We start from the raw sequence: 56,921 nt of genomic DNA, 5'->3' as shown, positions 1-56,921 counted from the left end.
TGCGGCTGAACGGATGCGAGCCGAAGAACCCGCGTCGCGCCGATAATGGCGAGGGATGCGCGGTTGCGATTAGCAGATCCTCGGCGCGCGGCAGGCCCGCCAGCGCTTTCTGCGCATTTGCCCCCCAGAGCAGGAAGGCAAGCGGGCGGTGGCGCTGCGCCTCGGCGACCACTTCGCGGGCGAGGCGGTCCCAGCCCCATTTCGCATGCGCCCCCGCAACGCCGGGCAGAACCGACAGTGACGTGTTCAGCAGCAGCACACCCTGACGCGCCCATCCCGACAGATCACCGCTTGGCGGGACTCCATGAACATCGTCCTGAAGTTCTTTGAAAATGTTACGTAAAGATCGCGGCAACGGTGTTTCTGGCGTTACGGAAAATGCCAGTCCGTCGGCATGTCCCGGCGTCGGATAGGGGTCCTGTCCCAGAATCACCACGCGCGCCTGATCGGGCTGCACCATGTCGAGGGCGCGAAAGACCGCGGCGGGACCGGGCAAAAAGTCTGTTTCGTCAAGCTTCCGCCGTATGTCGGGCCAGTCGCGGCTGAAAAACGGCAGGCCCGTCCAGGCTTCGGGTGGCGTCATGCGGTTTCTGCCGGGGGCACGGCGGCAGCAAGCGCGGCAAGCTTGGCTTTGGCGGCACCTGAATCGAGGCTTTCGGCGGCGATTGCCGCGCCCTCGCGCAGATCGCCCGCACGCCCCGCGATCAGCAGGGCGGCCGCAGCATTCAGGATCACGGCATCGCGATATGCGTTATGCGCCCCATCCAGAATCGCGCGCGCGGCGGCCGCATTATGGGCGGCATCTCCGCCGATGATCCCGTCGAAATCGTGGCGGGGAAGTCCCGCATCTTCTGGCGCAACGGTGAATTCGCGGATCTCGCCGTCTTTCATTTCGACAACGAAACTGTCGCCCGAAATCGCCAGCTCATCCGTCCCGTCGCTGCCATGAACCAGCCAAACATGTTCCGAGCCCATCTCGCGCAGCGTTTCGGCCATCGGGCGGCACCACGCCGTGTCAAACGCGCCGGTCAACTGGCGCTTCACGCCGGCAGGGTTCGTCATCGGGCCCAGAAGATTGAAGATCGTGCGGGTGCCGAGTTCGGCCCGCGCGGGTCCGACATGGCGCATCGCAGGATGATGAACCGGGGCCATCATGAAGCACAGGCCGGCATCGTTCAGGGCCTGCTGCGATTGGGCGGGGGTCGCCATGATATTGATGCCAAGCTCTGTCAGCGCATCGGCAGAGCCGGATCTGGACGACAGCGCCTTGTTGCCATGCTTTGCGACGGGCACATCGGCACCGGCCACGACAAGCGCCGCGGCGGTCGAAATGTTCAAGGTCTTGCGCCCGTCGCCGCCCGTCCCGACGATATCGACCGCGCCCTGCGGGGCGGTTATGCGATTCATGCGCGCGCGCATCGCCCCGGTCGCGGCGGCCATTTCGTCCACCGTTTCGCCGCGAACGCGCATCGCCATCAGCAACCCACCGATCTGGGCCGGGGTCGCCGCGCCCTCGAACAGCGCCGCGAAGGCGTCGGAGGCCTCTCCCTGGGTCAGGGGGCGTTCGGCGGCCAGCCCGATTAGCGGGCGAATATCGGTGGTCATGCGGTCACGGGCTTTCGGCAGCGGCTGAGAAAGTTGCGGATCATGGCATGACCATGTTCCGACGCGATGGATTCGGGGTGAAACTGGACACCCTCGATTGGCAGATCGTTGTGGATCACCCCCATGATCGTGCCGTCCCCGGCGCGCGCCGTCACCCGTAACACGTTCGGAAGGCTGTCGGGCGCGATGGTCAGCGAGTGGTAGCGCGTGGCCTTCAGCGGCGAGGGCAGGGCAGAGAATATGCCGGTGCCGTCATGGATCACGTCATCGACCTTGCCATGCAGAATCCGGTCGGCGCGCGTGATGCGCCCGCCAAACGCCTCTCCTATGGCCTGATGGCCAAGGCAGACGCCGAAAAGCGGAATATCGCCACGCTCTGCAACCGCGCGGATCAGCGGTACGCAGATGCCAGCCTGTGCCGGATCGCAGGGACCGGGCGAGATCACGATACCGTCAGGACGCATCGCCAATGCCTCGTCAACAGTCAGGGCGTCGTTGCGCCAGACCTTCACATCAGCACCTTCTTCGCCGAGGTAATGGACGAGGTTCCAGGTGAAGCTGTCGTAATTGTCGATAAGCAGGATCATGTCAGTCTGTCGCGAAATGGGGTGAACCCGGAAGGATCAGGTCTTATAGATGTGCGAAATGGCGCGGCGGGGCAAGCCGTCGCGCGTCACGAATGGGGCAGCAATGACAAAGGCGGACGGATTTGGACGGGGTGCGCTGCATGGCGGGCTGGTCGGCGCGGCTGCACTTGCGGCCGTGTCACTTGCCCTACCGCTGGCACCGACCGGCGATTCGGTTCGCGCTCCGGTCCCCGTCTCGGGGCAGGACGTGACCCCTTCAGTGGCGCCGCGTGCAGAGGTCGAAAGCGATACCGCTGCCGGGGCTACGGAGCCGGCGCGTGATGCCGCGCCCGGTGACGAAGGCGGCGTGTCGCAGACAGCCGCGACACGTCCGGCTAACCCCGCCGATGGGTCGGCATCCCCTGATACGCCCGCCGCGCCCGCAGCAGAGGCCGCGATCTCTCCGGCGGTGGAAACGACGCGCATGTCGCCACCGCCCGGTTCTGAATTTGCGCGCGCCGAGGATATTCCGCCGACTGCGCCCGGCGCGGGAGCGACCGATGAAAGCCTGACAGTCGCCGAAGCGCCGATTGTGGCCGCGCCCGAGACAGAGCCGAGCCCGACACCCTCGACCGCGACGGCCGCACGTCCCCAGCCGCAAAGCGAGGCGGTCAGTCCGCAACCCACGGAAGAAACGCGCAGCGATCCGACGCCACCGGCCGTTACGGTCGATCCGCCCTCGACCCGCGCGAATCCCGGCCGCGTGGCTGACCCCGGTCAGGATGCCGGGCCTGCGCTTGCCTCTCGCGCCGCGCCTGTGCCGCTGATCGAGGAAGCGGGGGCCGATCTGCCCTCGACCGAGCGCGTTCCCGAGCGGGCAAGCGTGCAGCGCCCCGGCGCACCGGTCTTGCCAGAGGCCGCGAATGTCGATGGCGTCAGCCCCGCCGCGCCGGCGACGCAGACGACCACCGTTCAGGGCGAGGCTGACCCGCCAGAGGCAGGGGCCACGCAGCAAGCCTCGTTACCCGCTTCGACGCCGGATGCGCCTGCGCAGAATTCACGGCCCGCGCCGCCCGCGCTGGAAACACCGGACCCGCGCCGCGAAACAGTGCCGGAGCCGCCCGAGCAGGCCGATACCGCGTCAGATGCAGTCGCGCCCGATGCATCTGCCGCAGCTCGCGACGATGCGCCGTCGCGCGCAGTCTCGCCAACAGCTGGCGCGGAGACCGCGCAGCTTCCGCCGCCCGAGATGGTGCTGCCCTCGACACCCCCTGCACCAGCGGCGGCACCCGCCGGGTCCGCAACGGAGCCGCCGGTTTCGCAACCGGCAACAGGCATCCCACGCGCCGGTGCCCCCGATCTGAGCCTTCCGACCATCTCTTTGCCGAGCTTGCCATGAAACCGGTTAATCCCACCCTTGCCGCCACATTTTCCCCGCCCGTGATGGAGGCGCGGCGCTGGCTTGCTTCGGCCAGCTTTCCGCCTGATCGTCCCCTCATCAATGTCAGTCAGGCGGCACCCGTAGATCCGCCGCCCGAAGACCTGCGCCGGGTGATGTCCGACGCGGCGCTGAACCGGCCAGAGGCGCATCTTTACGGGCCGGTGCTGGGAAATGACGACCTGCGCGCAACGCTCGCGCAAAGCTGGCAGCGCTTTTATGATGCGCCCGTGACACCCGGACATATCGCAATCACACAGGGCTGCAATCAGGCCTTTTGTGCGGCCATGACCTCGCTTGCCGGGGCCGGTGACGAGGTCATTGTGCCCGTGCCGTGGTATTTCAACCACAAGATGTGGCTTGCCATGCAGGGGATCAGGGCGGTTCCGCTGGCATGCGGGCAGGGCATGGTGCCGCGTGCGCAAGACGCCGCCGCGCTTATCACAGACAAAACGCGGGCGATCGTGCTTGTCAGTCCGAACAATCCCACCGGCGCAGAGTATCCGGCCGAAACGCTGAGCGCATTTTTCGACCTTGCCCGCTCGCGTGGCATCGCGCTGATCGTTGACGAGACCTATCGGGATTTCGACAGCCGCGAAGGCGCACCGCACGATCTGCGCAATCGCGATGGCGCGGACGAGACGCTGATCCAGCTTTACAGCTTCTCCAAGGTGTTCCGGCTGACCGGACACCGCGTCGGCGCTATTGTCACCGGCCCGGAGCGGCTGGTCGAGATCGAGAAATTTCTGGACACGGTTGCGATCTCGACATCGCAGATCGGCCAGATCGGCGCGGAATACGGGCTGCGCAAGATGAGCGACTGGGTCGCCGCAGAGCGGGTCGAGATCCTGAACAGGCGCCGTGCGATGCGCGAGGCGATGCAGTCCGTTCCCGGATGGGAACTTGTCTCGGTCGGGGCGTATTTCGCATGGGTCGCGCATCCGTTCGACATGGCCTCGGACGAGCTTGCCCGAACGCTTGTGCACGAGGCGGGCATCCTGATGCTGCCCGGCACGATGTTCATGCCGGACGGGCAGGGCAAGCGTCATCTGCGTATCGCCTTCGCCAATGCCGACGCCGCCGGAATAGCTGCGATGGCATCGCGTTTGGCCGATTTTACCCCCGACATCCGGGATTGATGCCGGGGCGATGATGCGGCGGGCTTGAAGCGTTCCCCGTGCCGCCCTAAAACCCTGCCGACACCATTTTAAGGATACGACGCATGACCAGCCTGCGAACCAAGGGCAAATCCACCATTGTCTGGATTCTGATGGGCTTGCTTCTGCTTGGGCTCGGCGGGTTCGGCGTCACCAACTTCTCGGGCAGTTCGACCGAAATCGGTTCCGTCGGCGAAACCGAAATCGACGGGCAGACCTATTACAACAGCCTCGACGCGCAGATCAGCAATTTCAGCCGTCAGACCGGACAGCGCCTGACGATGGAACAGGCGCGCAATATGGGGCTGGTGGATGCCGTTCGCGCGCAGCTTTTCAGCACCGCCGCGCTTGCCGAGGAAGCGCGGCAGGCAGGGATATCGGTCGGCGATCAGGCCGTGGCGGATGCGATCACGACCGCGCCCGCCTTTCAGGGACCGGGCGGCTTCGACCGCGCTGCTTATGGCGAAAGCCTTCGTCGGCAGGGAATGACCGAAGAACGTTTCGAACGCGACGTGCGCAGTGATCTGTCTCGCACGATCCTTCAAGCGGCGGTGGTCGCCGGCGTTCAAGCCCCAAAGACGCAGGTTGACCAGACCGCCGACTGGCGGCTGGAAAAGCGCGACATTTCCTGGGTGGAGCTGACCCCGGCAGATCTCGCCGCCCCGGTCAGCCCGGCCAGCGACGAGATATTGCAGGCATGGCATCAGGCCAATGCCGACCGGTTCACCTCGCCCGAAATCCGCAAGATCAGCTATATCTGGCTGACGCCGGAAATGCTGGCCGACAAGGTTCAACTGGATGACACGGCGCTGCGCGATCTTTATGAATCGAAATCCGCCGAGTACAACCAGCCCGCGCGCCGTCTGGTCAGCCGTCTGGTCTATGAAAATCAGGACGCGGCAGCGGCGGCCAAGGCACGGCTCGATGCCGGAGAGGTTGATTTCGAACAACTCGCCGCTGAACGCGGCCTGAGCCTTGCCGATACCGATCTGGGCGAGATGACCGAAGCCCAGCTTGGCAGCGCTGGTGCTGAAGTTTTCTCGGCTGCGGATAACGGCGTAATTGGCCCGGTCGAAACCGATCTTGGCCCCGCGCTGTTTTCGGTCAATGCGATCCTCGATCCTGTCAGCGTCAGCTATGAAGATGCACTTCCCGACCTGCGCGCCGAGGCCGCCGCAGACCGTGCGCGCCGCCTGATCGAAGATCAGTCCGCCGGAATCGAGGATCTTCTCGCCGGCGGCGCAACGCTGGAGCAGGTGGCGGACGAAACCGAGCTGGAACTGGGTCAGATCGACTGGTCGGATGAGGTGGAGGCTGCACCGGGCGAAATCGGCGGCTATCCGAGCTTTCGCGAACATGCGGCGGCGATCAGCGACCGCGATTTCCCAGAGCTTTTCGAACTGGAAGATGGCGGTGTCTTTGCGTTACGTCTTGACGAAATCGTGCCCCCGGCGCTGATCCCTTTCGATCAGGTTCGTGACGCAGTTGCAGCGGATTGGGCGCAGGGCGAGGCGCATCGGCAGCTTGTTGCGCTGGCAGAAGAGCGCAAGCTGGATGCAGTTTCAGAAACCATTCCCGCCATCGCTCCGGTTCATTCTGACACGGCGGCGGATAACGGTTCAGATGCCGGCGCGCAATCGCTGGCCGACCAGACCCCGGCCAACCAGGCGGCAGCGCTGGATTGGAACACCGAAACCGGCATCATGCGCGACGGGTTTATCGAGACAGCGCCCCCGAAGCTTGTCGAGGATGCGTTCAAACTTGCCGACGGAGAGACAGAGATCGTCGATGACGGCGGTCGCGTGGCCCTTGTCCGCGTTGACCGGATCGAGCCTGCCGATCTTGGGTCAGACATTGCAAAAGACGTATTGTCGAATATCGAAGACCGGCTTGGCCAGTCGCTTCAGATGGACCTTTACGACTACTTCTCGCGCGCCGCGCAGGCGCAGAACGGCGTGGTCCTGAACCAGCCCGGCATCGCTGCTGTCGAATCGCGGTTGTAATCGTGCAGACCAGCCCGAATTTCGACGATTTCGCCGCTGGCTGGGAGGCCGGGCAGAACCAGCTTCTGACAACGCGACTGGCGGCCGATCTGGACACGCCGGTCAGCCTGATGCTGAAGCTCGCAGAAGCCGCGCCGAACAGTTTCGTGCTTGAAAGCGTCACCGGCGGCGAGGTGCGCGGCCGGTACTCGATCATCGGCATGAAGCCCGACCTGATCTGGGAATGCCGCGCCGGACATGCGCGCATCAACCGCGAGGCGCGCTATTCCGACAGCTTCACCGATGACGAGCGTCCGGCGCTGGAAAGCCTGCGCGCCCTGATTGCCGAAAGCCGGATCGAGATGCCGGACGACATTCCCGCCGCTGCTGCGGGACTTTTCGGCTATCTCGGATATGACATGATCCGTCTGGTCGAGCATCTTCCGAACGTGAACCCCGACCCGATCGGGCTGCCGGATGCGATGCTGACCCGGCCTTCCGTCGTGGCTGTGCTGGATGGGGTCAAAGGCGAGGTCACGCTTTGCGCGCCGGTCTGGCATGAGGCAGGGGTGAACGCGCGCGCAGCCTATGCACAGGCGGCAGAGCGGCTGTCGGATGCGCTGCGCAGTCTGGACCGGATGCCTCATGAGCCCCGAGAGATGGGGCGTTCTGCCGAAATCGGCGCGCCGCGATCGAATTTCACCCATCAGGGCTATAAGGACGCGGTCGAGAAGGCGAAGGATTACATCCGCGCTGGCGATATTTTCCAGGTTGTCCCCGCGCAGCGTTGGTCGCTTGATTTTCCGCTGCCGCCGTTCTCGCTTTATCGCAGTCTGCGGCGCACGAACCCGTCTCCGTTCATGTTCTTCCTGAACCTCGAACCACAGGAGGGGGGCTTTCAGATCGTCGGGGCCAGTCCCGAAATCCTTGTCCGGCTGCGCGGCGGCGAGGTCACTATCCGGCCGATCGCCGGCACGCGGCCACGCGGTGCGAACGAGGCAGAGGACCGCGCCCTGGAAGCCGATCTGCTGGCCGATCAGAAGGAACTGGCGGAGCATCTGATGCTGCTGGATCTGGGCCGCAACGATGTCGGCCGCGTCGCCAGGATCGGCTCGGTCCGCCCGACAGAGCAATTCGTCATCGAGCGCTACAGCCACGTCATGCATATCGTTTCCAACGTGATCGGCGAGCTTCGAGAGGGCGAGGACGCCTTGTCGGCCTTGCTCGCCGGGCTTCCGGCAGGCACCGTCTCGGGCGCCCCAAAGGTCCGCGCGATGGAAATCATCGATGAGTTGGAGCCCGAAAAGCGCGGTGTCTATGGCGGTGCGGTCGGCTATTTTTCTGCCAATGGCGAGATGGACATGTGCATCGCGCTGCGGACTGGCGTCATCAAGGATGGGCAGCTTTATATTCAGGCCGGTGGCGGTGTCGTCTATGACAGCGACCCGGAAAGTGAATATCAGGAAACGGTGAACAAATCGCGTGCGCTGCTGCGCGCGGCGGAAGGGGCCAGCCGTTTCCGCCGCGGTAACGACTGACAGCAGCACGAGGCTTTGATCGACATTCGACCAAGAAAAAGGGCGGCTCGAAAGCCGCCCTTTCCGTGAAGGTCGTGCACCCTATCAGTTTGCCGGTGCGGGCGCTGCCGGATCGGCAGGTGCAGCCGGGTCAGCCGGGGCAGCCGGATCGGCAGGTGCCATGGCCGGATCGGCAGGCGCAGCAGCCGGGTCAGCAGCAGGTGCCGCCGGATCAGCAGGGGCCGGCGCCGGGGCAGCAGCACGCTCGCGGAAGACATATTCCGGGGCGGCTTTCGCCTCGTCCACGGTCAGCTCGGTCGTGATTTCTTCTGCATCATAGTTGATGCTGAGCTGGTCCAGCGGAACGGCGATCTGCTTTTCACCGATGCCGAGGAAACCGCCAACACCGATGATCGCAGCGATCAGCTGGCCATTGTCGGTATCGACGATCAGGTCGCGGACCTGACCGACAGCGGTGCCATCGGGCGAGGTCACATTCGCGCCGGTGATCCAATCGACACGCAGCTCGTTGCCGGCCTGCTCGCGAACAATCTTGTCGCTGCTGGCCATTTCTGCTTCGAGTGCTGCTGCTTCGGCAGCATCGGCATCAGCAGCCGCTTCGCCTTCCATCGCAGCGTCGCCTGCATCAGCAGCGGCATCCGCGCTGGCATCTGCAGCGGCGTCAGCGCTTTCTGCGGCATCGTTTGCAGCGTCGGCGGTGGCGTCCGCCGCATCCGCAGCCGCATCGCCGGTGGCGTCCGCAGCGTCAGAAGCAGCTTCGGCCGCGTCGTCTGCAGCGGTCGCGGCAGCATCTGCAGCGTCGGTTGCAGCATCATTGGCCGCGTCGGCAGAGTTCTCGGCCGCCTGCGCTGCCTGATCGGCCGCGTTTTCCGCCGGAGCTTCAGCGGTTTGCGCATAGGCGAAACCCGAAAGCGGCAGCACGAGGGCGGTGGTCAGCAAGATCTTACGCATATGATCATCTCCTCAATCATGTCACGGATGACGCATTTGCATCCGTATCGGGCAATCAATCCCGAACTGGTCGTTCGGGTTCCCTTGATTGATGTCAGTTGCGGGCCAAAATTTTCGACCGTGTAGCCTGCTTTTTCAGCAACTCTCCGGAATATGTCCTGTAATCAGATGATTACAGGATCAGTCATCGCCGCGATAGGGTCGCACATATTGCAGCGCCATGTCCCATGGGAAGAATATCCAGGTATCCTGACTGACTTCGGTAACATAGTCCTGCACCATCGGCTTACCCTTTGGTTTCGCATAAACCGTGGCGAAATGCGCCTTGGGATACATGGCGCGGATCAACTCCAGCGTGCGCCCGGAATCGACCAGATCGTCAACGACGAGGATACCGTCACCATCGCGCATCAGCTCCGTGTCGGGCTGCTTCAGGATCTGAAGATCGTTCTGGCCCGCCTCCGCGCCGACACCCTTGTAGGATTTGACTGAGATCGTGTCGATTGTGCGGATGTCCAGCTCGCGCGCGACAATCATGGCCGGGACCATGCCACCCCGCGTGACGGCGACGATGGCGCGCCATTCGCGCCCGTCAAGGCGCCAGGCGAGTGCGCGGGCGTCACGGTGAAGCTGGTCCCAGCTGACGTGGAAACCCTTTTCATGCGGCAGGCGGTCGGCGTCGGTCATTCGTTCCTCTCAGCTTTTGACGATCAGCATGATTCCCAGTGCGAATAGCGCAATCGCAGCGGTGCGGTCGATCCAGAATTTCGCCCCGAAATAGCGTCGCCGCATTGTCGCGGTCGACATCGCGATGGTGACGGTCGCATACCAGAACAGCTCGGTCGCAAGCGCCGTCGCGTAGATCGAGGTATTATCGGTCACGCTCAGCGGGCCGGGAAACAGCCGGAGGATCAGCGCGGCGTAAAACAGCGCGGGTTTCGGGTTCGACAGGTTAAGCAGAACTCCGCCGATGAAACCGCGCCCGAACTTCTTCTCGGCCGCTTCAGGCAGCGGGTGCGCCGCCCCGCGCCACATTCCATAGGCGACCCAAAGAATATAGATCCCGCCGAACAGCTTAACGGCGTGATAGACCGGCGGATAGGTCTTGAAGAGCAGCGCAAGCCCGGCAAGGGCGAACAGGCACCAGAGCGACGCGCCGAAGGCCAGGCCAAGCCCGAAGGGCAGGGCGACCTCGCGTCCGCGCGAAAAGCTGGTCTGGATCGCCGCGACAATCGCGGGGCCGGGCGACAGAAGTGCCACCGTAATCAGCCCGATCAGCGCCAGATAGGGTTCTGCGCCGCCCAGCTCAGGCGTCCTTGCGGCCAGACACGACGTCGATATCCGGCGCATCCACCGCCTTCATGCCGACAAGGTGATAGCCAGCATCAACGTGATGTGTCTCTCCGGTGACACCGCTGCCAAGGTCGGACAGCAGATAAAGCGCTGATTTGCCGACCTCGTCCTGCGTCACGTTGCGCCGCAGCGGCGAGTTCAGCTCGTTCCATTTCAGGATATAGCGGAAATCCCCGATCCCCGAGGCTGCGAGTGTCTTGATCGGCCCGGCAGAAATCGCGTTGACGCGGATATTTTCCTTGCCCAGATCCTCGGCCATGTACCGCACCGATGCCTCCAGCGCGGCCTTGGCGACGCCCATCACGTTGTAATGCGGCATCACGCGTTCAGCGCCGTAATAGGTCAGCGTCACCATGCTGCCGCCTTCCGGCATCATAGCCGCGGCGTATCGCCCGACCAGGGTGAAGGAATATACCGAAATATCCATCGTTTTCAGGAAGTTTTCGTGTGTCGTATCGACATATCGGCCGCGCAGCTGTTCCTTGTCGGAATAGCCGATGGCGTGGACGAGGAAGTCAATCTTTCCCCAGGCGTCGCCGATGGCCGCAAACATCGCTGCGACCGACTCCTCCTTCGAGACGTCGCAATCGAACAGCAGATTGCTGCCCAGTTCCTTCGCCAAGGGCTCGGCCCGTTTTTTCATCGCATCGCCCTGATAGGACAGCGCGATTTCCGCGCCCTGATCGGCGAGCGCCTTGGCGATCCCCCAGGCAATGGATTTGTCATTCGCCAGCCCCATGATGAGGCCGCGCTTGCCATCCATCAGCCCGCTGCGTTCGCTGCTTGACATGCCCCTCTCCGTCTTACCTTTTTGGCAGGATTAGGCGAAAGCCCAGGAGGCATCAAGCATGAGCGCACGAGACGGCATATTTGCAGGCGAAGATCCGTTCCTGATTGCAAGGGCCTGGTTGGCCGAAGCAGAGGCGTCCGAACCCAACGACGCCAATGCGATTGCGCTTGCAACCGTTGATGCGGATGGCATGCCCGATGCGCGCATGGTGTTGCTCAAGGACATCGAATCCTTTGGCGACGGGCAGGGCGCATTCGTCTTCTATACGAATTATGACAGCGCCAAGGGCCGCCAGATCAGCGCGACCGGCAAGGCTGCCTTCGTGATGCACTGGAAATCGCTTCGCCGCCAGATCCGTGTGCGCGGCACCGTCACGCGCGAGGACGGCCCGATAGCCGACGATTATTTCGCCAGTCGCGCGCTGCAAAGCCGCATCGGAGCGTGGGCGTCCGCGCAGAGCCGGCCGGTCGCGTCACGCGCGGCGCTGATGGTCGAAGTGGCGCGTCAGGGCGCAAAATGGGGCGTCAATCCGCCGCGACCTCCGTTCTGGGGTGGCTTTCGCATCGACCCCGTTCAGATTGAGTTCTGGAGTGACGGCGCGTTTCGCTTGCATGACCGCTTCCAATGGGTCAAGCACGTTCGCTCAGGTTCCGGGGATCAGCCGGGATCGACCGTCTGGAACGTCGAACGGTTGTCTCCGTAAACTGTATAAAATCGCATATGCTTGAAATGTATGGGCTTGCATATGCTTTACGTTACGTCAAGTTATGTATTTTGATGGGGACGGAAAGTGCTACATATGTGAGTATCCCGCGATGAGTCGGGTCAGGTGTGTTCGAATGCGTCGTGGCAATGTCCGGCGCGGAATGAAGCGGTAGTATGGCGATAGCAGACGACAGTGTTGTTCTAGAAGTCAGCGGAACGATTAAGTGGTTCGATCCGGCCCGTGGATTCGGCTTCATAATAAGCGACGAATCCGGTCCGGATATCCTGCTGCACACCAATGTCCTGCGCAATTTTGGCCAGGGCTCGGTTGCTGACCGTGCGCGCATTCATGTGCTGGTCCAGCCGACGGCGCGCGGGCTTCAGGCGGTGAAGATCATCTCGATCGAGCCACCCGAAACCGAGGGCGTTGCCCCGATCAGCGATCTGGCAGACACGCCTCCCGAAGTGTTGGCGACACTGCCATTTCAACCTGCGCGTGTGAAATGGTTCGATAAGTCAAAGGGTTTCGGCTTTGCCAATCTGTTCGGACAAAGCGGCGATGTCTTCCTTCATTGCGAAGTCCTGCGCCATTCCGGGCTGGCCGATCTCGGCGTTGGCGAGGCGGTTGCGCTGCGGGTGGTCGATGGCCGGCGTGGCCTGATGGCGGCGCAGATCGCGCCCTGGGAACGCGGCGGCAGCGACAGTTCCGGGTCGCAGGAATGACCCGCAGACCAGTGCGGCCCGGCATGATGTCGGGAAGCCTGCTGCTTGCCATGGTGCTGGGCCTTGCAGCCCCGGCTAACGCAGGGGCGACAGCGCCGGTCTGCGATGCGGGCCTTGCGCAGTTTCCAGCCGTCGGCAAGCAGGTTCGCGTTGAAATCGCCGACGACCCGGCGGAGCGTGCGCAGGGGTTGATGGCGCGCCGGAGTCTCGCGCCCGAATCGGGGATGCTGTTTATCTACGATTCGCCGCAGACTGTTTCTTTCTGGATGAAGAACACGCTGATTCCGCTGGATATGGTGTTCATGGACGATCGCGGCGTGATCCGTCACATCCATCCGAATGCAGTTCCTCTGGATCTGACTTCCGTTCCCGGCGCTGCGCCGGATGATCCTTCCCCCGAACGGCTGATGGTGCTGGAGGTCGCAGGCGGTGGCGCGGGCCGTATGGGTCTTCAGCCCGGTATGGCAATGGCCCATCCGCGACTGGATCAGAAACGCGCGGCGATTCCGTGCGGATAGGGCTTTCGCCCGCGCCGATCTGGCGCTAGAAGCAGCCCGTCGGGGCGTGGCGCAGCCTGGTAGCGCGACGGTTTTGGGTACCGTAGGCCGGAGGTTCGAATCCTCTCGCCCCGACCATCTTCCCCCATTTTTGCCGCGCGCCAGTCCAATTGATGTGGATATGGGTTTTGCAGCAAAGTTGCTCGACTTGAGTTGTTGAGACGGCGAGAGGGACTGTTTGGATGCCGATCGGCCCGCTGCAGACATTAATCGGTCTGATCTATGTGCGACCTGAAAGCTCTGAACTGCTCATTCGTGCATCGCGCATGTTTGCCATGCAGTTCGGGAAACCGCTGGACGCTACTTTCTGTCTTTCCTGCCACTCATTTGGCACTCTGGATAATCCGCAACAGCGCCCGCAGGGCTTCGGGCAACTGCCTTCGGCTGGGGTAATAGAGATGAAAGGCGGGTCCCATTGACGACCATTTCGGCAGCACTTCGACAAGACGCCCATCCGTCAACTGTGCGCGAATGCGTTCTTCCAGCGTGTAGCAGATGCCGCCGCCAGACTCCGCGAATTCGATCGTTGTCACCGTATCATTCGCGATCACCGGCCAGTCATAAGTGAAGGTGACCGTTTCGTCGCCGCGCTCAAGCTCCCAGTGATAGACCTGTCCGTTGCCCATGCGCATCGTGATGCAACGGTGGTTTTGAAGATCGTCAGGCGTGTCCATCGACGGCGCGGAAGATAGGTAGTCCGGTGATGCGGCCATGACCCAGCGAAGTTCCGGCCCGAGAGGAATGGCGATCATGTCTTCGGGCACCGTGCCGCCATAGCGGATGCCGGCATCGAAACCGTCCCTGACGATATCGACCATGCGATCATCGACCACGATTTCCAACCGCACATCCGGATAGGTCCGCGCATAATCGGCAAGCACCGGCCCGACGATCAGCCGCGCGGCATCGCTGAGAATATTGATCCGCAGATGCCCGGCAGGCCTTTCGCGATACTGGTTCAGCGCCTCCAGCCCGGTTTCGATGGCGGTGAAGCCCGCCTGAATCTCGGCCAGCAGATCCCGCCCCGCCGGCGTCAATGTCACGCTGCGATTGGTGCGGTTGAACAGGCGCACACCCTGCCGTTCTTCCAGCCCGCGCATGGCGTGGCTGACGGCCGAGGGCGACATGTCCAGCTCTTTCGCCGCCTTTCGGAAGCCGCCGGTTTCGGCGACCACCCGGAACAGGTTCAGATCGCCCAGATCGGTTCGGCTGAGACGTCGGGCCATGAGACAGCATCCAGACTTGAAGAATGTTCACATAAATAGAACATCGCGTACGATTTTAATCAACTTACCAACTGGTGCCGCCGCCGCTACCTATTCGGTCAGAAAGGCCGGCCCCAAGGCGCTGACCGAGCAGTTGGAGCATGAGCTCTGCGCAGTACTACCTGTGGCCGCGTCTCGGCCCATCTGCTGGTTCCGGGATACACATGGACACCGATGAACTTCGCCGGCGTTCAGCCAACAAGCACCAAGCCCGGTGCACCGTGGAGCGCCGCGCAGCTGCTCTATTGCTTCATCGCCCGCCTGCTACAGGAGAATTTCCACGTCATCTGCCCCGACAATGAAGTCACACCCCAACTCGGCGCCAAGCGCATGCGTTGCGCGACTGAAGACATGATCCAGAGCCGCCCTGCGCTGTCTCGCTGGCATCCCGGCTGGAAGGCACGCTTCGCCGATCGGATGACGAAGTAAGCCTGAACTCACGACAATGAAGGAGATTTCCGATGACCAACCCACTTGCCCTTGTCACCGGCGGATCGGCCGGGATCGGTCTCGAACTCGCCCGGCTTCTGGCCAGGGACGGCCATGACCTGATCATCACAGGATCGAGCGACCGGGTGAAAGGCGCTGCAGAGGAATTGCGCCAGATTGGCGTCGATGTAACACCCGTACAATCTGATCTCGCCACCGAGGACGGAACCAACACGGTCATCGATGCCGTCAAGAACAGCGGCCGCCCATTGGACATCGCCGTCTTCAGCGCGGGCATCGCAATCGGTGGAGCGTTCGTTGATATCCCGCTGGAACGTCACCTGCAGCTGATCGCGCTGAATATCATCTCCCCGGTCCGCATGGCGCATGTATTCCTTCCCGCAATGGCGGCTAACGGTGGCGGCAAGCTGCTGCTAGTCAGTTCCTTGTCGGCAACCACGCCGACGCCCTATGAAAGCGTATATGGTCCATCCAAGGCCTTTCTGACCTCGTTTGGGCACAGCATCCGCGAAGAGCTTGTCGGCACCGGTGTCCAGATCACGATCCTGCATCCCGGCGCGACGGCCACTGATTTCCACGCACGCGCGGGAATGGGATCGACCGGGTTCGGCGACAATAGCTGGAAGAATGATCCGGCTCAGGTTGCACGGCAGGGCTATGATGCGCTGATGGCTGGGACGACCAGCCTGATCGGTGGTGATGAGGCGACGCAGGAAGCCGGTCGCGAACACAAGCGAATGAGTGAAGAGGAAAAGGCCAGACGTCACGCCAAAATGGCGCGGCCCACGTGAGAGTGCTTAGGAAAATGCGTGTTGTCGGCAGACACGATCTGGCGGCAGGCGGTTCAATACAGAAGCCGCCCCCATCAGATTTCCATGAAGGGTTTTTCTGCAAGGCAGCAAACGCCAAGCCTATCGTTCGTGCGGCCTGTATTGATCTCGAACGGGACTGGTTTCTGTGTGTGACGTTGAGAGCATGTTTTGCCGGCACACCGACGGCGACAGCCGGATGATTAAGATGGCGCAGGACGAAGGCCGGTGTCGGGGATTTTACATGAATGCCGGTTTGTCGCCGTCTGTGCCAGGTTTGCTCAGCCCGATATTTCCGCCGATATCCTTGCTCGGATCTTCGAGCAGCGTCATGATATAGGCGGCAACGGCCTTTCTGGCGATTTCGGTGCCTTCGAAGGGCTCGTCGCGGGTGGTGGTTTCATAGGCCAAGTCATCCTTATCGGTCAGCCATGCGGGGCGCAGGATGGTATAGTCCAGATCCGATGCCTCGATCAGATCGGCGGCGCGGCGGAAGGGCGGCAGATAGGCACCGATCTCGCGCCGGTTCCATTCGCCGAACTTGCCCGGCACCTCGTCATAGATGCCAAGCGAAGTGACGAAGATCAGGCGTTTGACGTCCTCGGCGTCCATGGTGTCGACCAGGACGCGTGCCATGACATCCATATCGCCGGTCAGGTTGGCATAGACGATATCCTGCCCCTGCATCGCCTCGGTCAATCGGGCAGTGTCGGTCACGTCGCCCTCGACGACCCGCATGGCGGTCGTGTCGAGGTCCGCCAGCCGCGCCGCGTTGCGCAGGTAAAGCGTGGTGTTCAGGCTGTCATTGCCGCGCAGAAACGCGATGACATGACGCGCGATGGCGCCGCTGGCGCCGACGATCAGAACATTGGTCATGGGAACGTCCCTTAGATGGATTTCACTTGATCAGCAGGCCCAATGCCGGACGTGCTGGCGCTTTTGGGATTACTCGGCAGCGCTCACCTGCTTGTTCGCAACCCCCTCACCAAGGTGCTTGCGATAGAACGGGATCAGCTTATCCAGCGCAATCTTGACCGGCTCGGGCTGGTCATACAGATCGTAATGCGACCAGCCTTCGGCGACGACCAGTTCTTTCTCGGTCGAGGCCGCGCGTTCGATGATCTCGCAGCCGTCGCGATAGGCGCCAAAGGCACCGGGCTTGTCGCCGACGACGATGCACATGGGCTGGGTCATCAGCACTTCGGCCAGGTTGAATGCGTCCCAACCAACGGCAGCCGCCTGATGCGACGGGGCCGAGCGGTTCAGCCCGTTCGGCCTCTGCCCGCGCGGGGTGCGATAGTAATCCGTTGCCTCCAGAATATCTCTGTCGGTGAGGCCGGCCTCTTTGCCCGCTTCAACTGATGGGGGCAGCAGGTCATCGACCTTGACTTCAGCGCCGCGCATTTCAGCTGTGCGCTGCTTCGCCATCTCCTCCAATGCAGCGATCGGCTGCAAATTGCTGAAATTTCCGCGCATCAGACGGCCATAGTTTGCGCCAGTCACTGTGCCAAGCGCCTTGATCCGGCGCTCGATCATGGTCGCGTTGATGGCATAGCCGCCACCGCCGCAGATGCCCAGAACACCAATCCGGTCAGCATCGACGTAAGGCAGCGTCACCGCGTAATCGACCACGCGGCGGAAATCTTCGACCGCCTGAACAGGATCTTCAATGGATCGCGGCTCGCCGCCGCTTGAGCCCTGAAAGCTGCGGTCAAAGGCGATGACGACAAAACCAGCATCTGCCAGTGCGGTGCCGTAGACATTGCCCGAGGTCTGCTCTTTGCAACTGCCGATCGGGTGGGCGCTGATGATCGTCGGATAGCTGTTCGATGCGTCGAAATCCGGCGGGAAATGGATATCGGCGGCGATGTCCCAATACATATTAGGATTGCGGAATTTTACGGTTTCCATATCGGCCACCTAAAAGTTCAAGTCTGCTGTGAAGACGCGGGCGTTGCTGCCCGCGCCCATGGGCTTACTTGCCGCTCAGGTTCTTTTCGAAGAACGGGGCCAGCACGCCGACAGCCTCGGCGATTTCCTTCTCGCCGTCATACATGTCCATGTGGTTCGCGCCCTCGACGACGTGAAGGTCCTTGTCCTTGCTGGCGGCGCGTTCGAGCAGGTCGTCGCTCATCCATTTGCTGCCCGCGTCAGAGCCTGCGATCACCAGCAGGGGCTGGGTCAGGAAGGCTTCGGCTTTGTTATAGGCGTCGTAAGGGATGATCTGGTCAAGGCTACGGGCAGTCATATAGCCCGGCGCAGTCGGGTATTCGGCGCGCGGCGTGTGGTAATATTCCCAAGCCTGACGCAGTTCTTCGTTCGGCGCGTCTTCTTCCTTCATCGGGGCCAGCGGGAACTGGGCCATCTCACCACCCTTGGCATCGGCGGTCCGGGCCTCGGCGCCTTTTTCGATCATCGGCGCGGCATCGGCATCCTTGACGCTGCCATCCCAGCCATTGCGGAACATCTGGCCGATATTCACGGCGCTGACGGTGCCCACGGCCTTGATGCGCGGGTCGTTGATCGCGGCGTTGGCGGTGTAGCCCGCGCCTGCGCAGATGCCCATCGCGCCGATGCGGTTGTTATCCACGAAATCGAGCGTCGTCAGGTGGTCCAGCACAGCACTGACATCCTCGGTGCTGACGGATGGGTTTTCCGTCTGCCGCGGCAGGCCGGTGCTTTCGCCCTGATATGAGCGGTCGAAGGCGATGGTGACAAAACCCTGCTCGGCCAGCTTTCTGGCATAGGTGCCAGCGGTCTGCTCTTTCACACCGCCGCCAGGATGACTGACGATCACCGCCGGATAGGATTTCGATCCGTCGAAGCCTTCGGGGTAGTTGATGACGGCTGACATGTCGATGCTTGGATTGTTGCTGTTCTTGAAGCTGATCTTGTCCATGATGTTCTCCTTCGAGATGCGACCGACCCGGACAGTCGGACTGGTGATATAACGCCAATATGGCGCATCGCCGTTGCATGTATTAGACACTGAAATCGGCATGACCCTATCATACAGGTGATAAGTGAAGCGGGATGAACTGGCTGACCTGACCGTTTTCGTTGCGGTGGCCCAAGAAGGCAGCTTTACCCGCGCTGCGAAGCGGCTGGAGATGTCGCAATCCGCAATCAGCCAGATCATCCGGCGGCTTGAAGCGCGACTGGGGGTGCGCCTGCTGTCGCGCACAACCCGCAGCGTGGCGCCAACCGCTGCGGGCGAGCAACTTTTGCAGCGGGTTGCACCGATGCTGGACGGAATCAACGAAAGCCTCACCGCCCTCGGCCAGTTCCGCGACCGCCCCGCCGGGCGCATCAGGATCACCACGGTCGAGCACGCTGCCAAGATGATTATCCTGCCGGGTATCCGCGATCTGCTCCACGAAAACCCAGACATCAAGGTTGAATTGATCATCGATTACGGCCTTGCCGATATCGTCGCGGATCGCTTCGACGCAGGCGTCCGGCTGGGTGCCTCGGTTGCCAAGGACATGATCGCTGTACGGATCTCGCCGGATATCCCGATGGCAGTGATCGGCTCTCCTGACTATTTGGCCAATAATGCTGCCCCACGCGCGCCAGAAGACCTGCTGGCGCATCGTTGCATCAACCTGCACCTGCCTACTTCTGGCACGAGCTTTGCCTGGCCGTTGACGGGTAAAGGCAAGAAAGACATCACCACAGTCAGCGTGAAAGGCCCGCTGACTCTGAATGCCATAGACTTGATACGTGACGCCGCCCTCGATGGGCACGGACTCGCCTATCTGCCGCAGGATACCGTCCAGACAGAAATCGATGCCGGTCGCCTGATCAGCCTTCTGAACGCCCGCGTCCCGGACCTGCCCGGATATCACCTCTATTACGCCAACCGCAGAAACGCCTCACCGGCGTTCAAGCTTCTGGTCGAAGCGCTGCGCTGGCGTGGGTAGGAGATATGCGCGGAAGTTGGTGACGGCTGGTCAAGCGGCTGTTTGATGTTGGCCGAGGACATCACGCACGTGAACCCCCTGGAGAATTTAACGAAGGCGGTTCTGGCCGTGAGCCTGCCCCATTTTTCTGCGCCGACATCGACCGGGTCAGCATGTGCCATATGGCAAAACATTATGCCGCGAAGACAGGACGCTGCCAGGCCAGAACGCTTTCGAACGCGAGAACAACGAGAGATTCAATGTGGCTAAGTCGATGGTCGAGAGCTAAGCCTCGCCGGCGAATATCGACTGCTGGGGTTCCCGGAATGCATGCGCTCTGGCTTCTCGAAGGCGGCGCTTTTTCTTGCCTTCAGTACGGGTTGATTTCTTGGCGAGCAGCGCGAGAGGTTTCTCGGGACGGGAAACGAATTGTGGAATCCGGAAGCAGAATGGCGTGACAGAGTTACAAATTATCAACAAAACTAAGCCGATGCTTCTCCGATCTGGAAAAGAGTTGCCGCGATACAGAGCATAGCTTCGGTAGATTCAGGCGTTTTCTCGGCATGGCATGGGAGCTATGCAAATCTTGTAAGCTCACCACCCGAATGCATAGATCGGCTGCAACAGGCCAATCTCTGGCCGAAGTTGGAGTGTGACGATGAAAAATCTGGGCTTTTTGTCCTTCGGGCACTGGTCGCCTGATCGCGGATCGCAGGTGCGCAGCGCCGCTGATGTGCTGACGCAGTCTATCGAACTGGCTGTGGAAGCGGAAAAGATCGGGCTCGACGGGGCCTATTTCCGGGTTCACCACTATGCGCGTCAACTCGCGTCGCCTTTCCCGCTGCTTGCGGCGGCCGGTGCGCGCACCTCCAAGATAGAACTGGGGACGGGCGTTATCGACATGCGCTACGAGAACCCGTTTTACATGGTCGAGGATGCCGGCGCCGCCGATCTGATCGCGGGCGGCCGCCTGCAACTTGGCATCAGCCGTGGCTCACCCGAGCAGGTGATCGACGGCTGGCGGTATTTCGGCTATCAGCCGCAGGAGGGCGAGGACCACGCCACAATGGCGCGCCGCCACGCTGAGACCTTTTTGAGGCTCTTGGATGGCGACGGCTTTGCCGAGCCGAACCCGCGTCCGATGTTTCCGAACCCGCCCGGCCTGCTGCGTCTGGAACCGCATTCCGAAGGCTTGCGCGACCGGATCTGGTGGGGGGCTGCGTCCAACGCGACGGCGGTATGGGCGGCCGAAATGGGCATGAACCTGCAAAGCTCCACCCTGAAGACCGACGAGACCGGAGAACCTTTCCATATCCAGCAGGCAAACCAGATCCGCGCCTATCGCGAGGCATGGAAGTCCGCCGGACATGATCGCGAGCCGCGGGTATCGGTCAGCCGCTCTATCTTCGCGCTGATGACAGCAGAGGACCGGATGTATTTCGGCCGTGGCGGCAAGGAAGAAGATCAGGTCGGCGTCATCGACCAGACCCGGTCGATCTTCGGGCGCGGTTATGCCGACGAACCTGACAAGCTGATCGAGCAGCTTCGTCAGGACGAGGCCATTGCCGAGGCAGATACGCTGCTGCTGGCGGTTCCGAACATGCTGGGCGTCGCCTATAACGTCCACGTGCTGGACAGCATCCTGCGCCATGTCGCGCCGTCGCTTGGCTGGCGGTGAGCGCGATATAACGCCCCGCGATGCTGGCCGGATGAAAACCGAAGGCCCGACCGAAACGGCCGGGCCTTTGCTGTTCCTGCCTGTGCGGTCGGGCGTCGCCCTTTCCTGCGTTATCGTTCGGGCGCAGGGGTGAATTCGTCGCGGTCGCCGTCTGGCAGGTCGAACATGCCCTTGCCCCAATTGGCATCGCGCCATGCCTCGCGCGCCTCGTCGATGCGTTCTTTGCTTGACGAAACGAAGTTCCACCAGACATAGCGCGGCCCGTTCAGCGTCGCGCCGCCAAGTGCCATCAGGCGCGCGCCGTTTTCGCCCGCAAGCACCGTGATCCGGTCGCCGGGGCGAAAGACCATCATGCGCCCGGCCCCGAATTCTTGTCCGGCGACGGCGACCGAGCCTTCGGTGATGTAAAGACCGCGATCTTCGTGATCGTCGGGCAAGGGAAAACGTGCGCCCGGCGCAAGGACGACATCGAGATAGAACGTCTCGGAATAAAGCGTGGCAGGCGCCGCCTCTCCATAGGCGTTACCTAGAATGAGCCTTGCCGAAACGCCCTCTGCCTCGATCAGCGGCAGACTTTCCTTTCCGTGATGTTCGAAGGTCGGGTCCATCTCCTCGTGGTACTCGGGCAGGGCGATCCATGTCTGGATGCCGTAAAGGCTGTGCGGCCCGTTGCGACCCTGCGCCGAGGTGCGTTCGGAATGCGTCACCCCCTTGCCCGCGACCATCCAGTTCAGCGCTCCGGGCAGAATGACCTGATCGCTGCCGATACTGTCGCGATGGTGAAAATCGCCCCGGTAAAGATAGGTCACCGTGCCCAGCCCGATATGCGGATGCGGGCGCACGTCGATCCCCTGTCCGGTCAGGAATTCGGCGGGACCAGCCTGATCGAAGAAGATGAACGGCCCGACCATCTGCCGCTTCGGGGCGGGCAGGGCGCGCTTGACCTCGAAGCCGCCGAGATCGCGGGCACGCGGGATGATCAGCGTCTCGATCGCGTCGACACCTGTTTCGTCGGGGCAACCGGGTGTCAGGGCGGGGTTCCAGCTCATACTGCCTCTGGCGCTTTTACTGACGCTAGGGCCATGACGAACGGCTGGCAAGAACCGGGCCAGCCTAGCCGCGCCGGCCCTCAAGCGCGGCTTTCAACAGCAGCGTTACAATCGCGATCAGCGTCAGCGTCGATGCGGCAGCGAATGCGCCGGTGACATTGAGGTCGTTGAACATCAGTTCGACATGCAGCGGAAGCGTATTTGTTTGCCCGCGTATGCTGCCCGACACGACCGAGACCCCGCCGAATTCGCCAACCGCGCGCGCCGTGCAAAGCACCGCGCCATACAGAAGTGCCCAACGGATATTTGGCAGGGTCACACGCCGGAAAATCTGCCAGCCCGATGCGCCAAGCGTGACGGCCGCCTGTTCTTGCTCGCTGCCCTGCGCCTGCATCAGCGGCAGCACCTCGCGCGCGACGAAAGGCGATGTCACGAAGAGCGTCACCAGCACGATACCGGGCAGCGCGAACAGGATCTGGATATCATGACCCTCCAGCCATGGGCCCAGCAGCCCCTGCCGACCGTAAAGCAGCAGATAGCAGATGCCCGCGATGATCGGCGAAATCGAGAACGGAATCTCGACGGCGGTGACAAGCAGGCTGCGGCCGGGAAAGCGGAACCGCGCGATTGACCATGCCGCGGCAATGCCAAAGGCAATGTTGATCGGCACAGCGATCACCGCGACAAGCGCCGTCAGCCAGATCGCGTGCAGTGTGAGCGGATCAAGAATGTTTTTCGCGTAAACAGCGGCACCTTCAGCGAAGGCCCGCGTGAAGATATAGATCAACGGGGCGACGACGATGACGAGCGTCAGCACAAGCGCAAGGCCGATCAGGACACGCGGAACAAGCCGAGAGCCGGGGCGCGGAAGGGAAGCCGGGTTCTGCATTTACTCTGCCCCCCGGTAACGCATGGCCCAGGCCTGCAGCCGGTTCGATATGACCAGCAGCACGAGCGCGAAGAACAGCAGCACCAGCGCAATCGCCGAGGCGCCCTGATAGTCGTATTCCTCCAGCCGGATAAACGCCAGAAGGGCTGCAATCTCTGTCTTGAAGGGCAGGTTGCCGGCAATGAAAACGATGGCCCCGAATTCGCCCAGACTGCGGGCAAGGGCGATTGTGCAGCCGGCCAGATATGCGGGCAGGATCTGCGGAAAGACGACGCGCGTGAAGATCTTGCCCTCGCTTGCGCCGAGCGTCCGCGCTGCCTGTTCAAGACTGGGGTCAAGATCCTCCAGCACAGGCTGGACGGTCCGCACGACGAAAGGGATCGAGGTGAAGGTCATCGCAATGGCGACCCCCCAGATCGTATAGACAATGCTGATGCCTGCCGGTTCCAGCACCTGACCGAACCAGCCATTTCCGGAAAACAGCGCCGTCAGCGACAGGCCAGCAACCGCTGTGGGCAGCGCGAAAGGCACATCCATCAGCGCGTCAAGCAGTCTGCGCCCCGGAAACTCATAGCGCGTCAGCACCCAGGCCATCAGAAGCCCGTAGGCTGCGTTGATCAGCGTCGCAATCAGCGCCGCGATCAGCGTCAGCTGAAAGGCCGCAATCGCGCGCGGCGCGCTGATGATGGACCAGAACCGTGCCGGGCCGATCTCGGCCCCCTTCAGGATAAGCGCCGCGACCGGGATCAGAACGATCACGGTCAGATACAGCAGCGTCGTGCCGAGGCTCAGGGTGAATCCCGGCAGGACGCGTTTGGCGCGAATGGGGGCCGCAGTTTCGGTCATCGGTTGACGAAGACCTCGTCGAGAATGCCGCCTTCGGCGAAGTGCTCGGCATTGATCGCATCCCAGCCGCCGAAGACCTCATCGACGGTCACCAGCTTCACGTCGGGGAATTCCGCGGCATGCTTTTCGGCAACTGCCGGATCGTTCACGCGGTAGAAGTTCTGGGCGATGACCTCTTGCGCCTCAGGGCTGTAAAGCCAGTTCAGATAGGCGTTGGAAACCTCCTCCGTGCCGTTCTTGTCCGCATTTTCGGTCACGACCGCAGCAGGGAACGCCGAAAACAGCGACAGCGACGGCGTGACCCGCTCAAATCCCTTGTCGGCGTATTGCTGGGCGATGGCGCCGGTTTCGGCTTCGAACGTAATCAGCACATCGCCGATTTCGCGTTCAGCAAAGGTCTGGGTCGAGGCGCGTCCGCCGGTGTCGAAGACCGGCACATTGGCGAATATCGCCCGAACGAGGTCCTGTGCCTTGGCCGCGTCACCGCCATTCTGTTCCAGCCCATAAGCATAGGCCGCCAGATAGGTATAGCGTCCGTTGCCCGAGGTTTTCGGGTTCGGGAAGACCGGGGCCACATCGTCGCGCGCAAGGTCGGACCAGTCGTGGATATTCTTCGGGTTGCCCTTGCGCACCAGGAAGCTGGGCAGCGAGTAATAGGGCGAGGCATTGTTGGGCAGTTTGGTGCGCCAGTCCTCGGGCAGCATCCCGCCCTTCGCCAGCATGTCAACGTCGATTTCCTGATTGAAGGTCACGACGTCGGCCGGCAGCCCTTCCAGAATGGCGCGCGCCTGCTTTGACGAGCCGCCGTGGCTTTGGTCGATGGTCAGGTCGCGGCCTGTCTGTTCCTTCCAGTCGGCGATGAACAGCGGGTTCAGCGCCTCGTAAACCTCGCGGCCGATGTCATAGCTGACATTCAGGATCTTGTCCTGCGCGAGTGCCGGGACGGCGGCGCCGATGCCGATGGCAAGGGCGGCGGCCCGGATAAGACCGTGTTTCATGGGATGCTCCTCAGGCTGAAAGTCGGATCGGCGTGGCGGCCGCACCGGCCGCATCGTCGGAAAACAATGCGCCGACGGACGGGCGCAGGCGATAGGTCTGCGAGATCTCGACCGGCGGCGCGCTGCGGCGGGGCAGATCGACAGGGATTTCCTGTCCCTCCGGTCCAAGCAGCGTCAGCCTCAGGTCGGCCCCGGTGCTGATCTTGCGCGAAAGCTGCCACGGGCTTGCCGGATCAGGGATCAGCGCGATGCTGTCAGGGCGCAGAAACAGCCGGCCCGGCCCATCGGGCGCGGAGGTCACGGGCAAGGCGCTGGCATCAAGGCCGCGCGCCGTGGCGCGTCCGTCACTGATGTTGACCGGCAGTTCCACGACAGCGCCCATGAAGCGGGCCACAAAGGGGCAGGCGGGCGCATCATAAAGGTCGTCAGCCGTGCCGATCTGCAGGATCTCGCCATCCCCCATCACAACAACCCGATCGGCGAGTTCGAACGCCTCTTCCTGATCGTGGGTCACGAATATGGTGGTCGAGCCGGTCTTTTCATGGACCTCGCGCAGCCAACGCCGCAGGTCGCGACGGATCGCCGCGTCAAGCGCGCCGAAGGGTTCGTCCAGAAGCAAGACCGATGGGCGGATCGCGAGGGCGCGGCCAAGCGCGACGCGCTGGCGCTGACCGCCCGAAAGCTGGGCCGGATGACGGTCGGCCAGATGCTCGATCTGCAGCAGATTCAGCAATTCATCCACGGTTTGCGCGATTTCCGCGTTGCCCGGACGCGCGGCACGTGGGCGGACACTCAGCCCGAAGGCGATATTGTCGCGCACCGTCATATGCGGAAACAGCGCATAGTGCTGGAAGACAAATCCGATGCGCCGCTGCTGCGCCGAAAGCGCAAGCCAGTCCTCGCCCGCGACGACAAGCTGACCCGCATCGGGCCATTCCAGCCCGGCGATGATGCGCAGAAGGGTTGTCTTGCCCGAACCGGACGGGCCGAGCAGGGCGAGCAACTCTCCGTCGCGCACGGTCAGGTCGATCCCGCGCAGAACCGGGGTGTCGTCGAAGCTTTTCGTCAGGCCCTTGATGGTAATGGTCATGGCGTCCTCTTGTCCGGACTGCACCTATTTTCCGCAACGCTGCGAGGCAAGGCAGGACAGGCCCGAAACCCATGGGTTTTCGCCCGCCGGTTCGGGAGATTGTTCACGACGACGCAGATGGACGGAGGAGCATTCGGCGCGGATACGTAAGGGCGGGAAATATTCCCGATAGAAAGGGTGTTTCGCAATGATTTACTTATCTGCTACGGAAACTCGGCAGTTTTGGGGAACATGTATCTGGTGTTCGAAAATCCGGGCTCCCCTCGGATGATCGCTTGGCGCCTGCGTGATCGGGCATCGCGGCACGTCCGCCACCAGCAATCGCTGTCGCGCGGAATTGCCTGACCGGGCATTGTGCGTCACCGGGTGACGTGCACACTGCGTCATGTCTGGCCCTGCCAGGGGCCGACGTCAGGTATCGGGATGGGCGATCATGTACACTCTTCTGCTTCACATCCTCACGGTTGCGGTCTGCGGCTTTCATATCCTGCTGCGTCGCCATCGCGTGCCGGTTTCGCGGCTGGCATGGCTGGTGGTCGTGCTGGTGCTGCCGTTTGTCGGCGCTGTGGCCTATCTGCTGTTCGGCAGCACCAGCATCGGGCGGCGGCGCATTGCGCGGCTGAACAGGATCTATGCCCATCTGCCGCTGCCTCAGACAATTGCGGGATGGGACGCGCCCGAATACGCGCCACACGTGCCGCCCCTCTACCGGCCGCTTTTTGCGGTGGGGCAGTCGATCAGCCTTTATCCGCCCGTCGGCGGGAACTCGGCGCGTCTCATGGCCGACTCCGATAGCGGGATTGACGAGATCGTCGCGGATATCGACGCGGCGCGCGAGCATGTTCACGTGCTGTTTTATATCTGGCTGACCGATCACAACGGCACCCGCGTGATTAACGCGATGAAGCGTGCGGCCGGGCGTGGCGTGGTGTGCCGTGCGCTTGTCGATGCGATCGGCTCTCGGGACTTGCTGAACAGTACGGCATGGCGCGACATGGCAGAGGCGGGCGTCATGACCGCGGCCGCGCTGAAACCGCATTGGAGCGCGTTTGACGGGCGCATCGACCTGCGCAATCACCGCAAGATCGTGGTGATCGACAATGCGGTGACCTATTGCGGCAGCCAGAACTGCGCTGATCCGGCCTTTCTGCCCAAGGCGAAATACGCGCCCTGGGTCGATATCCTGATGCGGCTGGAAGGCCCCATCGTCCGCGAGAACCAGCATCTTTTCGCCACCGACTGGATGGAAAGCGCCGACGAGGATCTGTCAGATCTTCTGCGCGCACCGCTTCCGCCGGGACGCGCCGGTTTTGCGGCGCAGGTGATCGGCACAGGGCCGACCGCGCGCTATTCCGCAATGCCAGAGGCCTTTGAAAGCGTAATCTATGCCGCGCGCCGCAGCCTTTTCGTCACCACGCCTTATTATGTCCCTGACAGTTCGATTCAGGCGGCGCTGTGTGCGGCGGCCAATCGTGGGGTCGACACCACGATCATCTTCCCGGCCCGCAACGACGACTTTGCGGTCGGCGCGGCCAGCCGCAGCTATTACGAGGATCTGCTGGAAGCTGGCGTGAAGATCTGGGAATACCGTCCGGGCCTTCTGCACACCAAGTCGATGACCATTGACGGGCGCGTGTCGCTGATCGGCTCGGCCAATATGGATCGCCGCAGCTTCGACCTCAATTACGAGAACAATATCCTGCTTTACGACAAAGATATGACCGCGAGGATCCGCGCGCGTCAGGAAAGCTATCTTGCCGACAGCCTGCAGGTCACGCTGTCAGACGTCATCGCCTGGCCCGTCCATCGCCGGATCTGGCAAAATGCGCTTGCGATCCTTGGCCCCGTGCTGTGACCTTCTGCGCCGCCCGACAGGCCGGCACGCTCAGGGCTTCGGCATATCCACGACCGCCTCGCTGGTCTGCATCTGGAATGTCAGCGTTTCCTGAAGGTAAAGCTGCACCGTCTCGGCATCGTGGCTGAGATAGCCGATAGAAATGTCCTGACCGAGATAAAGGTCGAAATCTCCGCCGCGCGTCGTGACGACCGCCCCGCCGCTCAGCGCCTGACTCCAGATCACGTCGCAATCGACCAGCTTGGCAAGATGCCGCGCGACCGGATAGCCATCTTCGGCACCGCCTGTGGCCTGCGTAAAGTCGGCCGTCCCAAGAACAAGCGCGTAAGGACCGTTCACGCCGGCCAGACGCAACTGGCTGACCGCCTGCGCGACCGCCTCGGGGTATTCGGCAACGTCGGCTGGAAGCGTCACGGATTTGTTCGAACTGTTGGGCAGGATGCCCTCGATCCCTGCATCCGGATAGCCGTAAAAGACCAGCCGATCCTCGGCCAGGGCGATCTGACGGGCTGCATCCTTCAGCGGCTGCCAGTCCGAATCGTTCGATCCGCGCGCGACATCGTCGATCGCAGCACGGGTCAGGGTGAAGGGCACGCGCAGCTCGACCAGCGGGCTGACCTTGCGCTGTGCCGCATCGACCCCATCGGCGATCGGTTCGATCTTGCTGATATGCCCGGTCCCCACCGCGCTGAGATCGAAGCCGTCCGGTCCGTGCATATCGACGACACGGCGCGCGCCCAGATACCGGCGGAGCGTGCGCTTGGCCTCGTCCTCGATCTGGTCCCATGCGCCTGCGCTGATGGGGGCGAGTTCACGATAGAGGTTATTCATCCTGATTCTCCTGTTTCAGGGAGCCGATATGCAGTGAACCGGAGGCTCCGCCTGCGTCGGTCTGCGGATCGCCGCCGCCTTCGGTCTTGCCTGCGTCGGCGGGCGTCGCCGCATCGGCAAGCGATTCCAGCAGCGTCGCCGACGGCACGAAAAACAGGCTGCCGGTGACAGGCGTGCTGACATCAAGGATGCGGTCGTAATTGCCGGGCGGATCGCCGATGAACATATTGTCGAGCATGCGTTCGATCCGTGCCGGATCGCGCGCATAGCCGATGAAATAAGTGCCGAATTCCGACCGGGCCGGGCTTCCGAATGGCATGTTGTCGCGCAGGATCTGCAATTGCTGGCCTTCGGCATCGTCGATGCTGGTCAGCACATTATGGGCGTAGGGGGCCTTCTGGTCGTCTGGATATTCGATATCGGACAGCTTGTGTCGCCCGATGATACGCTCCTGCTGCTCGACGGGGATGGCATTCCACTTGGCCATGTCGTGCATGTATTTCTGGGTGATGACGTAGCTTCCGCCGATGAAGGCCGGGTCCTCGGCCCCGATCAGCACGGAATTGCCAAGCGCCTGACCCTCGGGGTTCTCTGTCCCGTCGACAAAGCCCAGCAGGTCGCGGTTGTCAAAGAACTTGAAGCCTTGCGTCTCATCCTCCAGCACCACGCTGTCGCCAAGCGCGCGCATCGCCTCGGTCGCGAATTCGAAGCAGAAATCCGGACGCTCGGCGCGAATATGCAGCAGAAGGTCGCCGGGCGTTGACGGGGCGTCATAAACGCCGCTGATCGCGCGCATCGGGTGAAGCCCCGCCGGACGTTCGGGCTGGTCAAGCCGGTCCCAAAGCGCGGAACCGATCCCCGCGATGCATGTCAGCCGCGCATCGGGGTTGCGGAACCCGACAGCACGGATGAGCGAGGCGAGGTTGCCGCAGAACTCGCGGAACTGCGCCAGCGATCTGTCGTCAGGCTTCACGTTTACCACGATGAAAATTGCCGCACGGGTCAGCGGCTTTTCCACAGGCTGGCTTTCCGGGGGCAGGGCATTTCCGGGAAGATTGACTGGCGGCATGGGAATCCTCGGCTGGGTCGCGGGATGATCGGCGCGGGCTTGCCGCGCCGGATATTGGTTTTCGGCGAACCGGCGGTTCGGGGCGCGGGTGTCGCGCCCCGAACATCACCAATCAGGACCGGGACGGCCCGGCATCGCCGCTTTGTGCCGCGTCGCTATTCGCCGCAGTGGCGTCGCCTCCCGCGCCGTTCTGCGCCGCAGCCTCTGCCGGTGCCGCTGTCGATGCAGGCTTGCCATTCGGCTTCGCCGCTGCATCAACCTTGAAGCTGGCGCCATCCGCCTCGGACCAGCCAACGCTTACGCCGTCGCCTTCCTTGACCTTACCGGCCAGCATTTCCTTGGCCAAAGGCGCCTCGATCTCGCGTCGAATCAGGCGGCGTAATTCGCGCGCGCCGAATTCCGGCTGGAAACCTTCCTCGCCCAGGTGGTCGATCATGCTGTCGTCGAAGTTCAGCGTGATGTCCTGACCAAGCGCCAGCCGCTTCACCCCGTCGAGCTGCAACTTGACGATATTGCCGATCTCATTCTTCGCGAGGCTGTCGAAGATGATGATCTCGTCGATGCGGTTCAGGAATTCGGGGCGGAAATGGCCGCGCAGAACCTCCATCACTTCCTCGCGGACCTTGGGCGTGACCTTGCCTTCGTCCTGCTTGGCGTTGTCCATGATGAATTTCGACCCGAGGTTGCTGGTCGCGATGATGATCGTGTTCTTGAAGTCGATCACCCGGCCTTTGCCATCGGTCAGCCGCCCGTCATCCAGCACCTGCAGCAGCACGTTATAGACATCCGGGTGTGCCTTCTCGATCTCGTCCAGCAAAATGACGCTGTAGGGGCGGCGGCGGACACGTTCGGTCAACTGCCCGCCCTCGTCATAGCCGACATAGCCGGGCGGCGCGCCGATCAGTCGGGCGACGGCGTGGCGCTCCATATATTCGGACATGTCGATACGGATCACCGCGTCCTCATCACCGAAAATCGCCTCGGCCAAGGCCTTGGCAAGTTCGGTCTTGCCGACGCCGGTCGGGCCAAGGAACAGGAAGGACGCAATCGGACGGTTCCCCTGCTTCAGCCCTGACCGGGACAGCCGCACCGCATCCGACACCGCGTCGATGGCTTGGCTTTGTCCGATGACGCGCTGATGCAGCAGGTCTTCCATCTTCAGCAGCTTGTCCTTTTCTTCCTGCGTCAGATCGTTGACCGGGATGCCTGTCAGCTTCGAAACGATGTCTGCGATATCGCCCACCTTCACCTCGGCGCTGGAAGATCCGACCTTGGAACGCCATGCATCGGTCTTTTCCTCCAGTTCCTTCTCGCGTTCGGCAATCTGGGATTCGTATTCTTTCGCCTTGTCGAAATTCTTCCGAGAGGTCGAATAGGCCTGTTCGCGCTTGAGGCCCCAAATCTCGGCCTCCATCTCCTGAATATCGGCGGGGCGTGAAGTGGTGGACAGATGCACCCGCGCCGCTGCCTGGTCGATCAGGTCGATCGCCTTGTCGGGCAGGAAGCGCCCAGTGATATAGCGGTCAGAGAGTTCCGCCGCCGAGACAAGCGCCTCGTCCAGAATGATGACCTTGTGATGCGCTTCCATACTGTCGCGCAGGCCGCGCAGGATGTTGATGGTCTGGTCCACCGAAGGCTCGGGCACCATGACCGGCTGGAAGCGGCGTTCCAGGGCCGCGTCCTTTTCGATGTATTTCTGGTATTCCGAAAGAGTCGTCGCGCCGATGAGGTTCAACTCGCCCCGCGCCATTGCAGGCTTGAAAGTGTTGGCAACATCCAGCCCGCCCTCGCCGCCGCCTTGTCCTGCGCCGACGATGGTGTGAACCTCGTCGATGAACAGGACCAGATCCTCGGCCTTGGTGATCTCTTCCATCAGATCCTTGACGCGTTCCTCGAACTCGCCGCGATATTTCGACCCGGCCACCATCGAGTTGATGTTCAGCTCGATCAGGCGCTTGTCGCGCAGGACTTCGGGCACCTCGCCATTGACGATGCGTTGGGCAAGCCCTTCGATGATCGCGGTCTTGCCGACGCCCGGCTCGCCGATCAGGACAGGATTGTTCTTCTTGCGTCGCGCAAGAACCTCGACCGCGGTTTCGATTTCCTGCGCGCGACCGATCACCGGGTCCAGCTTGCCGTCACGCGCCATCTGCGTCAGGTCACGGCTGAACTTGTCGAGGTTCGGCGTGTTCGACGGCGGATCGACACGGCCATCCTCGGCCCCTTTGCCGACCACCTTGACCGTCTGCTGCCGCAGCGCCTGCGGGGTCAGGCCGTATTTCTTCAGAAGCGTGCCGGCATAGCTGTCTGGCACCTCGGACAGACCGATCAGCAGATGTTCCGGCCCGACATAGCTGTGGCCCATTTCCTTTGCGGCGGTAAAGGCGCGGTTCAGTGCGCTTTTCACGCGTGGCGAAACCCCGATATCGCCGTCGCTGTCGATCTTGCCCGCCGGTTCATCCGACGAGCGCCGGTCGATTTCGGCGCGAAGATCGGCCGGATCGACCTTGAATTGCTTCAGGATCGCCTGCACCGCGTCGCTGTCGGGCAGGACATACAGAAGCTGCTCGGTATCTATCTCGCGCCGGCCCGCCTGGGTCGTCCGCTCTGCCGCCTTTTGCAGCATGGCCTTCGCCTGTTCGCTGAAACTGTCGACATAGGCGCGCTCGCTCAACGAGGAATCCGGCGCAGAGGACCGCCTCCGCGGCGCAGCGCCGTCGCCCATCATTTCGCGCGCGCGGCCCATCAAGTCATCCATCCCGCCGCCGAACATGCCGCCGCCAAAGCCGTCATCGCCAAACAGCGATTCCATGGGCGAGGAATAGCGTTGCTGACGCGTCAGCCTGTTATAATCGTAATCGCAAATGTCGATTTCTTCGCGCTGACCTTCCTGCATGACGGCCACGCGCATGGTCGCCGGGCGGATGCCGCAGATTTCGCAAAGTTCCTGAGCCATGATATCCTCCAGTCAAGAAATTTCTGTGAAGGCGTCCCAAAAGGTCGGGCGCGACGGGGATCTGATCGGTGTATAGTGACGCTGCGTCATGCTAGATCGCCTCGTTCAGGTGTCAATCGCGACGATATGTCGCCGGTCAACCATTCGATTGCCGGTGTGAACGGCTTGGCAGCGACCGCCTTCCTGTGGTCTCATAACGCAGCGAACAGAAGGACCGTTTCATCATGGCCGGCAAAAAAGCGCGGATTAAGCCTTACGACCATCCGGCGGGTGGCTGGGGCGCAGCGGCGGCCACAGCCAAGGTGCTGATGCAGCAAAGCGTGCTGACGAAGGGATCGCGCGCGCTGTTGTCGATGAACCAGCCGGGCGGTTTCAAATGCCCAAGCTGCGCCTATCCGGATGCAGACTGCAAGAAGACGCTGGAGTTCTGCGAGAACGGCGCCAAGGCCTTGGCGTTCGAGGCAACGAAGTTCCGTGCCGACCGCGACTTCTTCGCGAAGCATACGGTCACCGAACTGAATCAGCAGTCGGATCACTGGCTGGAAATGCAGGGCCGCCTGACCGAGCCTATGCGCTATGACCCAGCGACGGATCATTATGTCCCGATCAGTTGGGATGACGCCTTCGCCCTGATCGCGCGCCATCTGAACGGCCTAGCCAGCCCGAACGAGGCGGAATTCTACACCTCTGGCCGGACGCCCAACGAGGCCGCATTCCTTTACGCGATCTTCGTGCGCGAGTTTGGCACCAACAATTTCCCCGACTGTTCCAATATGTGCCACGCGCCGACCAGTATCGGCCTGCCGCCCGCCATCGGCGTGGGCAAGGGCACCTGCGTGATGGAGGATTGGGAACATACGCAGGCGATCTTCATTCTGGGTCAGAACCCCGGCACCAACTCGCCCCGGATGATGACCGATCTGGTCGAGGCGAAGAAGCGCGGCGTGCCCATCGTCTCGGTCAACCCGATGCCCGAACGCGCGCTGATGGAGTTTGCCGAGCCGCAGGACATGATCCAGATGGCGACTTTCGGGCATACAGACATCTCGACCGATTTCATGCAGGTGCGCATTGGCGGCGATCTGGCGCTGCTGAAGGGCATGATGCGCGACCTGTTCGAACGCGACGCGGCGGGCGAGCCGGTGCTGGATCACGCCTTCATCGACGAACACACGGCGGGGATCGAGGCGCTTCGCGCGGACATCATGTCGCATGACTGGCCGGAAATCTGCGCCGCCGCCGGGTTGACCGAGGCCGAAATTCGCCGCTGCGCCGAAATCTATGCGGCGTCGGACGCGACGATGATTTGTTACGGCATGGGCATTACCCAGCATGAGCGGGGGGCGGAGCTGTGCCAGCAGATTTCGAACCTGCTGCTGCTGCGCGGGAATTACGGCAAGCCCGGTGCCGGTATTGTGCCGATCCGCGGGCATTCCAACGTGCAGGGCGACCGCACGGTCGGCATCAACGAAAAGCCCACCGCTGAATATCTGGACCGGGTGCGCGATGTTTTCGGCTTTGAACCGCCGCGCGAACCGGGTCATCTGACTGTCGAAACCGTCGCCGCGATGGAAGCCGGGACGGCCAAGGTATTCATAGGCCTCGGCGGTAATTTCGTTCGCGCCGTGCCCGATACCGACCGCGCCTATGCCGCGATGCGGGGCCTTGATCTGACAGTCGCCATTGTCACCAAGCTGAACCGGGGCGTTGTGGTTCACGGGCGCGAGGCACTGATCCTGCCCGTCATCGCCCGGTCCGAGGTGATCGAAACCGAAAAGGGCGCGCAATTCGTCACGATTGAGGATGCGATGGCCAATGTCACCGCCTCAAAAGGCGTATTGTCGCCAGCCAGCAAGGATCTGATGGCCGAGGTCGGCATCGTCTGCCGCATGGCAATGGCAACGCTGCCGGAAAGCGTTGTGCCCTGGGCCGACTACATGCAGGATTACGGGGTGATCCGCGACCGCATTGCCGATGTCTTTCCTGCGATCTACGAGGGTTTTTCGGACCGCATCAAGGCGCCGCGCGGCTTCAATCTGGACGTGGCCCCGCGCCGCCGGGTCTGGCTGACGCCGAATGGCAAGGCGAACTTCCTGACGCTTCCGGGGCTGGATGGTGACACGCCGGTTGATGACCCGGCAATGCTGCGGCTGGCGACGATCAGGTCGCATGACCAGTTCAACACCACGATCTACAGCGAGAATGACCGCTATCGCGGCGTCTATGGCAACCGGATGGTGCTGCTGATGAATGCCGAGGATATGGCCGAACGGGGGGTAGAACGTGGCCAGATGATCGGGCTGGAAACGATCAGCGATGACGGCGTGACGCGGCGCGTGGACGGGCTGATGGCTGCGGCCTATTCGCTGCCGCGCGGGGCCGTGGCGGGATATTACCCGGAACTGAACCCGCTTCTGCCGCTGGACTATTTCGATCCGGTCAGCGGCACGCCCGCCGCCAAGTCGATCCCGGTCAGGGTCGTATCAGGCTGACGGCGCCTTGTCCTTTGCCGAGGGGGCGCTCGCGTCAGGAGCGTTGCGCGGCAGCTTTATCATGGTCTGTTGGGCCATGGTCCCGTTCGCGACGATGATCTCTCGGCCGTCATCGGCGCGCAAGGTCGTAAAGCCAAGCGAGACGCCCTCGACCAGCCCGGTATCGCAGAAGCTCTCGGTCGGGGTCGCGATCTGCAATCGGTCGCCCTGCCGAAACGGCCGGTAAAGCACAAGGCTGATCCCGGCAACCAGATTGCCAAGTGTCTGCTGGGCCGCGAAGCCGATAATGACAGATGCCAGCCCGACGCCTGCCAGCATCGCATTCGCCAGCCTGTCAAGCGCCGGGATCAGGTGGGCGTAAACCGTCAGCAGCAGCAGCCAGACGACCAGCCCGATCAGCCGGCTGATGAATTTCAGCGAGATCGCATCAATCAGGTCGCGCTCGTCATGATGCAGTGCCGCGATGGTCAGCCGTCGGATCGCCCAGGACAGAAACAGTCCCAACGCAAACAGGATACCCGCAATCGCCAATGCGCCCGGCAGGGTCGCCGGGTCCAGAATCTGTATCAATTTCCTGAACTGAGTCATCTCGGCCTCTTCGGTGTTCAGCGAAGCATCTCGTCTATGACGGGGGCGGGGTCGGCATCCGGGGGCAGGTAGCGCAACCCTGCGGGCAGCGCGTCCGCGTCGTCAGCAGCAGTCTGCGGGTGATAAAGCACGCGCATTCCCGCCGCCAAACCGGCCTGCGACCCGACAAGGCTGTCCTCGACCACCAGGCAGTTTTCTGGCTTCACGCCAAGGCGCTGCGCAGCCAGCAGATAGCCTTCGGGGCTTGGCTTGCCGTTCTGGACATCGGCGCGGCTGACGCGGACCGGGATCACCTGATTGAGCGCGGTGGCCTGCATGCAAAGTTCGACCTCGTCTGCGGTCGAGTTCGATACCACCGCCATCGGCAAGCCCTCTCGTGCCTTTGCAACGGCGATATCGGCGACACTGTCGCGACGGCGGATATTGTCCGCATGGCGCGTGAAATGGCCCCACTTAAGGTCCATCCAGTCCTGATAGGTGAAATCCGGGCCGGCCTTTTCGGCAACGGCCTGATGCACCTCGGCAGATGAACGGCCAAGCAGGCGGTCGTGGAAATCGGGCGGAAAGCTCAGGCCGAGCGCTGCCACGGATTCATCGAAGGCGGCGGCATGCACAGGCTCGCTGTCGATCAGCGTGCCGTCCATGTCCCAAAGGATCGCGCGTGTCATCTGCCCTCGTCGTGGTTCGGTTGCGGTTCTTCGCGCTTAAACCGCATCCGTCGGCAAAGGTGAAGCCGCCTTTGCGGTGGCGCGGGAACTGGACGAAGCCGCGTCACCCGCGTAAAGAGCCTGCCAAACAGCCAGAAACTACGGGATTTCGACATGGGCTTTCGCATGGGGATCGTCGGGCTGCCGAATGTCGGCAAGTCCACCCTGTTCAACGCGCTGACGCGCACCGCCGCTGCACAGGCGGCCAATTTCCCTTTCTGCACCATCGAACCCAATGTGGGCGAGGTGGCGGTGCCGGATCAGCGGCTTGATACGCTGGCCGGGATTGCAAGCTCGAAGCAGATCATACCGACCCGCATCACCTTCGTGGATATTGCTGGTCTGGTGAAAGGTGCGTCCAAGGGCGAAGGGCTGGGCAACCAGTTTCTTGCGAATATCCGCGAAGTCGATGCCATTGCCCATGTCCTGCGCTGCTTCGAAGATGGCGACGTGACCCATGTCGAAGGCCGCGTCGATCCCATCGCCGATGCCGAGACGATCGAGACCGAGCTGATGATCGCCGACCTTGAAAGCCTGGAAAAGCGGCTGGCGAACCTGAGCCGCAAGATCAATGCGGGCGACAAGCAGGCCAAGGAAGATGCGCGCCTGATGAATGCCGCAAAGGCCGCGCTGGAGGCAGGCAAACCCGCCCGCACCGTCGATGTGGCCGAGGATGACCGCAAGGCATGGAACATGCTGCAGCTTCTGACGGCGAAGCCCGTGCTTTATGTCTGCAATGTCGCCGAAGACGAGGCCGCGGCCGGGAATGCGCTGTCCGACAAGGTGGCTGCGATGGCAGCCGAACAGGGCGCGGGGCAAGTGGTCATCTCGGCCAAGATCGAGGAAGAGATCAGCCAGCTCGACGCCGAGGAAGCAGACATGTTTCTGTCGGAGATGGGGCTGGAGGAGCCGGGCCTCGACCGCCTGATCCGCGCCGGTTATCAGCTTCTGGGCCTGCAGACCTATTTCACCGTCGGCCCGAAAGAGGCGCGCGCATGGACCATTCGCAAAGGCACGCTTGCGCCGCAGGCGGCGGGCGTCATTCACGGCGATTTCGAACGCGGCTTCATTCGCGCCGAAACCGTCGCGTATGACGATTACGTCGCTGGCAAGGGTGAGGCCGGCGCACGCGAGGCCGGCAAGCTGCGCGTCGAGGGCAAAACATATGAGGTCAAGGACGGCGACGTCCTTCACTTCCTGTTCAACGCCTGATCGCAGCCGGTCAGCCGGTCAGCCGGTCAGCCGATCAGCCGGGCGCGATTTCAGCGATCGAGACCGATTTCAGAAGTGCATGAACCGGCATGCCGGGTTCCAGATCAAGCGCCCGGCGTGATCGTTCGGTAATCCGCGACAGGATCGCCGCGTCGTCGCCGAGACGCAGGCGCACCAGAACGCTGCCGTCCGGTGCAGGGTCGATCCGCTCGATCTTGCCCGCAAGGATGTTCAGCGCGGAAATGCCTTCCGGTGCGGCAGTCGCGAGCATCACATCGCGGGCCAGAATGCGCAGGCGCAGTTTCGCGCCGACGGGAAGATCGGGGCGGGCAACCCAGACCGATCCCGCAGGCGTCGAGAGACGGGTCAGTCCGTCGGGGTCCTGTGCCGCGATCTCCCCCGCCAGAAGCGCGCCGGTTTCCTGCCCGAGCGCGGTTGCGGTAGCGGGATCGGACAGCACGTCCCCGGCCGCCCCCGCCGCGATGACCCGCCCGCCGTCGAGCATCACGACATGGCCGGCGAGCCGTGCGATCTCTGACGCCGAGTGGCTGACGTAAAGGATCGGCAGGCCCAGATCGCGCAGCCTTTCAAGATAGGGAAGAATCTCTGCCTTGCGCGCCTCGTCCAGGGCGGCAAGCGGTTCGTCCAGCAGCAGCAGATGCGGGGCCGACAGGATCGCCCTCCCAAGCGCCACACGCTGCCGCTCGCCGCCAGAAAGCGCACCGGGGCGACGGTCCAGCAAGCTGCCGATGCCCAGCATATCGACGATTTCGCTGTAACGCGCACGCGACGGGCGCGCGGCGCGTGGTGCAAAACGCGCGCCGTATTCAAGATTGCCGCTGACGCTCAGATGCGGAAACAGGCGGGCATCTTGAAACACGTACCCGATGCGACGCTGATGCGGCGGCAGGAAAATGCCGCGCGCGGTATCGGTCAGGACGGCGCCGCCAGCGTCAATGCGCGCCTGATCCGGCCTCAGCAGGCCAGCGACCGCATTGACAAGCGTTGTCTTGCCCGCGCCCGAACGCCCGAACAGCGCGGTCACGCCCGGCCCTGCGCTGAAAGCGGCATCCAGCGTGAAGCCCGGCAAGCGGTGATGGATGGTCGCGGACAAGCTCATGCCCCGGCCACCTTGCGCGCCACGGCGCGGCCCAGCCATTCAGATGCGAGCAGGGCGCCAAGCGCCACGATCAGCGACACCGCGACCAGCCGCGCTGCCTGCGCCTCGCCCCCCGGAACCTGCAATTCGGAATAGATCGCGGTTGGCAGGGTCTGGGTCTGTCCGGGGATGTTTGACACGAAGGTGATCGTCGCGCCAAATTCTCCCATCGCCTTGGCGAAGGCGATGACGCAGCCTGCGATGATGCCGGGCAGGATGAGGGGCAGGGTGACGGTGGCAAAGGCCGATGCCCGCCCCGCGCCAAGCGTCGATGCCGCCTGTTCCAGCCTTGGATCGACCGCCTCGATCGACAGGCGGATCGTGCGTACCATCAGCGGAAAGGCCATGATCGCTGCGGCAAGCGCCGCGCCAGTCCAGCGGAACGCAAAGACGATGCCGAACCATTCGGCCAGTGGCGCGCCGAACACCCCGCGTCGCCCGAAGCCCAGAAGCAGCAGATAGCCGGTGACGACCGGCGGCAGGATCAGCGGCAGATGGACAAGCGCGTTCAGAAGCCCGCGCCCGGGAAAGCGCCAGCGGGCAAGCGCATGGGCTACGAGGATGCCAAGCGGCAGGCTTGCCGCGACCGCCACCGATGACACCTTCAGCGAGAGCGCAACGGCCTGCCATTCATCTGACGACAACCAGCCCATCACCCTAGTTCAGCACCCTGAAACCCTGGGCCGCGAAAATCTTTGCGGCATCCGCGCCGGTCAAGGCGTCGAAGAAGTCTCGGTCGGCCTGATCCGCGGCATTATTCAGCATCGCTGCGGGGTAGATTGCGGGGGGATAGCTGTCATCCGGGAAGGTCGCGATGACGTGGACACGGTCCTCGGCCTTCGCGTCGGTCGCGTAGACGATGCCGAACGGGGCTTCTCCCAAAGCGACCAGCGACAGCGCGGCGCGCACATTGTCGGCTTGCGCAACCGAAGCCGCGACACTGTCCCACAGACCGAGGCTTTCAAGCGCCGCCTTGCCATATTGCCCCGCCGGCACCGAATCCACCATCGCCATTGCCAGCTTGCCTGTCCCCAGCATACCGGCCAGATCGAACTGCGGCGTAAGCTGTGGCGTGGCCTCTGTCCGAGGCGGATCGTCATGGGCGATCAGCACCAGCGTATTGCCCAGCAGGTCGCGGCGCGTCCCCTCGGCCAGCAGTCCGGCCTTTTCGACTTCGTCCATCCAGCCCGGATTTGCCGAGATGAAGATATCCGCTGGCGCGCCCTGGATGATCTGACGTGCAAGCGCGTTCGATCCGGCATAGCTGATGACGATCTCATCGCCGGTCGCCTGCTCATAGCTTGCGGCAATCTGATCCAGCGCGGTCTTCAGCGAAGCGGCGGCAAAGACACTGACCTCATCGGCGGTGGCGGGAAGCGCAAGGGCGACCGCGGCGATCATGGAAAATCCGAGGGAGCGCATCCGGCGTCCTTTCGTTATGTTTCGCCGAACATATTGACTAGTCGCGCCGGACAGGCAAGCGATAACGCTGATCTGTGGCAAGCGAATGAGGCGCGAGATGAGTGATTACAGCCCCGATTGGTGTCGCGCCGAGGCGCTTCGTCTGCTGGATTTCCATGCCGCCGCCGTGAACCCGAAGGGCGGCTTCTACAAGCTCGCCGCCGATGGCAGCGAACTGGCCGATAACCCTCGCGGCAGCGGCAATACGCGTGAACTTCACGAGACGACGCGGATGATCCACGCCTATGCGCGGGGCGCCGGGCTTCAGCACCCCCGCGCGCGAGAGATTGTCGATCATGGCGTCGGCTTCCTGCTGAGCGGTCATGCCGATCCCCTTAACGGCGGTTTCTGGTGGAGCGCGGATGACGCAGGCCCGCTGGACCGCAAGAAGCAGGCCTATGGTCACGCTTTCGTGCTGCTTGCTGCGGCCTGGGCGGCAAAACTCGGGAACACGGATGCGGATAAGCTTCGTGATCTGGTCATGGGCGATCTGCGCAACCGCTTCTGGGAAGCTGAACCGGGCGCAGTGTCGGACACGTTCGATGAGGATTGGACCAACCCGCCAGCCTATCGCGGAGGCAATGCCAATATGCACCTGACCGAGGCGTTGCTGGCTGCCTATGACACCTGGCGCGACCCGGAATATCTGGACATGGCGCGCCAGATCGCGGGCTTCATGATCGACCGCCATGCCCGCGCCGAAGGGTGGGTGGTGCCTGAACACTTTACACCCGACTGGCAGATCGACCGCGATTTCGCCGGCGATCCGATGTTCCGCCCGCCCGGCACGACCCCCGGCCATGCCATCGAATGGGCGCGCCTGATCCTTGAGATGCGCGAACTCGGCGGGCGCGACCGCCAGGACGACTGGACGGTGGAAGCGGCAAAGCATCTGTATTCCCGCGCGATGAAAGACGCCTGGCTGCCCGAAGGAGGGCTGGCCTACACGATGGGATGGGACGGCCAGATCGACAACCGCCGCCGCCTGTGGTGGCCGGTGGCCGAGGCTGTCGCTACTGCCCATGCGCTGCACAGGGCGACAGGTGATGAAATCTGGCTGAAGGATCTGGACCGGCTATGGACGCATCTGGACCGTCACCATATCGACCATGAGAATGGCGGCTGGTTCGCCGAGATCGACGAAGATGGCCGCCCGGTCGAAACTCTGTTCCCCGGAAAGCCTGACATCTATCATGCGCTGACCGCCTCGCTGGCGGGGCTTCCAACATGACGCGCGCCCTCGTTCCACATGAACCGAAGGCATTAAACTTCTGATCGCACGAGGATATTGTACCTGTCGAGTTTCCGCGCCACGCGATGCAGTTAGCTTAATTTATGACCCGCTCCGATTGACAAAACCCGCCCGAAGCGAGAGGCTGGAATGACCAAACTTCGGGTAGGCAACAGGAGGGGATTATGAATATCGACCTCTCGCGGCGCAGTTTTCTTAAACTGGCGGGCGCGGGTGTCGCGGCGACGACGCTGGGGTCCATGGGCTTCGGTGAGGCTGAAGCGCAGGAACTCGCGCTGATCCGGCCCTTCAAGCTCGCGACCCTGACCGAGATCCGCAACACCTGTCCCTATTGTTCTGTTGCCTGTGGCATCATCATGTATTCCAAGGGCGATGTCCGCAAGGAACAGGCAGAGCTGATCCATGTCGAAGGCGATGTGGATCACCCGACGAATCGCGGCACGCTTTGCCCGAAGGGTGCGGCGCTGAAAGACTTCGTGCGGTCCGAAACCCGCCTGAGCCAGCCGATGATCCGCCGCCCCGGCGCCGACAAGATGGAGCCGATCAGCTGGGACGACGCGCTTGACCGGATCGCGCGGGCGATGAAGGACGATCGCGACGAGAACCTCGTGCAGTTCAACGAGGCGGGTGTGCCCGTCAATCGCTGGACGACAGCCGGTTTTCTTGCCGCATCCGCCACCACCAATGAAACCGCCTGGGCGACCTTCAAGGCCGTCAAGGGCATGGGCATAGCAGGATTCGACAACCAGGCACGTGTCTGACACGGACCGACGGTGGCCAGTTTGGCTCCAAGTTTCGGTCGCGGTGCGATGACCAACTCCTGGACGGATATCAAGAACGCCGATCTGGTGATCGTGATGGGCGGGAATGCCGCAGAAGCCCACCCCTGCGGTTTCAAATGGGTCACGGAAGCCAAGGCGCATCGCGGCGCCAAGCTGATCGTGGTCGATCCCCGCTATAACCGCACGGCTGCGGTCAGCGACTATTATGCCCCGATCCGGCCCGGCACCGATATTGCCTGGCTGATGGGCATGATCCGCTGGATGATCGAGAACGATAAGGTCCATTGGGAATATGTCCGCAACTTCACCAATGCCGCCTTCATCGTGAAGGATGGCTTTGGATGGTCTGACGGGCTGTTCAGCGGCTATGATCCGGAAAAGCGGGACTATGACCGCTCGACCTGGGATTATGTCATCGGCGCCGACGGCTACGCCGAAGTCGACATGACGCTGGAAAATCCGCGCTGCGTCTGGCAGCTGCTGAAGCAACATGTCGATGTTTACACGCCGGAATTCGTTGAGAACATCACCGGCACGCCCGCCGACAAGTTCCTGCATATCGCCGAGATGATCGGCGAGACGGCGGCACCCGACAAAACCATGACCTCGATGTATGCGCTTGGCTGGACACAGCATTCCAAGGGCAGCCAGAACATCCGCGGCATGGCGATGTTGCAGCTTATCCTTGGCAATATCGGTATGGCGGGCGGCGGCATGAACGCGCTGCGGGGGCATTCGAACATTCAGGGTCTGACCGATATGGGCCTGATGTCGAACCTGCTGACCGGCTATCTGTCGATGCCGACCGAAGCCGAGGTCGATTACGCGACCTATATGTCGACGCGGAACTTCAAGCCGCTGCGGCCCGGCCAGACAAGCTATTGGCAGAACTATTCCAAGTTCATGGTGTCCTTCATGAAGGCCATGTACGGGGATGCCGCACAGGCGGAAAACGACTGGGGTTATCACTGGCTGCCGAAGCTAGACGTGCCGAACTATGACGTTCTGCGCATGTTCGAGCTGATGAATGACGGCCATGTGAACCTGTATTTCTGTCAGGGCTTCAACCCGCTGATGGCCTTCCCGAACCGGGGCAAGCTGACATCGGCGCTGTCGAAGCTGAAGCTGCTGGTCACGATCGACCCGCTGGAGACAGAGACTGCGCGCTTCTGGGAAAACCACGGCGAATATAACGATGTGGATACCGCCTCGATCCAGACCGAGGTAATACAGCTTCCTTCGACCTGCTTTGCCGAGGATGACGGATCGCTGACGAATTCCGGGCGCTGGCTGCAATGGCACTGGAAGGCATGCACGCCTCCGGGTGAGGCGAAGCTGGACACCTGGATCATGGCGCAGATCTTCACCCGCGTCCGGGAGCTGTATCGAAAGGAAGGCGGCTCGGTCCCCGAACCGATCCTGAATCTCAGCTGGGACTACGCGGATGAGGGCGATCCGACGCCGGACGAACTGGCACGCGAAGTGAACGGGCGAGCGCTTTCGACCGTTTACGATACCGCCGACACGAGCAAGGTCGTGGTCGAGGCCGGCAAGCAGGTGCTGAATTTCACCCAGCTTCGCGACGATGGATCGACCATGTGCGGCTGCTGGATCTATTCCGGCTGCTGGAACGAGGACGGCAACAACATGGCGCGGCGTGACAACGAGGACCCGTCGGGCCTTGGCGTCTATCCGAACTGGACGTGGTCCTGGCCCGTCAATCGCAGGACGCTGTATAACCGCGCCTCCTGCGACATGGAGGGCAAGCCGTGGGACCCGACGCGTATGGTCATCGAATGGAATGGCGAGAAATGGGTCGGCAACGACGTTCCCGACATTTCACCGACTGCCAGGCCGCAGGATGTCGGGCCGTTCATCATGAACCCCGAAGGCACTTCGCGGCTGTTCAGCCGGGGGATGATGCGCGACGGGCCGTTCCCCACGCATATGGAACCGTTCGAAAGCCCGATGCAGAACGTCTTCAACGCCGAGATGCGGGGCAACCCCGTTGCCCGCGTGTTCGAGGCAGACGTGGCGGATCTGGGAACCTCGGACGAGTTTCCCTATGTCGGCACGTCCTATCGGCTGACCGAGCATTTCCATTACTGGACCAAGCACAACCGGGTGAACTCTGTCCTGCAACCGCAGTTCTTCGTCGAGATTTCTGTCGAACTCGCAGAGGAGAAGGGGATCAGCAACGGCGGCTGGGTCCGGGTCTGGAACAAGCGCGGATCGGTGAAGGCGAAGGCTGTCGTGACCAAGCGGATCAAACCGCTGATCTGTGACGGCAAGCCGGTTCACGTCGTCGGGGTGCCGCTGCATTGGGGCTTTACCGGGGTGGCGAAGAAGGGCTACGGCCCGAACTCTCTGACGGTCTTCATCGGCGACGCGAATATCGAGACGCCGGAATCCAAGGCTTTCCTTGTCAATATCGAAGCATCAGAGGAGCCTGTGGCATGACCGATACCGCGCCCCCTCCCACGACTGCCGTTTCGAACCCGCCGGTCGAACCGCTGTCGCCCAATCTGGGTGATGGCGACGTGGTGCTGGCCTCGGCCACGCCGAACCTGCCGCCGCCCACGCGGCAGTTGGACCCTGTCGCAAAGCTGATCGACATTTCCAAATGCATCGGCTGCAAGGCCTGCCAGTCGGCCTGTATCGAATGGAACGACACCCATCCTGAAATCGGTGTGAATTTCGGGTCCTACGAAAACCCGCATGATCTGACGTCGGAAATGTACACGCTGATGCGGTTCAACGAATACGAGGACCCGGATACGGGCAACCTCGATTGGCTGATCCGCAAGGATGGTTGTATGCATTGCGAGGATCCGGGCTGCCTGAAGGCCTGCCCCTCGCCAGGGGCTATCGTCAAATATTCGAACGGCATCGTCGATTTCATTCACGATAAATGCATCGGCTGCGGCTATTGCATATCGGGCTGCCCCTTCGACATTCCGCGCATGTCGCCGACGCGGCACGTGGTGTCAAAATGCACGCTTTGCTCGGACCGGGTGTCGGTCGGGCAGGGGCCGGCCTGCGCGAAGGCCTGCCCGACACAGGCCATTGTGTTTGGCACCAAAACCGACATGATCGCCCATGCCGAGGAGCGGATCGTGGATCTGAATGCGCGCGGATATGAACATGCGGCGCTGTACGATCCGGAAGGGGTAGGCGGCACGCATGTCATGTATGTGCTGCCCATCGGTGACAAGCCGGAAGAATATTCCGGCCTGCCCGCCGATCCGAAGATCTCTGCGGTGGTCGAGGGCTGGAAGGGTCCGGCCAAGACGGTCGGCCTTGCCGCAATCGGTCTTGCAGCGGTTGGTGCGGCCCTGCATTCGATTTTCGCGAAGCCGAACGAGGTTTCCGAACATGACCGGGTCGAGGCAGGGAGAATGGTCGATGACATTCTCGGACCCGAAGAGACCGCCGAACTTGCGGTTTCCAATCCGGACGAGACGGGGCAGGGCTGATGGCTGAACGTGAATTTTCCGAAAGCACCGACCGCATCGTCGCGACCGAGCCGGTCGAGGTCCGCCGCTATGCCACCCATACGCGGATCAACCACTGGTTCACCGCCGCGCTTATCATCCTGCTGATCCTGTCAGGCTTTGCGCTGTTCTGGCCGCGTCTGTTCTTTCTGACCGCGCTGTTCGGGGGCGGGCAGAACGCACGCTACATCCACCCGATTCTTGGCGTTGCCGCGTGCCTCAGCTTCCTGCTGCTGTTCCTGCAGCTGTGGAGACTGAACCTGATGCGGCGCGAGGATGTGGTCTGGGCCAGCAAGATCACCGATCTGCTGGCAGGGCACGAAGAACGCCTGCCGGAACTGGGCAAGTACAATCTCGGCCAGAAATTCGTGTTCTGGGGCATGTTCTGGCTGCTGCTGACGATGGTCGTCTCTGGCATCATGATCTGGCAGCAGTTCTTTCCTGATCTGGTGTCGATCCCGGTCAGGCGTTGGGCAGTGCTGGTTCATGCGATCTCGGCCGTGCTGTCGGTGCTGGTGCTGATCGTGCATGTCTATGCCGCGATCTGGACGCGCGGGACGCTCAGCGCGATGACCAGCGGCAAGGTGACTGGCGGTTGGGCCTGGAAGCATCACAGGAAATGGCTTCGGGAAGTTGCTAGACGTCAGGACAAGCCTCCGGCAGAATAGGGCGATTGCCCGAAAGCACGTCCGGATAACAAAATGAGCCTTTCCCCTGACCCGTCCGTGATCGGCGGCGTTTCCTCACCGAAATTCGCGCGCGTGCCCAAGGCCGAACTGCCCTTTGCGCGTCGCGCGACACGGCTTCGGCATCTGGCGAAAAGCTCTCATCTCGCGCCATATCTGCGCTTTCTTGCCGATCTGGCCGAGGCGCAGCAGCGGGTTGCGGACACCCTCGGGGCGGCCGATCCTCTCGACGCGGAACTGGTGGAACGCAATCGGAGCTATCGCATGCCGCCCCTTGATCGCGCCGCGCTGATCGCGTCCGGGTCGATGAAAACCGCGCTTGGCGCGCTTGTCAGCGAGGCGGCGAAGATCGACATGCCTGCCGCTGCACGCGCGGCGCTGGAAGAACTGTCGCTTGCGCCTGAAAGTGATTGCCAAACCATGCTGGGTCAGCTTTCGGCCGGGCAGGTGCCCGAAGGCTTGTCCGCACATGCCGTTTTTGCGGCGGCAGCGCTTCAGGTTGTGGCTGTGCGGCAAGCGGCGGCGATTGATGCACAGAAACTCGTGCCGATCAGCGTCGGGACCTGTCCGGCTTGCGGCGGACAGCCCGGCGTGTCGATGGTCACCGCGACCCAACATCAGGAGGGCGCGCGCTATGCATGTTGCGCCACCTGCGCGACCGAATGGAACGAGGTGCGTGTGAAATGCCTGTGCTGCGGGTCAACCAAGGGGATCAGCTATCGCGCCATAGATGACGGAAGCACCGCATCGGTCATCAAGGCCGAGGTCTGCGACGAATGCCATTCCTGGGTGAAGATCCTGTATCAGAACCTCGATACCGCGCTGGAACCTGTCGCCGATGACGTCGCAAGTCTGGGTCTTGATGCGCTGATGCGGGACACGGAATGGAAACGTGGCGGTTTCAACGCGTTCCTCTCTGGTTACTAGGGATGTCGCTGCGCGATCTTCCGTCAGTCGACCGGATTCTGGGCAGTTCCGCCGGCGCGACGCTGGTGGAAAGCTATGGCAAGGCGCGCGCGACCGACGCCATTCGCAAGGGTGTCGACGCGCTGCGCAGTGATGTCCTGCAGGGCGCGGACATGCCGGCGGATCCCGGCGCTTCGGTGCTGGAATTCGCCCACAACATGCTGAAGCGGCCCGATCCGCTTCGCCCATGCCTGAACCTGACCGGAACGATCCTGCACACCAATCTCGGTCGCGCGATCCTGCCCGAAGAGGCGGTGAGGGCGGCGAGCGATGCGATGCGCAATGCTCTTGCGCTGGAATTCGATCTGCAAGGCGGCGGCAGGGGTGCGCGCGACGATCATCTGCGCGGCCTGCTGCGGGAACTGACGGGCGCGGAAGATGCCACGGTCGTCAACAACAACGCCGCAGCGGTCCTTCTGTCGTTGAACACGCTTGCCGCCGGGCGCGAGGCCGTCGTTTCGCGGGGCGAGCTGATCGAGATCGGCGGCGCCTTCCGCATCCCCGACATAATGGCCCGCGCCGGTGCCCGTCTGGTCGAAATCGGCACCACGAACCGCACCCATGCCAAGGACTATCGCGCATCTATCGGCGATGCGACGGGGGCGGTGCTGAAGGTGCATACCTCGAATTACCGGATCGAGGGGTTCACCCACGAAGTCGCCGCGCCGGAACTGCACCAGATCGCGAAGGCTGCGGGTGTGCCGCTGCTGAATGATCTCGGTTCAGGCTCGCTGATCGACCTGTCCCGCTACGGTATGCGCCGAGAGCCGACCGCTGCCGAGGCCGTGACAAACGCCGATCTGGTGACGTTTTCCGGTGACAAGCTGCTTGGAGGGCCGCAGGCAGGGTTCATCGTCGGACGTGCCGATCTGATCGCCCGGATCAACGCCAACCCGATGAAGCGCGCGATGCGGCTGGACAAGATCCGCATTGCGGCGCTGTCCGCGGTTCTGAAACTTTACCTGGATCCTGACCGGCTGACGCAGCGCCTGCCGACCCTGCGCATGCTGGCGCGTCAACAATCGGAAATTGTGGCACAGGCGCAGCGTCTGTTGCCAGAAGTGGCCGGCGCGATGCGCGGGCTGGGATATGACGTGCGGGTGACAGAATGCGAAAGCCAGGTCGGCTCTGGCGCGTTGCCGACCGATACATTGCCAAGCGCGGGCCTGGCCTTGACGGGCGTATCCGGCAGCGCCCCAGACGATATCGCCACGCTGCTGCGGGGCCTGCCGGTGCCGGTCATCGGGCATATTTCCGGCGGCGCGCTGATCCTCGATCTGCGGGCGCTTGATGAGGATGACGCGCTTGTTTCGGCGCTCGCGGGTATCGCGCGTTGATCGTCGGCACGGCGGGGCATATCGACCACGGCAAGACGGCGCTGGTTCGGGCGCTGACCGGTGTTGATACCGACAGGCTCGCCGAGGAGAAGGCGCGCGGCATCACGATAGATCTGGGCTTTGCCTATGCCGATCTTGGCGATGGCAGCGTGACCGGCTTTGTCGATGTGCCGGGGCATGAACGGCTGGTTCATACGATGGTCGCGGGCGCAGGCGGCATCGACCTCGCCCTTATCGTGATCGCCGCCGATGATGGTATCATGCCACAGACGCAAGAACATCTGGCGATCCTGTCGCTGCTTGGCGTCTCGCGGGCGATCGTGGCAATCAGCAAGGCCGATCTGGCCGATACCGAAAGCATAGCCGCGCTGCGCAAGGATATTGCTGCAGCTCTCGCCACGACGCCCCTTGCGCGCGCGCCGATCCTGCCGGTCTCGGTGGTCAGCGGTCAGGGGATCGAGGCGCTTCGCGATATGCTCGCCGTGGCGGCCGCCGAAACCACGGCCCGCGATGCGTCTGGCGAGGTGCGGCTGATCGTCGACCGTTCGTTCACGCTGGAAGGGGCGGGGACGGTGGTGACAGGCATCCTGCGCAGCGGAGCCGTCGCTGCGGGCGATCAGCTCGTCGTGTCGCCCTCAGGTATGCCGGTGCGCGTGCGCGGCCTTCGTGCCCAGAACCGCCGGATCGAACGCGCAGAGGCCGGGGCGCGGGTGGCGCTTAATCTGGCGGGCGCTGCGAAGGATCAGATCCGACGGGGCGACATGGTCGTCTCGCCGGGCCTTCACGCGCCGACGGACCGAATTGACGTGGCGCTTCGCTGGATAGATCCGAAACCCCTGCGCAGCGGCCTGCGCGCGCGTCTTCACCTTGGCGCGGCAGAGGTCGAGGCGCGTCTGGTCCCGCTTGGCGCGGCGCTGACGGATGGTCGAGAGCTTGTGCAGATGGTGCTGGAAAGGCCGCTGGCCGCGCGGATCGGCGATACCTTCATCCTGCGCGACGGATCGGCAAGCCGCACGCTGGGCGGTGGCCGGTTGCTGGATCTGCGCCCGCCCGCGCGCCGCCGGGCAACCCCTGAACGCCATGCGGCCTTGCGCGCGGCGGACATCGACGATCCCACAAGCGCGCTTTCGGCGCTGCTGGCAGTCACGCCGAACTATGTCGAGCTTGACGTCTTCCTGCGTGATCGCGCCGTGCCGTCATCCAGCGCCGATGCCGTCAGTGCGGATGCTTCCGTGATCGGACCTGCCGGCGGGCGTGTCGCGATCCTGCCAAGGACATTGGATGCGCTGAACACCGCGATGCAGCAGACGCTGCTGGCCCATCACGACAGCAATCCCGACCTGCAGGGCATCGGGCACGAGGCGCTGCGTCTGTCACTGACGCCCCGCCTTCCGAAACCGGTTTTCGACGCCGTCCTGCGCGACGCGATCACTGCGGGCCGGCTTGTCGCCGAGGCAGGCTTTGTGCGTCTGCCCGCGCATGCCCCGAAAATGAGCGCGGCGGATGAGGGTGTTTATGCGCGGATCGCGCCCCTGCTGGCGGCTGAGCAGCGCTTCCGGCCGCCGCGTGTGCGCGACATTGCAGGCGCGCTCGATCTTCCGGAGCCTGAGATCAGGCGTCTGATGAAGCTTTCGGCGCGGCTCGGTCGGGTCGATCAGATCGCGCATGACCATTTTTTCCTGCGTGAGACGACGGCCGAAATGGCTGCGATCATCCGCAGGCTGTCGGCGCAAGCGGATGACGGCTGGTTCACCGCGCCCGCCTTCCGCGACGAGGTCCAGAGTGGGCGCAAGGTCGCGATTGAAGTGCTGGATTTCTTCGACAGGCTGGGGCTGACGACACGTCGCGGCGATCTGAGGCAACTCAACCGGCACCGCGCCGATCTGTTTTAGCCGCGCGGCTCGCCCTGCAGGTCGATCCCGGTTGCGACGGGGGGCTGCCATGTCTTCGACTGGGGGACCGCACCCGATGGCGTGGTCCCTATCTGCGCACCACCTGTGCCACCTGTCCATCCGGTCGTGCCGGCGTTTTCGGCCGATGTGCCGTCGGCACCCGGCTGCGGCGCAGTGGCGGGGGTTTCGACGCTGCCAGCAGAGCCGACGGCCGCCTGTGTGCCTTCCTGCGACGCTTCGGCAGGTTCTGCCTCGGCGGCAGGTGCCTGCGCCTGAGCGTCAGGCTGTGCGGCGCGCACCTGTTCCGGGGTTTCCGCATCTTCTGCATCAGTTGCAGCGACGGGTTCTGCCGGTTCATCGGGGGCCGCGGGCGCTTCAGTAACCGTCTCCGCAGTCGCCGCCGCAGCCGGGACCGCAGCGGCAGCGTCACCGGGCGTTTCGGCAGGCGTCACCTCGTCAGGCATGGCTGCCGAGGCTTCGGGCTGCGCGGCACCGGCAGCATCGCTTGACGGTGGGGTGGTGCTCGCGGCTTCTGCGTCTGTCACCGGAAGCGGATCGGCAGGCGCGGACATGAGGTTCGTTGCCGGTTCTGTCGGTTGTGTAACCGTGCTGTTCGCGGGCAGCACGATTGGCGGCGTATCTGCGATGGGATCGGTGGAAATATCGGCGAAGGCGGGCAGGGTGCCTGCCACAAGCACGGTTGTCAGCAAAGCGACGCGCATCGGATTCCTTTCCTTTCCACCCGGCCAAGCCACGGAGCCGACCCTCGAACGAAACACGCGCGCAGGCGCGGGGTTCCCCCGATCCTAGGCGGTGCGCGCCCGTTTCGACAAGCGTTTTAGCTGCGCGTCGCGATCAGGGCCGTGCCGGACCCATGACGGCTTGACCCTGCCGGAGCCAGCGGGTTGAGTCGCGTCATGACAGAAGGAACACTGGCTTGAGTGTGATTGCCACCCGCGCACAGCGCCTGGCCGACAGGAGCGAAATCGGCGTCAGTCTGGCCGAAGAATGCGCCATTGCGATCAGCTATGACGGGACCACGCAGGCGGTGCTGATGGCCACACCCGCCGATCTGGAGGATTTCGCCTACGGCTTTTCGGTGACGGAAGGTATCGCGCGTCCTGATGAAATCGAGGCTGTGCAGCCTGTGCGGGTCGATCTGGGCGTCGATCTGCGTATCTGGCTGCGGCGCGATGCCGGGCAGCGCTTCATCGGTCGCAGGCGGCGCATGGTTGGTCCCGTCGGCTGCGGGCTATGCGGGGTGGATACGCTGACTGCCGCGATGCGCGAACTGGCGCCGGTCGAAGGCGATTGCACCGTTACCCCGGCCGATCTGGATCTCGCCCTTGCGCAGATGGATAAGGCGCAGCAGTTGCGCGATGCGACCGGGGCGAGCCATGCGGCCGGATTTCTGCTGCCGGGTCGCGGTCTGATTGCACTGCGCGAGGATGTCGGGCGGCACAACGCGCTCGACAAGCTGTCGGGGGCGCTTCTGCGCGGTGAGGATGCGAGACTAATCGGGCAGGGGGCGGTCGTGCTGACCAGCCGCATCTCGGTCGATCTTGTCCAGAAAGCCGCGACGCTCGGCGCGCCCGTTCTGATCGCCCTTGCGGCGCCGACATCGGCTGCTGTCGCAGCCGCCGAGGCGGCTGGCATCGGGCTGGCGGGCCGGGCGCGTTCAGCCGACAGGGCCGAGATCTACGCCCATCCCGAACGCTTCTCGTGATCCTCAGTCCCGCAGGCGCGCCATCAAGAGCCATGCCAGCGACGAGCAGACGAGCGCGGCAATGATCATCGGCGTCGGGGTGCCGTCATAGGCCAGCCCGACCGGCGTCGCGATCAGCACGGCACCAAGAGACGACAGCGCGGCGACGATGCTGGCGGTCATTCCGGCCAGATGCGGCATATTCTGCAGCGCGAGCGCGTTCAGGTTCCCAAAGGTCACGCCCGCCATGAAGAACACGCTGACCGCCCATGCGAAGAAACCATAGAAGGCCGCATCGCCGTGAAGCGCGCCGGAACTGACCAGTAGCAGAGCGAGCGATGCTGAAACCACCTGCATGGCATAGGCGGCCCGCGCGATGCGCCGCATCCCGAATTTCATTACGTAGCGCGCATTCGCGATGGTGCCGATCCCTGACAGCAGCGCCATGACCGCGAACCAGCGCGTAAAGCTGTCGGCGCGGGAATATGTCTGACCGAACAGCTGTTCCGAGCTGGACAGCAGCGCGAACATCTGACCAAAGCCGAGCGTCAGGATCAGCGTGCACAACATGACCTGACGATTCCCGAGAATTTCTTTCGCCGATTGCATCAGGCGCTTGCGGCTCAGCGGCACGCGGCGTTCGGGCGGCAGCGTTTCCGGCTGGCGCAGGGCGACCCAGGTCGCGCCGATCAAGCCGAAAACGATGAAGGCCGCGAACACGCTGCGCCAGGTTCCGCTCGTCTCGATAATCAGCTCTCCCAATGCCGGGGCGACCGCGGGGATCATGATGAAAATCATCATGACGAAACTGGTGATCCGTGCCATTTCGCGGCCCGCATACAGGTCGCGGGTCAGCGCGGTTCCGGCGATGCGCGGGCCCGATGCGCCCATCCCCTGGAAGAAGCGAAGGGCCAGAAGCAGCGTCAGATTGTCGGCAAAGATCGCACCGGCCGCAGCAAGGATATACAGCGACGAGCCAAGCATGATTGCGCGCTTGCGCCCGATCGCATCGGAAATCGGTCCTGCAAGTGCCGTGCCCACGCCCATTCCTGCCATGAACGACATCAGCACAAGCTGCGCGCGGTTGGTGTCTTCGGGCGAAAGCTCTGCCGCGATCTCCGACAGCGCCGGCAGCATCGCGTCGATGGAAAAGGCGACCGTCGCAAAAAGCACCGCCAGCATCGCCACGAATTCGGGCAACGACAAAGCGCGCGCCGGCGGCGGAGTGTTCGGGTCCGGGCTGTGCATCTTCTTCACCATTTGATGGGTAAGTGCGGCTTATACCCGCAGACCCGGCGCGGCAAGCGGCAGGCTGCGCTTGCCTCGGGTTGCGGTGTTTGGCAACTATCGCGCAGTCACGGGGAATTTTTTTGCGAGATGAGCCAGCCGCTTCGACATGTCCTTCTGAGTTCGGTGAAGGACGAAGGCCCCTTCGTGCTGGAATTCATCGCCCATCACCGCGTGCTCGGGTTCGATGCCATTCATATGGCCAGTAATGATTGCAGCGACGGCACCGACCTGCTGCTGGATGCCCTGGCGTCGCAGGGCGTTATCACGCATACGCGCAATCGGCTGAAACCGGGGGATACCCCGCAGCATCGCGGCTATCAGCGCATCCGGAAGGAGCATCCCATCGCCGAAGCGGACTGGATCATGGTGCTGGACGCGGATGAATTCCTTGTGGTCGATCGCGGAGCGCGCCGTGTCGGCGACCTGACCGCGCTTGCCGGCCCGGAAGTCGATGTCATCACCCTGAATGCGATGAACTTCGGCACCAGCGGCGATTTCGGCTGGCGTCCCGGCAGGGTCGCCGAACAGTTCCCTGACCGGTTGCCCACGACGCACCGGCGCAATGGTCCGGTCAAGAGCCTCAGCCGCGGCGGTGGGCGTTGGAAAAACCTTCACAACCACCACCCGATGGGCTTCACCGGGCCAGGCGACATCTGCCACATGCGCGGCAATGGCGAGGTCTCGCATGTCCCGAACGACGGCCGGCTTTGGGATCATCTGCGACATTTCAAGCCCGACCGGATCACCCATGAAATCGCCTGGTTCAACCATTACCCGATAAAGTCGCTCGATTCCTACATGCTGCGACGCCGACGCGGTCGCGGCGTAACCAAGGTCGGCGCAGAGCCGGTCGAGCGCCATACCGAGGAATACTGGACGATCTTCGCCGCCGCGCAGCAGCGGGATACGCGGATTCTGGATTTTTATGGTGACGAGACGCTGACCGAGATTGCGCGCCTGCGTGCGCTTCCCGGCATCGACGCGGCACAGTTGATGACCGAGGCCCGCTTCGCCGCGCAGATCGCCGCCATCGCCGCGGAGCCCGACGACTGACGCATTGCCGTGATGCGGTTGACATGTCGTCAAATTCGGCGCATCTGAACCGCCGACATAACCCGCAACCGGGCGTTCCGTGGGCGCCAAACCGACGAGGAGAACGGCCATGAGCCAGATTTCCCTGACATTTCCTGACGGCAATTCGCGCGATTACCCTGCTGGCGTGACCGCGGCCGAAGTCGCTGAATCCATCGCGCCCAGTCTTGCGAAGAAGGCGATTTCCGCCAGTCTCGACGGGCGCCATATCGACCTTGCCTGGCCGATCAATGACGGCGGCACCATCGCCATCAACACAATGAAGGACGATGCGCCCGCGCTGGAACTGATCCGTCACGATTTCGCGCATGTCATGGCGCGCGCGGTGCAGGAAATCTGGCCCGATGTAAAAGTCACCATCGGTCCGGTCCGCGATTACGGCTGGTTCTACGATTTCGACCGCGCCGAACCCTTCACGCCCGAAGACCTCGGCCAGATCGAAGCGAAGATGAAGCAGATTATCAGCGCTCGCGATCCTGTCCGCACGGAGGTCTGGGACCGCGACCGCGCCGTCGCCTATTACAAGGAACGCGGCGAACCGTTCAAAGTCGAGCTGATCGAGCGCATTCCCGGCGACGAAGATCTGCGGATGTACTGGCATGGCGACTGGCAGGATCTGTGCCGCGGCCCGCATCTGCAATCGACGGGTCAGCTTCCCGCCGACGCCTTCAAATTGACACATGTCGCAGGCGCCTATTGGCTGGGCGACAGCAGCCGCCCGATGCTGCAGCGCATCTACGGCGTCGCGTTCCGCAACAAGGATGAGCTGAAGGCACATCTGCACATGCTGGAAGAGGCCGCAAAACGCGACCACCGCAAGCTGGGCCGCGAGATGGACCTGTTCCACATGCAGGAAGAAGCGCCCGGTCAGGTCTTCTGGCACCCGAATGGCTGGAACATCTATGTGGCGCTGCAGGACTATATGCGCCGCCGTCAGCGCGAAGGCGGCTATGTCGAGGTGAATACGCCTCAGGTGGTCAGCCGCAAGCTGTGGGAAGAATCGGGTCACTGGGAAAACTATCAGGACCATATGTTCATCGTCGAAGTGGACGAGGAACACGCCAAGACAAAGACCGTCAACGCGCTGAAGCCGATGAACTGCCCCTGCCATGTGCAGATCTTCAATGTCGGGCTGAAATCCTATCGCGACCTGCCTTTGCGCATGGCGGAATTCGGGTCGTGCAACCGCTATGAACCCTCGGGCGCGTTGCACGGGATCATGCGCGTGCGCGGCTTCACGCAGGACGACGCGCATATTTTCTGCACCGAGGACCAGATCGAAAGCGAAACGATCCGCTATATCGACTTTCTGACACGGGTTTATCGCGACTTGGGGTTCGAGAATTTCCGCGTGAAATTCGCGACACGCCCCGAAACGCGGGCCGGGTCGGACGAGATCTGGGACAAGGCGGAAACGGCGCTGCTGTCAGCCACCCGTGCATCGGGGATCGAGCCAGAGATCAATCCGGGCGAGGGCGCCTTCTATGGCCCGAAGCTGGAATTCGTGCTGACCGACGCGATCGGCCGCGACTGGCAGTGCGGCACGCATCAGGTCGATTTCGTGCTGCCGGAACGGCTGGACGCAAGTTATATCGGCGAGGACGGCGCGAAACACCGTCCCGTCATGCTGCACCGCGCGACGCTCGGCTCGTTCGAACGCTTCATCGGAATCCTGATCGAAAACTTCGCCGGCAAGCTGCCCCTGTGGCTGGCACCCCGGCAGGTGGTCGTCGCCTCAATCGTGTCGGACGCGG

General features: G+C 62.8%; 51 protein-coding genes and 1 tRNA gene (2 of these 52 only partly in view). 26 read left to right on the top strand and 26 right to left on the bottom strand.

Translation table 11 applies throughout. The features are described 5' to 3' along the window. The 3 genes in view from FQV27_RS03010 to FQV27_RS03000 are tightly spaced (each overlapping or abutting the next) and all read right to left on the bottom strand, a layout consistent with a single transcriptional unit that may run on beyond the window. Positions 1–583, bottom strand: partial view of a uracil-DNA glycosylase gene (locus FQV27_RS03010; RefSeq protein WP_147096322.1) — the 5' portion only. Its footprint begins 77 nt before the window's first position; 583 of the gene's 660 nt are visible here — the first part of the coding sequence; its start codon is at positions 581–583; the stop codon falls past the left edge of the window. After that, positions 580–1,605 (bottom strand): anthranilate phosphoribosyltransferase, encoded by a 1,026-nt coding sequence (trpD, locus tag FQV27_RS03005; RefSeq protein WP_147096321.1) that lies wholly within the window; start codon positions 1,603–1,605, stop codon positions 580–582. Before trpD ends, FQV27_RS03010 begins: the two co-directional genes overlap by 4 nt. Beyond that, on the bottom strand, positions 1,602–2,192 hold the full coding sequence (locus FQV27_RS03000; RefSeq protein ID WP_147096320.1) for an anthranilate synthase component II: 591 nt from the start codon (positions 2,190–2,192) through the stop codon (positions 1,602–1,604). The genes trpD and FQV27_RS03000 overlap by 4 nt, the downstream gene beginning before the upstream one ends. A 103-nt stretch (positions 2,193–2,295) precedes the next feature. Between FQV27_RS03000 and FQV27_RS02995 the strand changes: the two genes are divergently transcribed. From FQV27_RS02995 to trpE, 4 genes are all read left to right on the top strand, one after another. Then, positions 2,296–3,570 (top strand): hypothetical protein, encoded by a 1,275-nt coding sequence (locus tag FQV27_RS02995; RefSeq protein WP_147096319.1) that lies wholly within the window; start codon positions 2,296–2,298, stop codon positions 3,568–3,570. Then, positions 3,567–4,748, top strand: a complete 1,182-nt coding sequence (locus FQV27_RS02990; protein WP_147096318.1) for an aminotransferase — start codon at positions 3,567–3,569, stop codon at positions 4,746–4,748. The genes FQV27_RS02995 and FQV27_RS02990 overlap by 4 nt, the downstream gene beginning before the upstream one ends. An 83-nt stretch (positions 4,749–4,831) precedes the next feature. Further along, a complete protein-coding gene (locus FQV27_RS02985; RefSeq protein WP_246132980.1) occupies positions 4,832–6,769 on the top strand; it encodes a peptidylprolyl isomerase in 1,938 nt (645 codons plus the stop codon). Between the two features lie 2 nt (positions 6,770–6,771). Next, positions 6,772–8,286, top strand: a complete 1,515-nt coding sequence (gene trpE / locus FQV27_RS02980) for an anthranilate synthase component I (protein ID WP_147096317.1) — start codon at positions 6,772–6,774, stop codon at positions 8,284–8,286. Between the two features lie 84 nt (positions 8,287–8,370). On the opposite strand, the gene FQV27_RS02975 is transcribed toward trpE, so the two are convergent. The 4 genes from FQV27_RS02975 to fabI form a co-directional block, all read right to left on the bottom strand. Next, positions 8,371–9,237, bottom strand: coding sequence for a PRC-barrel domain-containing protein (locus FQV27_RS02975; RefSeq protein ID WP_147096316.1), 867 nt, complete (start codon positions 9,235–9,237; stop codon positions 8,371–8,373). Between the two features lie 180 nt (positions 9,238–9,417). Next, entirely contained in the window at positions 9,418–9,924 is a 507-nt protein-coding gene (gene gpt / locus FQV27_RS02970; RefSeq protein ID WP_147096315.1) for a xanthine phosphoribosyltransferase, read from the bottom strand. Between the two features lie 9 nt (positions 9,925–9,933). After that, positions 9,934–10,587 (bottom strand): LysE family translocator, encoded by a 654-nt coding sequence (locus tag FQV27_RS02965; RefSeq protein WP_147096314.1) that lies wholly within the window; start codon positions 10,585–10,587, stop codon positions 9,934–9,936. Continuing rightward, positions 10,544–11,380 (bottom strand): enoyl-ACP reductase FabI, encoded by an 837-nt coding sequence (gene fabI / locus FQV27_RS02960; protein ID WP_147096313.1) that lies wholly within the window; start codon positions 11,378–11,380, stop codon positions 10,544–10,546. The genes FQV27_RS02965 and fabI overlap by 44 nt, the downstream gene beginning before the upstream one ends. A 58-nt stretch (positions 11,381–11,438) precedes the next feature. Between fabI and pdxH the strand changes: the two genes are divergently transcribed. The 4 genes from pdxH (at position 11,439) to FQV27_RS02940 (ending at position 13,443) form a co-directional block, all read left to right on the top strand. Beyond that, a complete protein-coding gene (gene pdxH, locus FQV27_RS02955; protein WP_147096312.1) occupies positions 11,439–12,083 on the top strand; it encodes a pyridoxamine 5'-phosphate oxidase in 645 nt (214 codons plus the stop codon). Positions 12,084–12,259: 176 nt separating this feature from the next. Then, complete coding sequence (locus FQV27_RS02950) at positions 12,260–12,808, top strand: cold-shock protein (protein WP_147096311.1); 549 nt, start codon at positions 12,260–12,262, stop codon at positions 12,806–12,808. Next, complete coding sequence (locus FQV27_RS02945) at positions 12,805–13,326, top strand: DUF192 domain-containing protein (RefSeq protein ID WP_246132979.1); 522 nt, start codon at positions 12,805–12,807, stop codon at positions 13,324–13,326. Before FQV27_RS02950 ends, FQV27_RS02945 begins: the two co-directional genes overlap by 4 nt. Before the next feature lie 40 nt (positions 13,327–13,366). Continuing rightward, positions 13,367–13,443, top strand: a tRNA-Pro gene (locus tag FQV27_RS02940). Positions 13,444–13,688: 245 nt separating this feature from the next. On the opposite strand, the gene FQV27_RS02935 is transcribed toward FQV27_RS02940, so the two are convergent. Continuing rightward, a complete protein-coding gene (locus FQV27_RS02935; protein WP_147096310.1) occupies positions 13,689–14,591 on the bottom strand; it encodes a LysR family transcriptional regulator in 903 nt (300 codons plus the stop codon). Between the two features lie 213 nt (positions 14,592–14,804). On the opposite strand from FQV27_RS02935, the gene FQV27_RS02930 reads away from it, so the two are divergent. Both FQV27_RS02930 and FQV27_RS02925 read left to right on the top strand, forming a co-directional pair. Next, entirely contained in the window at positions 14,805–15,059 is a 255-nt protein-coding gene (locus tag FQV27_RS02930; RefSeq protein WP_147096309.1) for a hypothetical protein, read from the top strand. A 32-nt stretch (positions 15,060–15,091) separates the two neighbouring features. After that, positions 15,092–15,871, top strand: coding sequence for an SDR family NAD(P)-dependent oxidoreductase (locus tag FQV27_RS02925; RefSeq protein WP_147096308.1), 780 nt, complete (start codon positions 15,092–15,094; stop codon positions 15,869–15,871). A gap of 258 nt (positions 15,872–16,129) precedes the next feature. Here FQV27_RS02925 and FQV27_RS02920 read toward each other — a convergent pair whose 3' ends face one another. The 3 genes from FQV27_RS02920 to FQV27_RS02910 all read right to left on the bottom strand — a co-directional run bounded on the left by FQV27_RS02920 (position 16,130) and on the right by FQV27_RS02910 (position 18,788). Next, positions 16,130–16,765 carry an SDR family oxidoreductase gene (locus tag FQV27_RS02920; protein ID WP_147096307.1) on the bottom strand — a complete coding sequence of 212 codons (636 nt, stop codon included), beginning with the start codon at positions 16,763–16,765 and terminating at the stop codon, positions 16,130–16,132. A gap of 69 nt (positions 16,766–16,834) precedes the next feature. Continuing rightward, on the bottom strand, positions 16,835–17,800 hold the full coding sequence (locus tag FQV27_RS02915; protein ID WP_147096306.1) for an alpha/beta hydrolase: 966 nt from the start codon (positions 17,798–17,800) through the stop codon (positions 16,835–16,837). 64 nt (positions 17,801–17,864) lie between these two features. Then, positions 17,865–18,788: an alpha/beta hydrolase gene (locus FQV27_RS02910; RefSeq protein WP_147096305.1), complete on the bottom strand. Its 924-nt coding sequence runs from the start codon at positions 18,786–18,788 to the stop codon at positions 17,865–17,867. A gap of 124 nt (positions 18,789–18,912) precedes the next feature. Here FQV27_RS02910 and FQV27_RS02905 point away from each other — a divergent pair, with 124 nt between their 5' ends. Then, the gene (locus FQV27_RS02905) at positions 18,913–19,812 is read left to right on the top strand and encodes a LysR family transcriptional regulator (protein WP_147096304.1); all 900 of its coding nucleotides are present in this window, start codon (positions 18,913–18,915) and stop codon (positions 19,810–19,812) included. Between the two features lie 637 nt (positions 19,813–20,449). After that, positions 20,450–21,469 (top strand): LLM class flavin-dependent oxidoreductase, encoded by a 1,020-nt coding sequence (locus tag FQV27_RS02900; RefSeq protein WP_147096303.1) that lies wholly within the window; start codon positions 20,450–20,452, stop codon positions 21,467–21,469. Between the two features lie 110 nt (positions 21,470–21,579). Here FQV27_RS02900 and FQV27_RS02895 read toward each other — a convergent pair whose 3' ends face one another. The 5 genes from FQV27_RS02895 to FQV27_RS02875 form a co-directional block, all read right to left on the bottom strand. Further along, positions 21,580–22,518: a pirin family protein gene (locus FQV27_RS02895; protein WP_147096302.1), complete on the bottom strand. Its 939-nt coding sequence runs from the start codon at positions 22,516–22,518 to the stop codon at positions 21,580–21,582. A 64-nt stretch (positions 22,519–22,582) separates the two neighbouring features. Then, positions 22,583–23,407, bottom strand: coding sequence for a sulfate ABC transporter permease subunit CysW (gene cysW, locus FQV27_RS02890; protein ID WP_147096301.1), 825 nt, complete (start codon positions 23,405–23,407; stop codon positions 22,583–22,585). Then, complete coding sequence (gene cysT, locus FQV27_RS02885; RefSeq protein ID WP_147096300.1) at positions 23,408–24,253, bottom strand: sulfate ABC transporter permease subunit CysT; 846 nt, start codon at positions 24,251–24,253, stop codon at positions 23,408–23,410. Beyond that, complete coding sequence (locus FQV27_RS02880; protein ID WP_147096299.1) at positions 24,250–25,251, bottom strand: sulfate ABC transporter substrate-binding protein; 1,002 nt, start codon at positions 25,249–25,251, stop codon at positions 24,250–24,252. The genes cysT and FQV27_RS02880 overlap by 4 nt, the downstream gene beginning before the upstream one ends. A 10-nt stretch (positions 25,252–25,261) precedes the next feature. Continuing rightward, on the bottom strand, positions 25,262–26,341 hold the full coding sequence (locus tag FQV27_RS02875; protein WP_147096298.1) for a sulfate/molybdate ABC transporter ATP-binding protein: 1,080 nt from the start codon (positions 26,339–26,341) through the stop codon (positions 25,262–25,264). A gap of 433 nt (positions 26,342–26,774) precedes the next feature. Between FQV27_RS02875 and cls the strand changes: the two genes are divergently transcribed. Next, a complete protein-coding gene (gene cls / locus FQV27_RS02870; RefSeq protein WP_147096297.1) occupies positions 26,775–28,196 on the top strand; it encodes a cardiolipin synthase in 1,422 nt (473 codons plus the stop codon). Between the two features lie 30 nt (positions 28,197–28,226). Here the strand turns inward: cls and FQV27_RS02865 are convergent, their stop codons facing one another. The 3 genes from FQV27_RS02865 to FQV27_RS02855 all read right to left on the bottom strand — a co-directional run bounded on the left by FQV27_RS02865 (position 28,227) and on the right by FQV27_RS02855 (position 33,052). Then, the gene (locus tag FQV27_RS02865; protein ID WP_147096296.1) at positions 28,227–29,027 is read right to left on the bottom strand and encodes a family 1 encapsulin nanocompartment shell protein; all 801 of its coding nucleotides are present in this window, start codon (positions 29,025–29,027) and stop codon (positions 28,227–28,229) included. Continuing rightward, positions 29,020–30,096: a Dyp-type peroxidase gene (locus FQV27_RS02860; protein ID WP_147096295.1), complete on the bottom strand. Its 1,077-nt coding sequence runs from the start codon at positions 30,094–30,096 to the stop codon at positions 29,020–29,022. Before FQV27_RS02860 ends, FQV27_RS02865 begins: the two co-directional genes overlap by 8 nt. Before the next feature lie 112 nt (positions 30,097–30,208). Next, on the bottom strand, positions 30,209–33,052 hold the full coding sequence (locus tag FQV27_RS02855; RefSeq protein WP_147096294.1) for an ATP-dependent Clp protease ATP-binding subunit: 2,844 nt from the start codon (positions 33,050–33,052) through the stop codon (positions 30,209–30,211). 224 nt (positions 33,053–33,276) lie between these two features. On the opposite strand from FQV27_RS02855, the gene FQV27_RS02850 reads away from it, so the two are divergent. Further along, the gene (locus tag FQV27_RS02850; RefSeq protein ID WP_147096293.1) at positions 33,277–35,544 is read left to right on the top strand and encodes an FdhF/YdeP family oxidoreductase; all 2,268 of its coding nucleotides are present in this window, start codon (positions 33,277–33,279) and stop codon (positions 35,542–35,544) included. On the opposite strand, the gene FQV27_RS02845 is transcribed toward FQV27_RS02850, so the two are convergent. Together FQV27_RS02845 and FQV27_RS02840 are read right to left on the bottom strand one after the other, a co-directional pair. Then, positions 35,536–36,132: a mechanosensitive ion channel family protein gene (locus FQV27_RS02845; protein ID WP_147096292.1), complete on the bottom strand. Its 597-nt coding sequence runs from the start codon at positions 36,130–36,132 to the stop codon at positions 35,536–35,538. The genes FQV27_RS02850 and FQV27_RS02845 overlap by 9 nt on opposite strands. 17 nt (positions 36,133–36,149) lie before the next feature. Beyond that, the gene (locus tag FQV27_RS02840) at positions 36,150–36,800 is read right to left on the bottom strand and encodes an HAD family hydrolase (RefSeq protein WP_147096291.1); all 651 of its coding nucleotides are present in this window, start codon (positions 36,798–36,800) and stop codon (positions 36,150–36,152) included. 153 nt (positions 36,801–36,953) lie between these two features. Between FQV27_RS02840 and ychF the strand changes: the two genes are divergently transcribed. Beyond that, entirely contained in the window at positions 36,954–38,051 is a 1,098-nt protein-coding gene (gene ychF / locus FQV27_RS02835; RefSeq protein ID WP_147096290.1) for a redox-regulated ATPase YchF, read from the top strand. A 34-nt stretch (positions 38,052–38,085) separates the two neighbouring features. Here ychF and modC read toward each other — a convergent pair whose 3' ends face one another. The 3 genes from modC to modA are packed head-to-tail and all read right to left on the bottom strand — an operon-like array spanning position 38,086 to position 40,611. Further along, positions 38,086–39,171: a molybdenum ABC transporter ATP-binding protein gene (modC, locus tag FQV27_RS02830; protein ID WP_147096289.1), complete on the bottom strand. Its 1,086-nt coding sequence runs from the start codon at positions 39,169–39,171 to the stop codon at positions 38,086–38,088. Further along, positions 39,168–39,863 (bottom strand): molybdate ABC transporter permease subunit, encoded by a 696-nt coding sequence (gene modB / locus FQV27_RS02825; RefSeq protein ID WP_147096288.1) that lies wholly within the window; start codon positions 39,861–39,863, stop codon positions 39,168–39,170. The genes modC and modB overlap by 4 nt, the downstream gene beginning before the upstream one ends. Positions 39,864–39,867: 4 nt before the next feature. Beyond that, positions 39,868–40,611, bottom strand: coding sequence for a molybdate ABC transporter substrate-binding protein (modA, locus tag FQV27_RS02820; RefSeq protein ID WP_246132978.1), 744 nt, complete (start codon positions 40,609–40,611; stop codon positions 39,868–39,870). A 118-nt stretch (positions 40,612–40,729) separates the two neighbouring features. Here modA and FQV27_RS02815 point away from each other — a divergent pair, with 118 nt between their 5' ends. From FQV27_RS02815 to selB, 8 genes are all read left to right on the top strand, one after another. Beyond that, the gene (locus tag FQV27_RS02815) at positions 40,730–41,902 is read left to right on the top strand and encodes an AGE family epimerase/isomerase (protein WP_186827192.1); all 1,173 of its coding nucleotides are present in this window, start codon (positions 40,730–40,732) and stop codon (positions 41,900–41,902) included. A gap of 185 nt (positions 41,903–42,087) precedes the next feature. Then, positions 42,088–42,684, top strand: coding sequence for a twin-arginine translocation signal domain-containing protein (locus tag FQV27_RS19370; RefSeq protein ID WP_222611666.1), 597 nt, complete (start codon positions 42,088–42,090; stop codon positions 42,682–42,684). A gap of 12 nt (positions 42,685–42,696) precedes the next feature. Beyond that, on the top strand, positions 42,697–45,165 hold the full coding sequence (gene fdnG, locus FQV27_RS02810; protein ID WP_222611652.1) for a formate dehydrogenase-N subunit alpha: 2,469 nt from the start codon (positions 42,697–42,699) through the stop codon (positions 45,163–45,165). Continuing rightward, positions 45,162–46,181 (top strand): formate dehydrogenase subunit beta, encoded by a 1,020-nt coding sequence (gene fdxH / locus FQV27_RS02805; protein WP_147096284.1) that lies wholly within the window; start codon positions 45,162–45,164, stop codon positions 46,179–46,181. Before fdnG ends, fdxH begins: the two co-directional genes overlap by 4 nt. Continuing rightward, on the top strand, positions 46,181–46,867 hold the full coding sequence (locus FQV27_RS02800) for a formate dehydrogenase subunit gamma (protein WP_147096283.1): 687 nt from the start codon (positions 46,181–46,183) through the stop codon (positions 46,865–46,867). Before fdxH ends, FQV27_RS02800 begins: the two co-directional genes overlap by 1 nt. Before the next feature lie 33 nt (positions 46,868–46,900). Continuing rightward, positions 46,901–47,812: a formate dehydrogenase accessory protein FdhE gene (gene fdhE, locus FQV27_RS02795; RefSeq protein WP_147096282.1), complete on the top strand. Its 912-nt coding sequence runs from the start codon at positions 46,901–46,903 to the stop codon at positions 47,810–47,812. 2 nt (positions 47,813–47,814) lie between these two features. Further along, complete coding sequence (selA, locus tag FQV27_RS02790) at positions 47,815–49,188, top strand: L-seryl-tRNA(Sec) selenium transferase (RefSeq protein WP_147096281.1); 1,374 nt, start codon at positions 47,815–47,817, stop codon at positions 49,186–49,188. Then, positions 49,185–51,080 (top strand): selenocysteine-specific translation elongation factor, encoded by a 1,896-nt coding sequence (gene selB, locus FQV27_RS02785; protein WP_147096280.1) that lies wholly within the window; start codon positions 49,185–49,187, stop codon positions 51,078–51,080. The genes selA and selB overlap by 4 nt, the downstream gene beginning before the upstream one ends. Here the strand turns inward: selB and FQV27_RS18790 are convergent. Further along, on the bottom strand, positions 51,077–51,802 hold the full coding sequence (locus tag FQV27_RS18790) for a hypothetical protein (protein ID WP_186827191.1): 726 nt from the start codon (positions 51,800–51,802) through the stop codon (positions 51,077–51,079). The genes selB and FQV27_RS18790 overlap by 4 nt on opposite strands. 221 nt (positions 51,803–52,023) lie before the next feature. On the opposite strand from FQV27_RS18790, the gene fdhD reads away from it, so the two are divergent. Continuing rightward, positions 52,024–52,806: a formate dehydrogenase accessory sulfurtransferase FdhD gene (gene fdhD / locus FQV27_RS02775; protein ID WP_147096839.1), complete on the top strand. Its 783-nt coding sequence runs from the start codon at positions 52,024–52,026 to the stop codon at positions 52,804–52,806. A 3-nt stretch (positions 52,807–52,809) separates the two neighbouring features. Here the strand turns inward: fdhD and FQV27_RS02770 are convergent, their stop codons facing one another. Further along, positions 52,810–54,033 carry a multidrug effflux MFS transporter gene (locus FQV27_RS02770; RefSeq protein WP_246132975.1) on the bottom strand — a complete coding sequence of 408 codons (1,224 nt, stop codon included), beginning with the start codon at positions 54,031–54,033 and terminating at the stop codon, positions 52,810–52,812. Between the two features lie 129 nt (positions 54,034–54,162). On the opposite strand from FQV27_RS02770, the gene FQV27_RS02765 reads away from it, so the two are divergent. Together FQV27_RS02765 and thrS are read left to right on the top strand one after the other, a co-directional pair. After that, a complete protein-coding gene (locus tag FQV27_RS02765; RefSeq protein ID WP_186827190.1) occupies positions 54,163–55,128 on the top strand; it encodes a glycosyltransferase family 2 protein in 966 nt (321 codons plus the stop codon). A gap of 109 nt (positions 55,129–55,237) precedes the next feature. Then, a protein-coding gene (thrS, locus tag FQV27_RS02760) for a threonine--tRNA ligase (RefSeq protein ID WP_147096278.1) crosses the window boundary here: on the top strand, positions 55,238–56,921 show its 5' portion. The gene runs 263 nt beyond the window's last position; 1,684 of the gene's 1,947 nt are visible here — the first part of the coding sequence; its start codon is at positions 55,238–55,240; its stop codon lies beyond the right edge, outside the window.

Source organism: Paracoccus aurantiacus, from assembly GCF_007993065.1.
Taxonomy (GTDB): Bacteria; Pseudomonadota; Alphaproteobacteria; order Rhodobacterales; family Rhodobacteraceae; genus Paracoccus; species Paracoccus aurantiacus.
The sequence above is the reverse complement of the archived record's forward strand: the minus strand, read 5'-3'. Positions and strand labels throughout refer to the sequence as shown.

What these genes read in the sequence shown, in the direction of transcription:
- gpt (WP_147096315.1), bottom strand. Translation starts at nt 9,924, where the DNA reads ATGACCGACGCCGACCGCCTGCCGCATGAAAAGGGTTTCCACGTCAGC.
- modA (WP_246132978.1), bottom strand. Translation starts at nt 40,611, where the DNA reads ATGATCGCCGCGGTCGCCCTTGCGCTTCCCGCCACCGCCGATGAGGTC.
- FQV27_RS02765 (WP_186827190.1), top strand. Translation starts at nt 54,163, where the DNA reads ATGAGCCAGCCGCTTCGACATGTCCTTCTGAGTTCGGTGAAGGACGAA.
- FQV27_RS02900 (WP_147096303.1), top strand. Translation starts at nt 20,450, where the DNA reads ATGAAAAATCTGGGCTTTTTGTCCTTCGGGCACTGGTCGCCTGATCGC.
- ychF (WP_147096290.1), top strand. Translation starts at nt 36,954, where the DNA reads ATGGGCTTTCGCATGGGGATCGTCGGGCTGCCGAATGTCGGCAAGTCC.
- modB (WP_147096288.1), bottom strand. Translation starts at nt 39,863, where the DNA reads ATGGGCTGGTTGTCGTCAGATGAATGGCAGGCCGTTGCGCTCTCGCTG.
- FQV27_RS02865 (WP_147096296.1), bottom strand. Translation starts at nt 29,027, where the DNA reads ATGAATAACCTCTATCGTGAACTCGCCCCCATCAGCGCAGGCGCATGG.
- FQV27_RS02945 (WP_246132979.1), top strand. Translation starts at nt 12,805, where the DNA reads ATGACCCGCAGACCAGTGCGGCCCGGCATGATGTCGGGAAGCCTGCTG.
- trpD (WP_147096321.1), bottom strand. Translation starts at nt 1,605, where the DNA reads ATGACCACCGATATTCGCCCGCTAATCGGGCTGGCCGCCGAACGCCCC.
- FQV27_RS02920 (WP_147096307.1), bottom strand. Translation starts at nt 16,765, where the DNA reads ATGACCAATGTTCTGATCGTCGGCGCCAGCGGCGCCATCGCGCGTCAT.
- FQV27_RS19370 (WP_222611666.1), top strand. Translation starts at nt 42,088, where the DNA reads ATGAATATCGACCTCTCGCGGCGCAGTTTTCTTAAACTGGCGGGCGCG.
- cysT (WP_147096300.1), bottom strand. Translation starts at nt 24,253, where the DNA reads ATGACCGAAACTGCGGCCCCCATTCGCGCCAAACGCGTCCTGCCGGGA.
- pdxH (WP_147096312.1), top strand. Translation starts at nt 11,439, where the DNA reads ATGAGCGCACGAGACGGCATATTTGCAGGCGAAGATCCGTTCCTGATT.
- FQV27_RS02800 (WP_147096283.1), top strand. Translation starts at nt 46,181, where the DNA reads ATGGCTGAACGTGAATTTTCCGAAAGCACCGACCGCATCGTCGCGACC.
- FQV27_RS02995 (WP_147096319.1), top strand. Translation starts at nt 2,296, where the DNA reads ATGACAAAGGCGGACGGATTTGGACGGGGTGCGCTGCATGGCGGGCTG.
- FQV27_RS02855 (WP_147096294.1), bottom strand. Translation starts at nt 33,052, where the DNA reads ATGGCTCAGGAACTTTGCGAAATCTGCGGCATCCGCCCGGCGACCATG.
- FQV27_RS02895 (WP_147096302.1), bottom strand. Translation starts at nt 22,518, where the DNA reads ATGAGCTGGAACCCCGCCCTGACACCCGGTTGCCCCGACGAAACAGGT.
- FQV27_RS02770 (WP_246132975.1), bottom strand. Translation starts at nt 54,033, where the DNA reads ATGCACAGCCCGGACCCGAACACTCCGCCGCCGGCGCGCGCTTTGTCG.
- fdhE (WP_147096282.1), top strand. Translation starts at nt 46,901, where the DNA reads ATGAGCCTTTCCCCTGACCCGTCCGTGATCGGCGGCGTTTCCTCACCG.
- fabI (WP_147096313.1), bottom strand. Translation starts at nt 11,380, where the DNA reads ATGTCAAGCAGCGAACGCAGCGGGCTGATGGATGGCAAGCGCGGCCTC.
- modC (WP_147096289.1), bottom strand. Translation starts at nt 39,171, where the DNA reads ATGAGCTTGTCCGCGACCATCCATCACCGCTTGCCGGGCTTCACGCTG.
- FQV27_RS02975 (WP_147096316.1), bottom strand. Translation starts at nt 9,237, where the DNA reads ATGCGTAAGATCTTGCTGACCACCGCCCTCGTGCTGCCGCTTTCGGGT.
- cls (WP_147096297.1), top strand. Translation starts at nt 26,775, where the DNA reads ATGTACACTCTTCTGCTTCACATCCTCACGGTTGCGGTCTGCGGCTTT.
- FQV27_RS02990 (WP_147096318.1), top strand. Translation starts at nt 3,567, where the DNA reads ATGAAACCGGTTAATCCCACCCTTGCCGCCACATTTTCCCCGCCCGTG.
- FQV27_RS02910 (WP_147096305.1), bottom strand. Translation starts at nt 18,788, where the DNA reads ATGGACAAGATCAGCTTCAAGAACAGCAACAATCCAAGCATCGACATG.
- cysW (WP_147096301.1), bottom strand. Translation starts at nt 23,407, where the DNA reads ATGCAGAACCCGGCTTCCCTTCCGCGCCCCGGCTCTCGGCTTGTTCCG.
- FQV27_RS02860 (WP_147096295.1), bottom strand. Translation starts at nt 30,096, where the DNA reads ATGCCGCCAGTCAATCTTCCCGGAAATGCCCTGCCCCCGGAAAGCCAG.
- FQV27_RS18790 (WP_186827191.1), bottom strand. Translation starts at nt 51,802, where the DNA reads ATGCGCGTCGCTTTGCTGACAACCGTGCTTGTGGCAGGCACCCTGCCC.
- FQV27_RS02840 (WP_147096291.1), bottom strand. Translation starts at nt 36,800, where the DNA reads ATGACACGCGCGATCCTTTGGGACATGGACGGCACGCTGATCGACAGC.
- FQV27_RS02935 (WP_147096310.1), bottom strand. Translation starts at nt 14,591, where the DNA reads ATGGCCCGACGTCTCAGCCGAACCGATCTGGGCGATCTGAACCTGTTC.
- FQV27_RS03000 (WP_147096320.1), bottom strand. Translation starts at nt 2,192, where the DNA reads ATGATCCTGCTTATCGACAATTACGACAGCTTCACCTGGAACCTCGTC.
- FQV27_RS02850 (WP_147096293.1), top strand. Translation starts at nt 33,277, where the DNA reads ATGGCCGGCAAAAAAGCGCGGATTAAGCCTTACGACCATCCGGCGGGT.
- FQV27_RS02915 (WP_147096306.1), bottom strand. Translation starts at nt 17,800, where the DNA reads ATGGAAACCGTAAAATTCCGCAATCCTAATATGTATTGGGACATCGCC.
- FQV27_RS02845 (WP_147096292.1), bottom strand. Translation starts at nt 36,132, where the DNA reads ATGACTCAGTTCAGGAAATTGATACAGATTCTGGACCCGGCGACCCTG.
- FQV27_RS02930 (WP_147096309.1), top strand. Translation starts at nt 14,805, where the DNA reads ATGAACTTCGCCGGCGTTCAGCCAACAAGCACCAAGCCCGGTGCACCG.
- FQV27_RS02950 (WP_147096311.1), top strand. Translation starts at nt 12,260, where the DNA reads ATGGCGATAGCAGACGACAGTGTTGTTCTAGAAGTCAGCGGAACGATT.
- FQV27_RS02875 (WP_147096298.1), bottom strand. Translation starts at nt 26,341, where the DNA reads ATGACCATTACCATCAAGGGCCTGACGAAAAGCTTCGACGACACCCCG.
- fdxH (WP_147096284.1), top strand. Translation starts at nt 45,162, where the DNA reads ATGACCGATACCGCGCCCCCTCCCACGACTGCCGTTTCGAACCCGCCG.
- selA (WP_147096281.1), top strand. Translation starts at nt 47,815, where the DNA reads ATGTCGCTGCGCGATCTTCCGTCAGTCGACCGGATTCTGGGCAGTTCC.
- FQV27_RS02880 (WP_147096299.1), bottom strand. Translation starts at nt 25,251, where the DNA reads ATGAAACACGGTCTTATCCGGGCCGCCGCCCTTGCCATCGGCATCGGC.
- FQV27_RS02965 (WP_147096314.1), bottom strand. Translation starts at nt 10,587, where the DNA reads ATGCGCCGGATATCGACGTCGTGTCTGGCCGCAAGGACGCCTGAGCTG.
- FQV27_RS02815 (WP_186827192.1), top strand. Translation starts at nt 40,730, where the DNA reads ATGAGTGATTACAGCCCCGATTGGTGTCGCGCCGAGGCGCTTCGTCTG.
- FQV27_RS02985 (WP_246132980.1), top strand. Translation starts at nt 4,832, where the DNA reads ATGACCAGCCTGCGAACCAAGGGCAAATCCACCATTGTCTGGATTCTG.
- FQV27_RS02925 (WP_147096308.1), top strand. Translation starts at nt 15,092, where the DNA reads ATGACCAACCCACTTGCCCTTGTCACCGGCGGATCGGCCGGGATCGGT.